Annotated in this window: 44 protein-coding genes (1 of these 44 cut by a window edge); 21 read left to right on the top strand and 23 right to left on the bottom strand. The window is 68.9% G+C overall.

Annotated elements, in window-relative coordinates:
* The 10 genes from infB to AC07NB_RS09195 form a co-directional block, all read left to right on the top strand.
* On the top strand, positions 1-2,112 hold a 2,112-nt coding region (infB, locus tag AC07NB_RS09240; protein ID WP_494572573.1), incomplete at its 5' end, for a translation initiation factor IF-2.
* Positions 2,113-2,185: 73 nt separating this feature from the next.
* Positions 2,186-2,701, top strand: coding sequence for a hypothetical protein (locus tag AC07NB_RS09235; RefSeq protein ID WP_492311747.1), 516 nt, complete (start codon positions 2,186-2,188; stop codon positions 2,699-2,701).
* A 151-nt stretch (positions 2,702-2,852) separates the two neighbouring features.
* The gene (locus tag AC07NB_RS09230; protein WP_494570353.1) at positions 2,853-3,533 is read left to right on the top strand and encodes a hypothetical protein; all 681 of its coding nucleotides are present in this window, start codon (positions 2,853-2,855) and stop codon (positions 3,531-3,533) included.
* Positions 3,530-4,234 (top strand): DUF2459 domain-containing protein, encoded by a 705-nt coding sequence (locus AC07NB_RS09225; RefSeq protein WP_494570354.1) that lies wholly within the window; start codon positions 3,530-3,532, stop codon positions 4,232-4,234. Before AC07NB_RS09230 ends, AC07NB_RS09225 begins: the two co-directional genes overlap by 4 nt.
* A gap of 93 nt (positions 4,235-4,327) precedes the next feature.
* Positions 4,328-4,780, top strand: coding sequence for a 30S ribosome-binding factor RbfA (gene rbfA, locus AC07NB_RS09220; RefSeq protein ID WP_291839838.1), 453 nt, complete (start codon positions 4,328-4,330; stop codon positions 4,778-4,780).
* 40 nt (positions 4,781-4,820) lie between these two features.
* Positions 4,821-5,753 carry a tRNA pseudouridine(55) synthase TruB gene (gene truB / locus AC07NB_RS09215; RefSeq protein ID WP_291839835.1) on the top strand — a complete coding sequence of 311 codons (933 nt, stop codon included), beginning with the start codon at positions 4,821-4,823 and terminating at the stop codon, positions 5,751-5,753.
* A gap of 11 nt (positions 5,754-5,764) precedes the next feature.
* Positions 5,765-6,034, top strand: coding sequence for a 30S ribosomal protein S15 (gene rpsO, locus AC07NB_RS09210; protein WP_492311750.1), 270 nt, complete (start codon positions 5,765-5,767; stop codon positions 6,032-6,034).
* 245 nt (positions 6,035-6,279) lie between these two features.
* The gene (pnp, locus tag AC07NB_RS09205) at positions 6,280-8,517 is read left to right on the top strand and encodes a polyribonucleotide nucleotidyltransferase (protein ID WP_494570355.1); all 2,238 of its coding nucleotides are present in this window, start codon (positions 6,280-6,282) and stop codon (positions 8,515-8,517) included.
* Positions 8,518-8,694: 177 nt separating this feature from the next.
* Positions 8,695-9,291 (top strand): hypothetical protein, encoded by a 597-nt coding sequence (locus tag AC07NB_RS09200; protein ID WP_291838829.1) that lies wholly within the window; start codon positions 8,695-8,697, stop codon positions 9,289-9,291.
* Positions 9,292-9,333: 42 nt separating this feature from the next.
* A complete protein-coding gene (locus AC07NB_RS09195) occupies positions 9,334-10,791 on the top strand; it encodes a hypothetical protein (RefSeq protein ID WP_494570356.1) in 1,458 nt (485 codons plus the stop codon).
* Between the two features lie 220 nt (positions 10,792-11,011).
* Here AC07NB_RS09195 and AC07NB_RS09190 read toward each other — a convergent pair whose 3' ends face one another.
* Positions 11,012-11,251: a hypothetical protein gene (locus tag AC07NB_RS09190; protein ID WP_494570357.1), complete on the bottom strand. Its 240-nt coding sequence runs from the start codon at positions 11,249-11,251 to the stop codon at positions 11,012-11,014.
* A 136-nt stretch (positions 11,252-11,387) separates the two neighbouring features.
* Between AC07NB_RS09190 and AC07NB_RS09185 the strand changes: the two genes are divergently transcribed.
* From AC07NB_RS09185 to AC07NB_RS09175, 3 genes are all read left to right on the top strand, one after another.
* Positions 11,388-11,924 (top strand): GrpB family protein, encoded by a 537-nt coding sequence (locus tag AC07NB_RS09185; protein WP_494570358.1) that lies wholly within the window; start codon positions 11,388-11,390, stop codon positions 11,922-11,924.
* 129 nt (positions 11,925-12,053) lie between these two features.
* Complete coding sequence (locus AC07NB_RS09180; RefSeq protein WP_494570359.1) at positions 12,054-12,551, top strand: ASCH domain-containing protein; 498 nt, start codon at positions 12,054-12,056, stop codon at positions 12,549-12,551.
* A complete protein-coding gene (locus tag AC07NB_RS09175) occupies positions 12,463-13,983 on the top strand; it encodes a GNAT family N-acetyltransferase (RefSeq protein ID WP_494570360.1) in 1,521 nt (506 codons plus the stop codon). Before AC07NB_RS09180 ends, AC07NB_RS09175 begins: the two co-directional genes overlap by 89 nt.
* Here AC07NB_RS09175 and clpB read toward each other — a convergent pair whose 3' ends face one another.
* Together clpB and AC07NB_RS09165 are read right to left on the bottom strand one after the other, a co-directional pair.
* Positions 13,984-16,572, bottom strand: a complete 2,589-nt coding sequence (gene clpB / locus AC07NB_RS09170) for an ATP-dependent chaperone ClpB (protein WP_494570361.1) — start codon at positions 16,570-16,572, stop codon at positions 13,984-13,986.
* A 134-nt stretch (positions 16,573-16,706) separates the two neighbouring features.
* Complete coding sequence (locus AC07NB_RS09165) at positions 16,707-19,007, bottom strand: TonB-dependent receptor domain-containing protein (protein WP_494570362.1); 2,301 nt, start codon at positions 19,005-19,007, stop codon at positions 16,707-16,709.
* Between the two features lie 249 nt (positions 19,008-19,256).
* Here AC07NB_RS09165 and AC07NB_RS09160 point away from each other — a divergent pair, with 249 nt between their 5' ends.
* Together AC07NB_RS09160 and AC07NB_RS09155 are read left to right on the top strand one after the other, a co-directional pair.
* Positions 19,257-20,885: a serine hydrolase gene (locus tag AC07NB_RS09160; RefSeq protein WP_494570363.1), complete on the top strand. Its 1,629-nt coding sequence runs from the start codon at positions 19,257-19,259 to the stop codon at positions 20,883-20,885.
* Between the two features lie 4 nt (positions 20,886-20,889).
* Positions 20,890-21,741, top strand: coding sequence for a tetratricopeptide repeat protein (locus AC07NB_RS09155; protein WP_494570364.1), 852 nt, complete (start codon positions 20,890-20,892; stop codon positions 21,739-21,741).
* A gap of 7 nt (positions 21,742-21,748) precedes the next feature.
* On the opposite strand, the gene AC07NB_RS09150 is transcribed toward AC07NB_RS09155, so the two are convergent.
* The 5 genes from AC07NB_RS09150 to AC07NB_RS09130 form a co-directional block, all read right to left on the bottom strand.
* Positions 21,749-22,447, bottom strand: a complete 699-nt coding sequence (locus AC07NB_RS09150) for a DUF4893 domain-containing protein (protein WP_494570365.1) — start codon at positions 22,445-22,447, stop codon at positions 21,749-21,751.
* A gap of 58 nt (positions 22,448-22,505) precedes the next feature.
* Positions 22,506-23,162 carry a DUF4893 domain-containing protein gene (locus tag AC07NB_RS09145; RefSeq protein WP_494570366.1) on the bottom strand — a complete coding sequence of 219 codons (657 nt, stop codon included), beginning with the start codon at positions 23,160-23,162 and terminating at the stop codon, positions 22,506-22,508.
* A 139-nt stretch (positions 23,163-23,301) separates the two neighbouring features.
* A complete protein-coding gene (locus tag AC07NB_RS09140; RefSeq protein ID WP_494570367.1) occupies positions 23,302-24,222 on the bottom strand; it encodes a DUF4167 domain-containing protein in 921 nt (306 codons plus the stop codon).
* Between the two features lie 314 nt (positions 24,223-24,536).
* Complete coding sequence (gene prmC / locus AC07NB_RS09135; RefSeq protein WP_494570368.1) at positions 24,537-25,430, bottom strand: peptide chain release factor N(5)-glutamine methyltransferase; 894 nt, start codon at positions 25,428-25,430, stop codon at positions 24,537-24,539.
* A gap of 38 nt (positions 25,431-25,468) precedes the next feature.
* Positions 25,469-26,410, bottom strand: coding sequence for a hypothetical protein (locus AC07NB_RS09130; RefSeq protein ID WP_492311766.1), 942 nt, complete (start codon positions 26,408-26,410; stop codon positions 25,469-25,471).
* A gap of 120 nt (positions 26,411-26,530) precedes the next feature.
* Between AC07NB_RS09130 and AC07NB_RS09125 the strand changes: the two genes are divergently transcribed.
* On the top strand, positions 26,531-27,742 hold the full coding sequence (locus AC07NB_RS09125) for a YihY/virulence factor BrkB family protein (protein ID WP_291839187.1): 1,212 nt from the start codon (positions 26,531-26,533) through the stop codon (positions 27,740-27,742).
* Between the two features lie 3 nt (positions 27,743-27,745).
* On the opposite strand, the gene prfA is transcribed toward AC07NB_RS09125, so the two are convergent.
* The 3 genes from prfA to AC07NB_RS09110 all read right to left on the bottom strand — a co-directional run bounded on the left by prfA (position 27,746) and on the right by AC07NB_RS09110 (position 31,009).
* Entirely contained in the window at positions 27,746-28,813 is a 1,068-nt protein-coding gene (gene prfA / locus AC07NB_RS09120) for a peptide chain release factor 1 (RefSeq protein WP_291839191.1), read from the bottom strand.
* 61 nt (positions 28,814-28,874) lie between these two features.
* Positions 28,875-29,645: a DUF3108 domain-containing protein gene (locus AC07NB_RS09115; RefSeq protein ID WP_494570369.1), complete on the bottom strand. Its 771-nt coding sequence runs from the start codon at positions 29,643-29,645 to the stop codon at positions 28,875-28,877.
* Positions 29,642-31,009: an alpha/beta hydrolase family protein gene (locus tag AC07NB_RS09110; protein ID WP_494570370.1), complete on the bottom strand. Its 1,368-nt coding sequence runs from the start codon at positions 31,007-31,009 to the stop codon at positions 29,642-29,644. The genes AC07NB_RS09115 and AC07NB_RS09110 overlap by 4 nt, the downstream gene beginning before the upstream one ends.
* Before the next feature lie 172 nt (positions 31,010-31,181).
* On the opposite strand from AC07NB_RS09110, the gene AC07NB_RS09105 reads away from it, so the two are divergent.
* A complete protein-coding gene (locus AC07NB_RS09105) occupies positions 31,182-31,964 on the top strand; it encodes a sulfite exporter TauE/SafE family protein (protein ID WP_494570371.1) in 783 nt (260 codons plus the stop codon).
* 68 nt (positions 31,965-32,032) lie between these two features.
* Here the strand turns inward: AC07NB_RS09105 and AC07NB_RS09100 are convergent, their stop codons facing one another.
* A complete protein-coding gene (locus AC07NB_RS09100; protein WP_492311770.1) occupies positions 32,033-32,506 on the bottom strand; it encodes a translation initiation factor 2 in 474 nt (157 codons plus the stop codon).
* A 182-nt stretch (positions 32,507-32,688) separates the two neighbouring features.
* Between AC07NB_RS09100 and AC07NB_RS09095 the strand changes: the two genes are divergently transcribed.
* Positions 32,689-33,171 carry a hypothetical protein gene (locus AC07NB_RS09095; protein ID WP_494570372.1) on the top strand — a complete coding sequence of 161 codons (483 nt, stop codon included), beginning with the start codon at positions 32,689-32,691 and terminating at the stop codon, positions 33,169-33,171.
* A gap of 8 nt (positions 33,172-33,179) precedes the next feature.
* Here AC07NB_RS09095 and AC07NB_RS09090 read toward each other — a convergent pair whose 3' ends face one another.
* From AC07NB_RS09090 to AC07NB_RS09065, 6 genes are all read right to left on the bottom strand, one after another.
* Complete coding sequence (locus tag AC07NB_RS09090; RefSeq protein WP_494570373.1) at positions 33,180-33,770, bottom strand: glutathione S-transferase N-terminal domain-containing protein; 591 nt, start codon at positions 33,768-33,770, stop codon at positions 33,180-33,182.
* A 4-nt stretch (positions 33,771-33,774) separates the two neighbouring features.
* The gene (locus AC07NB_RS09085) at positions 33,775-34,638 is read right to left on the bottom strand and encodes an alpha/beta hydrolase family protein (RefSeq protein ID WP_494570374.1); all 864 of its coding nucleotides are present in this window, start codon (positions 34,636-34,638) and stop codon (positions 33,775-33,777) included.
* 62 nt (positions 34,639-34,700) lie between these two features.
* Entirely contained in the window at positions 34,701-35,852 is a 1,152-nt protein-coding gene (gene ispG / locus AC07NB_RS09080) for a flavodoxin-dependent (E)-4-hydroxy-3-methylbut-2-enyl-diphosphate synthase (protein ID WP_492311774.1), read from the bottom strand.
* A 59-nt stretch (positions 35,853-35,911) separates the two neighbouring features.
* Positions 35,912-37,018, bottom strand: a complete 1,107-nt coding sequence (locus tag AC07NB_RS09075) for a helix-turn-helix domain-containing protein (RefSeq protein ID WP_492311775.1) — start codon at positions 37,016-37,018, stop codon at positions 35,912-35,914.
* Positions 37,019-37,192: 174 nt separating this feature from the next.
* Positions 37,193-39,397, bottom strand: a complete 2,205-nt coding sequence (ptsP, locus tag AC07NB_RS09070) for a phosphoenolpyruvate--protein phosphotransferase (RefSeq protein ID WP_494570375.1) — start codon at positions 39,395-39,397, stop codon at positions 37,193-37,195.
* Positions 39,398-39,639: 242 nt separating this feature from the next.
* Positions 39,640-40,914 (bottom strand): aspartate kinase, encoded by a 1,275-nt coding sequence (locus tag AC07NB_RS09065; protein WP_492311777.1) that lies wholly within the window; start codon positions 40,912-40,914, stop codon positions 39,640-39,642.
* A gap of 55 nt (positions 40,915-40,969) precedes the next feature.
* On the opposite strand from AC07NB_RS09065, the gene ubiG reads away from it, so the two are divergent.
* The 3 genes from ubiG (at position 40,970) to AC07NB_RS09050 (ending at position 42,484) form a co-directional block, all read left to right on the top strand.
* The gene (ubiG, locus tag AC07NB_RS09060; RefSeq protein ID WP_494570376.1) at positions 40,970-41,773 is read left to right on the top strand and encodes a bifunctional 2-polyprenyl-6-hydroxyphenol methylase/3-demethylubiquinol 3-O-methyltransferase UbiG; all 804 of its coding nucleotides are present in this window, start codon (positions 40,970-40,972) and stop codon (positions 41,771-41,773) included.
* A 28-nt stretch (positions 41,774-41,801) separates the two neighbouring features.
* Positions 41,802-42,158, top strand: coding sequence for a hypothetical protein (locus AC07NB_RS09055; protein WP_494570377.1), 357 nt, complete (start codon positions 41,802-41,804; stop codon positions 42,156-42,158).
* Between the two features lie 101 nt (positions 42,159-42,259).
* Positions 42,260-42,484, top strand: coding sequence for a hypothetical protein (locus AC07NB_RS09050; protein WP_492311779.1), 225 nt, complete (start codon positions 42,260-42,262; stop codon positions 42,482-42,484).
* Between the two features lie 7 nt (positions 42,485-42,491).
* Here AC07NB_RS09050 and AC07NB_RS09045 read toward each other — a convergent pair whose 3' ends face one another.
* The 5 genes in view from AC07NB_RS09045 to AC07NB_RS09025 are tightly spaced (at most 32 nt apart) and all read right to left on the bottom strand, a layout consistent with a single transcriptional unit that may run on beyond the window.
* Complete coding sequence (locus tag AC07NB_RS09045) at positions 42,492-43,025, bottom strand: GNAT family N-acetyltransferase (protein ID WP_494570378.1); 534 nt, start codon at positions 43,023-43,025, stop codon at positions 42,492-42,494.
* The gene (locus AC07NB_RS09040; protein ID WP_494570379.1) at positions 42,980-43,453 is read right to left on the bottom strand and encodes a DUF6265 family protein; all 474 of its coding nucleotides are present in this window, start codon (positions 43,451-43,453) and stop codon (positions 42,980-42,982) included. The genes AC07NB_RS09045 and AC07NB_RS09040 overlap by 46 nt, the downstream gene beginning before the upstream one ends.
* A 32-nt stretch (positions 43,454-43,485) precedes the next feature.
* Positions 43,486-44,313 carry a DUF6597 domain-containing transcriptional factor gene (locus AC07NB_RS09035; protein WP_494570380.1) on the bottom strand — a complete coding sequence of 276 codons (828 nt, stop codon included), beginning with the start codon at positions 44,311-44,313 and terminating at the stop codon, positions 43,486-43,488.
* 2 nt (positions 44,314-44,315) lie between these two features.
* Positions 44,316-44,750 (bottom strand): DUF1178 family protein, encoded by a 435-nt coding sequence (locus tag AC07NB_RS09030; protein WP_494570381.1) that lies wholly within the window; start codon positions 44,748-44,750, stop codon positions 44,316-44,318.
* On the bottom strand, positions 44,747-45,389 hold the 3' portion of the coding sequence (locus AC07NB_RS09025; protein WP_494570382.1) for a carbon-nitrogen hydrolase family protein. The gene runs 206 nt beyond the window's last position; only the last 643 of its 849 coding nucleotides appear in the window; its start codon lies off the right edge, out of view; its stop codon occupies positions 44,747-44,749. The genes AC07NB_RS09030 and AC07NB_RS09025 overlap by 4 nt, the downstream gene beginning before the upstream one ends.

Raw genomic sequence — 45,389 nt, 5'->3', positions numbered from 1 at the left:
CCCGGCGCCCGCCCCGGCGGCCCGCGCACCGGCCCCGGCGGCCGTCCGGCCCCGAACGCTCCGCCCGCGACGCCTGAAGTCGCCCGTCCCGCCCGCGCCGGCTTCGGCCGTCCCGCCGGCAGCCGCGCCGAGGAAGATCGCGACAAGCGTTTCTCGGACGCCGGTCCGGGCAAGGCCGTCAGCCGCACCCGCGGCGAGCCCAAGCGCCGCGAAGGCCGTCTGACCATCCAGGCCGTGGCCGGTGGCGACGAGGACGCCGCCGAGCGCATGCGCTCGCTGGCCTCGGTTCGCCGGGCCCGCGAACGCGAGAAGGAAAAGCGCAAGGGCGGCTCGACCGACGCTCCGAACCGGCCGCGTGAAGTCGTCATTCCCGACGTCATCACCGTGCAGGAGCTGTCCAACCGGATGGCCGTGCGCGGCGTCGACATCATCAAATTCCTGATGAAGCAGGGCCTGATGATGAAGATCAACGACGTCATCGACACCGACACCGCTGAGCTGGTCGCCGACGAATTCGGCATGGCCGTGCGCCGCGTGTCCGAGTCCGACGTCGAAACCGGCTTCCTGTCCGACGACGTGGACGACGATGCGACCACGCCCCGCGCGCCGGTCGTGGCCATCATGGGCCACGTCGACCACGGCAAGACCTCGCTGCTCGACGCCCTGCGCACCACCGACGTGGCCGCGGGCGAAGCCGGCGGGATCACCCAGCACATCGGCGCCTATCAGGTCCGTCTGCCGGACGGCCAGCGCGTGACCTTCCTGGACACCCCGGGCCACGCCGCCTTCTCGGCGATGCGCGCCCGCGGCGCCAACGTCACCGACATCGTGGTCCTGGTGGTCGCGGCCGACGACGGCGTCATGCCGCAGACGATCGAGGCCATCCAGCACGCCAGGGCGGCCAACGCCCCCCTGATCGTGGCGGTCAACAAGATCGACAAGCCGGACGCCAACCCGCTGAAGGTGGTCAACGAGCTGCTGCAGTACGAAGTCATCGCCGAGAGCCTGGGCGGCGACACCCAGATCATCGAGGTGTCGGCCAAGAACCGCACCAACCTCGAGGGTCTGATCGACGCCATCCTTGTGCAGGCCGAGGTCATGGACCTGAAGGCCGATCCGGAACGCTCCGCCGAAGGCGTGGTCATCGAGGCCAAGCTGGACAAGGGCCGCGGTCCGGTCGCGACCGTCCTGGTCAAGCGCGGCACGCTGAAGCGCGGCGACATCATCGTGGCCGGTTCGGCCTGGGGCAAGGTTCGCGCCCTGCTGAACGAGCGCAACGAGCAGCTGACCGAAGCCGGTCCGTCCGTCCCCGTCGAGATCCTCGGCCTGGACGAGGCGCCGAGCCCCGGTGAACCGCTGGCTGTGGTGGAATCCGAAGCCCGCGCCCGCGAGCTGACCGAATACCGCGCCCGCGTGAAGCGCGAGAAGGCGACCGGCGGCATCAACCAGGTCTCGCTGGCCGACATGATGGCCAAGCTGGGCACCAAGAAGATCTCGGAGATGCCGGTCATCATCAAGGCCGACGTCCAGGGTTCCGCCGAAGCCATCGTCGGCTCGCTGGAGAAGATGGGCAACGACGAGGTGCGCGCGCGCACCGTCATGTCGGGCGCCGGCGGGATCACCGAGAGCGACGTGCAACTGGCCAAGTCGGCCGGCGCGCCGATCCTCGGCTTCAACGTCCGTGCGTCGAAGCAGGCCCGCGACCTCGCCGACCGCGAGGGCGTCGAGATCCGGTACTACTCGATCATCTACGACCTGCTGGACGACATGAAGGGCGTGCTCTCGGGCATGCTGGCCCCGCTGCAACGCGAAACCTTCCTGGGCAACGCGGCCGTGCTTCAGGTCTTCGACATCTCCAAGACCGGCAAGATCGCCGGTTGCCGGGTATCCGAAGGCGTGGTCCGCAAGGGCGCCAAGGTCCGGATCATCCGCGACGACGTGGTGGTCCTGGAACTGGGCACCCTCACGACGCTCAAGCGCTTCAAGGACGAGGTCAACGAAGTCACGGCGGGCCAGGAATGCGGCATGCACTTCCAGGGCTTCCAGGACATCAAGGCCGGCGACTACATCGAGTGCTTCACGGTCGAAGAGATCAAGCGCACGCTGGACTAGTCGTTCAGGGGATAAGGGAAAGGCGACGCCGCGGCGTCGCCTTTTCGCCATCCGGATTGGGGATCACTTTTCCATGCGCCGTTTCCTCATCGCCCTGCTGACCCTTTCCGCCGTCGCCGGTCCGGCCGCGGCCGAGACCCGCTACCTGGCCTATGACGCCTCGGACCGGGTCACCCAGGCCCTGACGCGGGGCATCACCCTGGAAGGCGACCGGGGCCTGTTCGGCGCCATCACCGTACGGCGCATCATCTCCACCTCGAACCGCGGTTCGGCCGAGATCCGCATCGGCGGTCCGGATGCCGCCCGGCGCGCCCTGCCCGCCGGATCGACCGAGAACATCCTCTACACCGTCTCGCCGGACGGCGGCGGTCGCGGCCTGGCGCGCGCGCTGTGCCCTGGCGCCGACCAGGCCTTCCTGATCCTCGGACGGGTCCGCCTGGCCCGCCCCCTGACCGCCCAGGCCATCGGCCGCTGGCCCGACGGCGCCTACCGGCACTGCGTGACCCTGTCCTACAACTGGCGCGGCGAATGGGCGACGCCGCCCGCCGGCGGGCCCGGCGAGGATTCCTCTGCCCCTATCGGGCGATAGGTTTTGCACCGGCCGCGCACCCCGCTAGACCATTTTTGCTTCAGGTCGCTTCGACCTGAATCCAAAAAATGGTCCAGCATCAAACTGGAGCAAAATCTGAGCCGAGCTGGACGGCGTCCAACTCGACCGATTTTGCTCTAGGGTTGCGCGAATGAGCGCCACCGCCATCCCACGACCGCAGGCCGGACGCCGCCGGGGCCTGAAGGGCCTCGCCGGAGCGTTGGCCTTCGTCTGCCTGGTGCTGTTCCTGCTGGCCATCGAACAGAAGCAGGCGGTCCAGGCCTGGGCCGCCGTGCGCGACGGCGCCGCCCCCGCCGCGAGCCGCATCTTCCACTGGGCCGCCGACGGCGCCTCGGACGGGCTGAACGGCTTGAAGACCGCCGCCGTCGGGACCGATGGCCCCCTGACCGCTGCGCCGGACGCCATGGTGCTGGCCGGGGAGTTCGGCCCCGCCGACGACATCACGCGCGACACGACCGGAGGCGTCACCTTCACCGGCGCGGTGATCCGGCTGGAGCGCGGCGAGACCTTCCGCACCCGTCCCCTGCGTATCGCCGCCGGGAGCGAGGCCTTCAACAGCCTGCGCGAGACCTTCGCCACGCGGCTGGACGCCGCCGGCGACGCCCAGATCGAACTGCGCGCCGTGGTCCCGCAGAGCCGAGACCAGGCGGTCGCCGCCTCGCCCCTGTGCGGCGGCGCGGCGCCCGGCGTGGCGGCCCTGCTGCATCGCCGGGACCATGTCGAACTGATCCTGTTCCGTGAGCGGACGATTGTGGGGCCGGACGCCCCGGTGGACGGTCTGTGCGGCGTATGGAGGTTCCGGGCCCGATGAAGCGTGAACGGAAGGGCGTGGGGGCCTTCATCGCCGCCGGCGCAGTCGGGGCGCTCGCCGCCCTGTGGACCTGGGCCGCCCCGGGCGATCCGGCGCTGTGGCCGGCGCGCGCCGACGCGCCCGGTGTCGAGATCAGCCTGCTGAACAACGGCTTCCACACCGACCTGGCCGTACCGCGCGCGGCGCTGGAGGCGCGGGGCGGGCCGCTGGCCGCGGCCGTGCGCGGCCTTCCCGCCGGCGACTGGATCCTGATCGGCTGGGGCGACGCCAAATTCTATGTCGACCAGAGCCCGATCGGCGACCGCCTGCCCGACGGCGCGCGCGCCTTCTTCCGGCCCGGCAACCCGTCCGTGGTCATGCTCGATCCGGCCCAGCGCGACCCGCGCGAGACGTTCGACGCCGACAGCCGACGCGACTTCCGCCTGTCGCAGGCCGGGTTCGAGGCCATGGCGGCCCGGATCGAGGGCTCGCTGGATCTGTCGACCGGCTCGGCGCGTATCGCCGCCGCCCGCGCCGGGGACGACGCCCGCTTCTTCGCCAGCCGCGAGCATTTCTCCATCGGCCACCTGTGCAACCACTGGACGGCGGGCGTGCTGAACGCCGCGGGCATGCCGATCCGGCCCGTGCAATCGATCCAGTCGTCCGAGGTCGTGGCCACTATCGACCGGGCGCAACTGGACACTCCGGCCGCGGGGGACTAGACCGCGCGCTCTTCAATTCCGGGGCGGCGTTCGCCCCCTCGCCTTCCAGCCGGGTCCGAGCCCCGGCGGGCGATCCAGAAGGAGGCCGCCGTCATGGGCCGCAAGCAACACACCCGCAACGCCTCCGGACCGCAGGGACCGTCCCAGCGCCAGTTGCGCGCCGGCGAGCTGATCCGCCACGCCCTCGTCGAGGTGCTGCGCGAGGAAGAGATCCACGACCCCGCCATGGAGGGCGTCTCGGTGACGGTGACGGAAGTCCGCCTTTCGCCCGACCTGAAGCACGCCACCTGCTTCGTCGAGCCGCTGGGGGCCGGCGTCGCCGACGCCCCGACCGCCGGTCACGTGACCGAGATCGTCAAGGCGCTGAACGCCCACGCCAAATTCCTGCGCGGCGTGCTGGGCAAGCATATCGACATGCGTTTCACCCCCGACCTGCGCTTCCGCCATGACGAAAGCTTCGAGGCCGCCGAGCGCCTGAACCGCCTGCTGGACGACCCGCGCGTCCGCGCCGACGTCGAACACTCCGACGAGGACGATCAGGCGTGATCCGGCCTCAAGCAGCGCGAAGCGCGGTAGGCCAAGCGTAATGGGCCGCAGGAAACGCGGCGAGATCGTCAACGGCTGGGTCTGCCTGGACAAGCCGTACGAGATGGGCTCGACCGAGGCGGTCAGCCGCATCCGCCGCCTGTTCGACGCCCAGAAGGCCGGACACGCGGGCACCCTGGACCCGCTGGCTTCCGGCATCCTGCCCATCGCGCTGGGAGAGGCGACCAAGACCGTCCCCTTCATGATGGAGGCGCAGAAGGTCTATCGCTTCACCATCCAGTGGGGCGTCTCCACCGACAGCCTGGACCGCGAGGGCGAGATCGTCGCCCGGTCGGACGTGCGTCCGTCGCTGGAACAGGTGAAGGCCGCCCTGCCCGCCTTCGTCGGCGAAATCGATCAGGTGCCGCCCGCCTTCTCGGCCATCAAGGTGGACGGCCAGCGCGCCTATGACCTGGCCCGCGAGGGTATCGAGGTGGAGCTGAAGGCCCGCCGGGTGATGATCCACGAGGCCGCCGTCACCGGCGCGCCCGACGCCGACCACCTGGAGATCACGATGCGGACCGGCAAGGGCGTCTACGTCCGTTCGCTGGCCCGCGACCTGGCCGTCATGCTCGGCGCGGAGGGCCACGTCTCGGCCCTGCGGCGCGAGCGGGTGGGGCCGTTCAGCGTCGAAAACGCCGTGACGCTGGATTCTCTGGAGGAAATGGTGCATAGCGGCGCCGCCTCGGAAGGCTTGCTTCCCGTCGCGACCGCCCTGGACGACATCCCGGAGTTGGCCGTTACGGATCAAGACGCCTTCTCGCTTCGGCAGGGACGGCCGATCGTTCTGCTCCCCAGACAGGTCGAAACGCTCAAGGGTCAGCTGAAAGGCGACGCCCGGACCGTTTCGGTTTTCCTGGGCCAGACCCTCGTCGCTCTCGGTCAGTTGCGGGCCGGCCGGCTAGAACCCGACCGCGTTTTCAACCTCCCATAAGGAGTTACACGATGTCGATCACCGCCGCCCGCAAGGGCGAAGTCATCGCCGATAACGCTCGTTCCGACGGCGACACCGGCTCTGCTGAAGTCCAGGTCGCGATCCTCTCGGAACGCATCGCCAACCTGACCGAGCACTTCAAGACGCACAAGAAGGACAACCACTCGCGCCGCGGCCTGCTCAAGATGGTCTCGCAGCGTCGTCGCCTTCTTGACCACCTGGCGAAGGTCGATCGCGAGCGCTACGCCGCTCTGATCGGCAAGCTGAACCTGCGCCGCTAAGCGCAGATCGCGGAACAGATTCGAGGCGCGGGCCATGTCCGCGCCTCTTTCCGCATCCAGAGACCAGCCGCGCGCCGCGGTTCTGTAACGGCGCATGACGCGAGGGCTGAATACCGGTCCTCAGACACTCCCGGGTCTGTCGCGATGGCGCGGCGGCCCATGGACCGAAGGACTGAACGCCCGACGCTCCACCCATTGATGGGACTCCGCCGGGAATACGCCCGCCGGAATACGAAAGACGAAACATGTTCGATATCAAACGCAAGACGATCGACTGGGCCGGCCGCCCGCTGACGCTGGAAACCGGCCGCATCGCCCGTCAGGCCGACGGCGCCGTGCTGGCGACCTACGGCGAGACCGTGGTTCTGGCCACCGTCGTCTACGGTCGCGCCCCCAAGCCGGGCCTGGATTTCTTCCCGCTGACCGTCAACTACCAGGAAAAGACCTTCGCCGCCGGCAAGATCCCGGGCGGCTACTTCAAGCGTGAAGGCCGTCCGACCGAGAAGGAGACCCTGGTCTCCCGCCTGATCGACCGTCCGATCCGCCCGCTGTTCGTCAAGGGCTTCAAGAACGAGACCCAGGTCGTCATCACCGTGCTGCAGCACGACCTCGAGAACGACCCGGACGTGGTCGGCATGGTCGCCGCCTCGGCCGCCCTGACCATCTCGGGCGTTCCCTTCATGGGCCCGATCGGCGCCGCCCGTGTCGGCTACATCGACGGTGAGCTGGTCCTGAACCCGACCATCGACCAACTGCCGGACTCGGCGCTGGACCTGGTCGTCGCCGGCACCACCGACGCCCTGATGATGGTGGAATCGGAAGCCAAGGAACTGTCGGAACAGGTCTTCCTCGACGCCCTGATGTTCGCCCACCGCGGCATGCAGCCGGTCATCGAAGCGATCATCGAACTGGCCGAGCACGCCGCCAAGGAGCCCTTCGACTTCCAGGCCGAAGACCACTCGGACGTCGTCGCCTCGATCCAGAAGCTGGTCGGCGAAGACATCAAGGCCGCCTACACCCACGTCGGCAAGCATGACCGCCACGCCGCCGTCGGCGCCGCCAAGAAGAAGGCCGCCGAGGCCCTGGTGAAGACCGAAGAGAACCCGGAGGGCGTCGAGTCGGCCAAGTTCGCCACCGCCTTCAAGGAATGCGAAGCCCACGTCCTGCGTCGCGACATCATCGACAACGGCCACCGCGTCGACGGCCGCGCCCTCGACAAGGTCCGCTCGATCGTGTCGGAAGTCGGCGTCTTCCCGCGCACCCACGGCTCGGCCCTGTTCACCCGCGGTGAAACGCAGGCCATCGTCGTCGCCACCCTCGGCACCGGCGAGGACGAGCAGTACATCGACGCCCTGACCGGGACGTACAAAGAGAAGTTCCTGCTCCACTACAACTTCCCTCCCTACTCGGTCGGTGAGACCGGTCGTATGGGCGGCGCGGGCCGTCGGGAAATCGGTCACGGCAAGCTGGCCTGGCGGGCGATCCGTCCGATGCTGCCGTCGGCGGAAGAGTTCCCCTACACGATCCGCCTGGTCTCCGAGATCACCGAGTCGAACGGCTCGTCCTCGATGGCCACGGTCTGTGGTTCGTCGCTGGCCCTGATGGACGCCGGCGTGCCCCTGAAGAAGCCCGTCTCGGGCATCGCCATGGGCCTGATCCTGGAGCCGTCGGGCGAGTTCGCCATCTTGTCGGACATCCTGGGTGACGAAGATCACCTAGGCGACATGGACTTCAAGGTCGCCGGCACCCGTGACGGCATCACCTCGCTGCAGATGGACATCAAGGTCGCCGGCATCACCGAAGAGATCATGAAGAAGGCCATCGCCCAGGCTTCGGCCGGCCGCCTTCACATCCTCGACGAGATGGACAAGGCCATCGACGGCGCCCGCACCGAGCTGGGTGAGTTCGCGCCGAAGATCGAGTCCATCAAGGTCCCGGTCGACAAGATCCGCGAAGTCATCGGCACCGGCGGCAAGGTGATCCGCGAGATCGTCGAAAAGACCGGCGCCAAGATCAACATCGAAGACGACGGCACCGTGAAGATCGCCGCCTCGGACCAGGAAAAGATCGACGCCGCCAAGGCCTGGATCTCGTCCATCGTCTCGGAGCCGGAAGTCGGCACGATCTACACCGGCAAGGTCGTGAAGGTCGTCGACTTCGGCGCCTTCGTGAACTTCTTCGGCGCCAAGGACGGTCTGGTCCACGTGTCGCAACTGGCCCTGGAACGCGTCGCCAACCCGGCCGACGTCATTTCGGAAGGCCAGGAGGTCAAGGTCAAATTCCTGGGCCTGGACGACCGCGGCAAGACCAAGCTGTCGATGAAGGTCGTTGATCAGGCCACGGGTGAAGACCTGACGGACAAGATCAACGCCGAGCGCGCCGAGCGTGGCGAAGCCCCGCTGTCGGATGACACCGGCGGCCGTCCCAAGCGTGACGGCGACCGCGGCGGCGACCGCGGCCGCAGCCGCAGCCGCCGGGACTAAACTCCCCGCGCGTCCGCGCTGACTGAACAGGGGCCCCGGTGGACACGCCGGGGCCCTTCGTCTTTGGGCCGCCGCGACACTCGCCAAGCGAGAGGATTCGACAATCTTCGTTCAGTGATTGTCGGTTTCCGAAAACACGATAAGGTTCCTCCCGACAGATCAAACGGGAGACGAGCCATGGCCACGGATATCCTGCTGGGCGAGGCGGAGGTGGCGATCAAAAGCCCCGAAGTGACGATCCATCGCGAGAATGAGCCGGAGAACTCCTCGGCGCTGAATTTCCGGAACGCCACGGGCTACTGGCATATCTCCGGCCCCCGGACCTATGACCCGGGCAATCCGCTGTCGGTCTTCTGGAACAACAACAGCGGCTGGATCGGTCCGATGCTGACCATCCAGACCGGCGGCAACATCGGCGTCGGCACCAAGGAGCCGGCCAGCACCCTGCACGTGCACGGCGGCGAGGTGCATTCGACCGGTCCGGTGGCCGGCTTCTCCTTCACCACCCGCGACCTGCCGGACGGCAAGACGACCGGGAACGACTGGGGCGAGCGCTGGGTCTGGTACGCGACCCAGAAAAGCGCCCGGCTATGGTCGGACTCCGATCTGGTGACGGTCACCGCCCTCATCGGCAACCAGGCGAGAATGGCGGTGAAGGGCACCGTCGAGTGCACCTTCCTGAAGCTCAACGGCAAGCAGGTGGGATCGGAGCTTTCGAACCTGCGCAAGGAAATCGAAGCCCTCAAGGCCGAGATCGCCAAGCTGAAGGGCTAGGAGCCGCCGCGTCCCCGGACGCCGGACCACGGAGGACCAGACGTGGCGAACAAGAAGACCGCCTACCAGAAGATCGGCGACGCCCTGCACATCAACCCGGCCGCGCAGAGCAAGCTGAAAGAGCTGTTCGAGGACGGCAAGGCCGCGGCGGACGCCATCGGACAGGCCGTGGCGATCGTCGGCGCCGTGATGGCGGTGGCCAAGATCGTCGGCATCCTGGAGGACAAAAGCCCCACCGACATCCTGTATGAAAAGCTGCAGGCGAACTTCAAGGCCATCGCCGCCAAGATCGACGCGGTCAGCAAGCAGATCCAGCGCCAGACCCTCGCCGAGCTGTGCGCGAACATCAAAACCGTGGACCAGGAGACGAAGACCTGGGCCCTGTACGTGAAGGCGCACAAGGTCGATCCGCCGGCCGGCAGCATCGAACGCGAGAAGATGATCGAGGCGTCGCCCATGTCCGGCTTCACCTCCAACCTGATCGAACAGCCGCAGGTCTGGGTCCGCACCTTCGACGAGACGGACCTGTGCACCCAGCCCTGGGGCAAGGGCCGCTATACGCCGCCCAAGGAGGAGTCCAACGGCTTTGTCTGGGAGTACCGTCACTTCCTGCCCCTGATGCTGCTGATCACCCGCTCGCGCCTGGCCTATCTGATCGCGACCGAGGGACCCGGGTTCGCGGACAAGAACCGGGACGCCTTCGCCGCCACCATCGCCTTCATGATCCAGGTGCACGACCGGATCATCAGCGGCTTCGTGCTGACGCCGGCGCCGGGGCTGAAGGGACCGGACGGGCCGCTGATGGCCTTCCCCTTCGACGCGCCGCCGCCGGGCCATTATGTGCCGCTGAAGCCGCAGACCTTCTCGCCGTCGTATTGGGACCAGATAAAGACGCCCTGCGGCGCCGTCGACACCTACGCCGGGGTCGGGGCCTTCGAGGTCTTCCCGATGAGCCAGCCGATCCGGCACACCTATTTCGAGCGGTTCGACGAATACCTGTCGGCGGCCAACCTGCCGCTCAGCTCGCAGCCGACGCCGCAGATGCTGGAGAAGCCGCAGCAGGATTTCGAGGCACAGCGGGCGGTGGGGCGCGCCGTTCTGGCGAAGGAGCAGGCCTATGCGGCGCGCTTCTACGCCATCTTCCTGATCCGGGCCCGGCGGGCGTGGCGCGAGCTCTACCAGTCCCTGGGGCTGGACAATGTGGTCGGGGCCGCCGACGGCTATGCGGTCGCGGTCGGCATTCCGGACCGCCCCCATTTCGCGCGCCACTACGCGGGCTTCCACTCGCTGGCGGCGGTGATGCAGCCCTCGGCGCGGACCACGGCGGAGCTGTCGAGCCCGCCCGCGGCGCCCCTGGCCCTGCACCGGTTCGACAGCGTGCGCGCCTTCGCCGATCTGCTGGGCGCCGACTTCGCGCACGCGCCGCCGATCAAGATCGGACCCTTCAAGATCGGCAAGAACATCGTCTCGCTGAAGCGGATCCTGGACGGGGACGACTGACGGATCACGGTCGCTCCGGACGGAGGAGAACACCGTCCGATGCGTTCGATGCGTCCGATGCGTCCGATGCGTCCGATGCGTCCGATGCGTCCGATGCGTCCGATGCGTCCGGGTCGCTGACGCGGGGCGGATGCGATGTCAAAGACCAAAGCCCGCAGGCGCACGCATCAAAGCATGCGCCTGCGTCAGGATTGGTCGTGTGGTCCCGCCGGGGCGGGGATCAGGGGTAGAGGGCGGCGCAGTCCGCGCGGACGGCGGCGGCGCAGGCCTCGAAGGCGACGCCCTCGGGCGTCTCGGGGCTGGGCTTGTAGATGGCGCCGTTCCCGTCGCGCGGGTAGCAGGGCATCATCCGCTGGCCGACACACTGGCGGTGCTGCGGATTGTTCTGGGGCGCCGAGACGCCGACCGACGGGGCGACGGCGAGCAGCAGGACGGCGGGCACGGCGAGCAGGATCTTCATCGGGGAACCTCCGTTGGTGGACGAGTGAGAGGTTCGCGCGGAGGTTGGAGAGATGCAAGCGGAACGGTTGTCGCCGTCGCCTGCGCCGAGCGGCGATCCGTCTTGACCCTGCCCGGGTCCCTTCGGATCATGGCGCATGCCCAGGCCCGTCACGCTCGCCCCCTACACCTCGCAGTGGAAGGCCCGAGCCGAGGCCTTGATCGCGGACCTCCAGGCGGCCGCGCCCCGGACCTTTGAGGCGGTGCACCATGTCGGCTCGACCGCCGTGCCGGGCCTGCGGGCCAAGCCGGTCATCGATCTGCTCGGCGAGACCGGGAGTCTGGCGATGATCGAGGCGGCGCGGCCGGCGCTGGAAGGGCTCGGCTATCGCTGGCGCGGCGAGAACGGCCTGACCGGTCGGCGCTATCTCACCTGGGACGATCCGGATACCGGCGCCCGCGGCGTCCATCTGCACGTCTATGCGGCGCGCGATCCGGCGCTCGCCTGGCATCTGGCCTTCCGTGACCGGCTGAGGGCCGATCCGGCCGTCGCCACCGCCTATGAGACGGAGAAGGCGCGCTGCGCGGCGCTGCATCCGGACGACAGCGGGGCGTATGCGGCGTGTAAGAAGGCGTGGACGGACGGAGTGGCGGCGGAGGTGGTGCGGGGGGCTGAGCGTATGACCATGCGCTGATGCCCCGGCATAAGACAGACTTAGGCCACGTCCGAAAATGACGGGGCGCACAACTACAAATCTCGACGTGATTAATGACCCCTTAGGACTGTCGAATCACCCTGCTCCAATCAACGGATTAAGCGCGGCATGGCCTATCTTTTCAGTATCAAGCCGGAGTACTGCGCCCGGATTTTCAGGGGCACGAAAACGGTCGAACTGCGCCGACGCGTCTCTCCGAAGATTCACGTTGGCTCGCTTATGATGATCTATGAAACGATGCCGACGAAAGCTGTGACCGGCGCGGCCGTTATCACATCTGTCGAAGCTATGCCGCTTCGGTCTTTGTGGGGGCTAGCCGAGCGGGAAGGCGGCATCTTGCGTGAGGCATTTTTCGCCTACTTTGACGGGCTCAACGACGGCTACGCCATAAGCATCGGATCGGCCGTTCGCTTTCCCACACCCGTGCCTCTATCCACCATGGCGAACGAATATGGGTTGCAAGCTCCGCAATCTTACCGAGAGATACCCGACCACTTAACGGCAGCGCTTCTCCGGCATGGCCAAATTTCTGTTGGACACCAACATTCTGATACCGGTGGAGGATGCGAGAGCCACGCCGGATTCATACGCCTCGCTGCTGCGTGACTTACAAGCCAAAGGTCACACTTCTCACGTCCATGATGCCACGCTAGCTGACATCAAACGGGATCCAGACGCTGCTCGCAGATCGATCTCGATATCGAAGGCAGCAAAGTATCCCCGGATCAAAAATAGCTGGCGGGACCAAGCTGCGCTGACTGCGGAATTCGGTGAGATACGCAACGACAACGATCTGTCGGATGCGCACATTCTCAGCGCGCTTTCCGATGGCATCGTCGATGTTTTGATCACTGAGGACCAAGGCCTCCACACAAGGGCCTCTCGTCTAAACCTCGGACAAAAGGTCCTTACGGTTCGACAGGCGCTGGACTTCATCAACGGCACGTACGCGCGTATCGATTACGTGCTCAAATCGGTTTCGCGGAAGTTCTGCTACGAACTAAAGCCCACCGACCCGATATTCGGATCGCTGATAGAAGACTACCCGCCTTTCGCCGCTTGGATGGACAAGTGCCGGAAGAACGACCGCGAATGCTGGGTGGTTGAGGACGACAGCTCGATAGCTGCATTGGCCATATTCAAGGACGAGATCGGCGACGAAGTCCCGGCGGGAGTGCTCGGGGATCGGATATTCAAACTCTGCACGTTCAAAGTGTCAGAGCGATATCGTGGCGGGCGGCTGGGTGAGCAGCTCCTACGCCAAGCGATGTGGTTCGCCTACGATGGGGGATACGACGCTGCCTATCTGACGGTGTTTCCAAAGCAAATCGCGCTCCGAGATTTGATCGAATCGTTCGGCTTCCGAAATGTCTCGGAGCAGGAGAACGGAGAGATCGTCTATGCCAAGCATTGGGATAGAGCCCTTAAACTAGATGCTTCCGACGCGACGCTAGTACGTCAGAACTATCCCGCTTGGCCTTCAATTTTTCACAGAGGTCTGATCGTCCCCGTGCGACCCGGGTACCATGATCGCCTGTTCCCGGAAGCGGCTTCGCGGCTGGCCGACATGCCGGGCGATCTATTCGCTTCCGCTTGGTCCCAAGGGACTCCGGAGCGTTCCAGCCCGTCCAACAGCATCAGAAAAGTCTATCTGGGCTACACACCCACCCGCATGGTCGAACCCGGAACGCTTGTCGCCTTTTACCGATCTAGCGACAACGAAATGGGCGTGAAAAGCGCGGTCGCCGCTATTGGAATCGCTGAGCAATACGACCGTATCGGCGACTACGAGCACGCGGTCGCCGTCGTCGCCAAACGCTCGGTTTATACAAACGAAGAACTAGAGGACCTTGTGCGGAAGCCCGGTCTTAAGGCTCTCACGTTCTTGTTCTATGGCTATCTGAAAGAGCCGCTCTTGCGGAAAGACCTTGAATGTCAAGGATTGCTCGACGCTCCCCCGCAGTCTTTTGTGAGCATCTCTGGCGACCGGCTCCGATTACTTGAGCAGGCTGTCTCAGGTAACTTGGAAGCCGCGTAATCAATGCACCCGCGCCTTCCCGATCTCCAGCCCCTCCCCGCCCGCTGACACGGCGATCACGGACCCGTCCTCGATCTCGCCCGCCAGCAGCTTGCGCGCGATGGGATCCACCAGTTCCTTCTGGATCACCCGCTTGAGCGGACGCGCGCCGTAGACCGGGTCGTAGCCCTTGTCGGCCAGCCAGGCGGCGGCGGTGTCGTCGAGCGCGAGGGTCAGGCGGCGGTCGGCCAGGAGCTTCTCGAAGCGGGCTAGCTGGATGCGGACGATGCCGCCCATCTGTTCGCGGCCCAGGCGGCGGAACAGGATGATCTCGTCGATGCGGTTCAGGAACTCGGGGCGGAAGTGGGCGCGGACGGCGTCCATGACGTAGGGGCGGACCGCCTCGACGTCGTCGCCTTCGCCCTGGTTGGCCAGGGCCTCGGAGCCGAGGTTGCTGGTCATGATGATCAGGGTGTTGCGGAAGTCGATGGTGCGGCCCTGGCCGTCGGTCAGGCGGCCGTCGTCGAGCACCTGCAGCAGGACGTTGAAGACGTCGGGATGGGCCTTTTCGACCTCGTCGAACAGGACGACCTGATAGGGCCGCCGACGGACCGCTTCCGTCAGGGCGCCGCCCTCGTCATAGCCGACGTAGCCCGGAGGGGCGCCGATCAGGCGGCTGACGGAGTGCTTCTCCATGTATTCCGACATGTCGAGGCGGGTGATGGCGGCCTCGTCGTCGAACAGGAAGTCGGCCAGGGCCTTGGTCAGCTCGGTCTTGCCGACGCCCGTCGGGCCCAGGAAGAGGAAGCTGCCCAGCGGGCGGTTGGGGTCGTTGAGGCCGGCGCGGGCCCGGCGCACGGCGTCGGAGACGGCCTCCAGCGCCGCATCCTGGCCGACCACGCGGTGGCGCAGGGCGTCCTCCATCTGGAGCAGCTTTTCGCGCTCGCCCTCCAGCATCTTGTCGACCGGAACGCCGGTCCAGCGGGAGACGACGGCGGCGATCTGTTCGGCGTCGACGACTTCGGGCGTCAACGGTCCGCACCCGGAGCTTTCGGCGGCTTCGGCGTCGGCGAGCTGTTTCTCGATCTGCGGGATCTGGCCGTAGGCGATCTCGGACGCACGGCCCAGGTCGCCTGCGCGCTGGGCGGCGGCCAGTTCGGCGCGCAGGCGGTCGAGCGTCTCGCGCAGCTGGGCGCCGGCGCCGACCTTTTCCTTCTCGGCCTTCCAGCGGGCGGTCAGGTCGTCGGACTGGCCCTCCAGATCGAGGATCTCGTCCTCGAGCTTCTCGAGGCGGTGCTGGGAGGCGCTGTCGGTCTCCTTCTTCAGGGCCTCGCGCTCGATCTTCAGCTGGACCAGGCGGCGATCAATCTCGTCCAGGGCCTCGGGCTTGGAGTCGACGGCCATGCGCACGCGGCTGGCGGCCTCGTCGACCAGGTCGATGGCCTTGTCCGGCAGGAAGCGGTCAGTGATGTAGCGGTTCGACAGGGTGGCGGCGGCGACGATGGCGGCGTCGGAGATGCGCACCCCGTGGTGGACTTCGTACTTCTCCTTCAGTCCACGGAGGATCGAGACGGTGTCCTCGACCGTGGGCTCGGCGACGAAGACCGGCTGGAAGCGCCGGGCCAGGGCCGCGTCCTTCTCCACGTGCTTGCGGTACTCGTCCAGCGTGGTGGCGCCGACGCAGTGCAGCTCGCCGCGGGCGAGCGCGGGCTTGAGCAGGTTGGAGGCGTCCATGGCGCCGTCGCCCTTCCCGGCGCCGACCAGGGTGTGCATCTCGTCGATGAACAGGACGATGCCGCCCTCGGCCGCCGCGACCTCGTTGAGCACGGCCTTGAGCCGTTCCTCGAACTCGCCGCGGTATTTGGCGCCGGCGATCAGGGAGCCCATGTCGAGCGACAGGACCTTCTTGTCGCGCAGGCTTTCAGGCACGTCGCCGTTGACGATGCGCAGGGCCAGGCCCTCGACGATGGCGGTCTTGCCGACGCCCGGTTCGCCGATCAGGACGGGGTTGTTCTTGGTGCGGCGGGCCAGGACCTGGATGGTGCGGCGGATCTCCTCGTCGCGGCCGATGACCGGGTCGATCTTGCCGTCGGCGGCGGCCAGGGTCAGGTCGCGGGCATAGCGCTTCAGGGCGTCATAGCCGTCTTCGGCGGCGGCGCTGTCGGCGGTCTTGCCCTTGCGGACCTCGACGATGGCGGCGTCCAGCGCGTCGGGCTTGGCCCCGGCGGCGCCGAGGACGGTGGCGGCCACACCGCCTTCGCGGGCGAGGGCCGAGAGCAGGCGTTCGGTGGTGACGAAGGCGTCGCCGGCCTTCTTGGACGCGGCCTCGGCGGCGGCGAAGACCCGGGCGGTGTCGCCGTCCAGATAGAGCTGGCCCGAGCCGCCGGAGACCTGGGCGCGCTTGCTCAGCGCGGTCTCGACGTCGGCTTCCGCGCGCTTGGGGTCGCCCCCGGCGGCGGTGATCAGGTTGCGGGCGAGGCCGTCACGCTCTTCCAGAAGCACCTTGAGCAGGTGTTCGGGCGCGAACTGCTGGTGTCGGCGGGCCAGCGCCAGCGACTGGGCGGATTGGACGGCCTGTTTGGCGCGGTCGGAGTAGAGGTCGAGATTCAAGGCGGGCATCCCCTTCTGAGGCGGATTCCGGAAGACGCGCCCTTTCAAGCAAGCGACGCGCCGTCCGGCTGCAGCTCAGGTGGGTGTGGCCCATTCGCCACGCAAGAGCGAGCCCTTGCGTGGCGACAGAGGGATCAGCTTCCGGTCGACGGCGCCGAGAAGTCGAACTGTTCCGGGCGCCGCTGGCCCGAGCCGAAGGTCCAGGTCAGGCCGATATAGGCCGCGCGGCCGCCGAAGGTCATGCGGGTGCGGTCGGTGAAGGCCGGGGTCTGGATGGTGGTGGTCGCCCCGAACTCGTCGAGGACGTCGCGCACGGTCGCCTGGAAGGACCAGTCCTTGTTGAGCTTGCGGCGGTAGCCGAAGTTCACCAGCGTGGCCTGCACGCGCTCGCCCTGGGCCAGCAGCTGGTCGCCGGTCCAGATGCCGGAGAGCTGCACGAAGTCGTCCTGGGTCGGCTGCCAGTTGAGCGTCAGGCGGCCGCCGACGCTCTCGATCGAGCGGTTGACCGCGCCCGGAATGCCCGCGGCGTCGATTTCCTGACGGAAGCCGTTGATGCTGGCGTTGTAGCGCAGGGTCGGGTGCAGCGCCCCGTTGGCCACCAGCTCGATGCCCGTGGCGGTGCTGGAGCCGAGGTTCTCGGGCCGGGTCAGGAAGACGCCGCCGCCGATGTCGCTGGTCACCTGGGTGAAGGCGTCGGTGGTGTCGCGGTAGTAGAGGGTCGCCTGATAGAAGGTCTGCTGAACCCGCTTCTGCCACATGACCTCGAAGGAATCCGTCTCCTGCGGCAGCAGGTTCGGGTTGCCCGAGCGGTAGTTGAGGTTGTCCTGATAGCTCAGGAAGGGGTTCAGGTCCTGCGGGTTGGGCCGCTGGATGCGCCGGCTGTAGCTGCCGCGGACGGTCTCGCCCTCGCTGAGCGTGTAGGACAGGTGCAGCGTCGGATAGGCGCGGAAATAGTCGTTGGACGACTGGATGTTGGTCGTGACCTGGTCGAGGTCGATGTTCGCCTGTTCCAGCCGCAGGCCGAACTGGGCCGACAGCTTCTCGCCGAACGGCTTTTCCCAGGTCGCATAGAGGGCGTGCACCGTCTGATCGACGTGGAACGCGTTGGAGACGATCGGATCGGGGATCATGCCGCCGGGCGTCGGGCCGCGCGCGACGAAGTTGTCGAGCTTCAGATTGGACGCCTGCAGCTCGTAGCCGAGACGCAGACGGCCGCCGTCCGCCAGGGGGCGGACATAGGCGCTGGTGATCCCCAGCTGGTCCTGGCGGTTCTGGTTCTCGACCGTCTCATAGGACAGGGCCGGCGCCGGAATGCGCAGGTTCACCGTGGTGTCGAAGTCGAGGCTGAAGCGGTTGCGGTCGAAACGGACCTCGTTGGACCATTCGTGGCCCTGGCCGTCGAAGCGGCGCAGGACGCGCGCCGACCCGCCCGAGAACTGGCCCGAGAAACCGCCGGTCGAGTTGCGGGCGTAGGCCGAGGCCAGGCCGCCGCTGGCGGCATCGGCCTCATAGAGGTCGAGGGCGTTGATCACGTTCTCAACGTCGACGTGGCGGACTTCGCCGGTGATCTGCGTCTTGTCGTCGAGGTTATGTTCGGCCGCGAGGCGCACGAAGACGTTGTCGGAATGGCCGTCGGCGTTCAGATTCGAGCGCGCCTGGAGGAAGCGACCGGCGCCGGCGTCGAACCGTTCACGCAGGCGGTCGATCTCCTGGACGAAGGTGTCGTGACGCACGCCGATATCGGCCGACAGGGTCGTCTTGCCGATCACATGGGCGATGCTGCCGCCGAAATTGTAGCGCTCGTTGTCGCCGATATTGGCGCGGATCGAGCCGGTGGTGGTCGCGCCGGGACGCACGGCGTTGGGCTTGGAGATCAGGTTGATCACCCCGCCCGAGCCTTCGGGGCTGTAGGCGGCGGAAGGGTTGGTCATCACCTCGATGCGCGCGTACTGGCTGGCCGGAATCTGCAGCACCATCTGGGCGCGGCTCGGGCCGTTGAACTGGGTCGAGGGCCGGCCATCGACCAGGATGGTGACATTGGCGTCGCCGCGCAGGCTGACGTTGCCGTCCGGATCGACCTCGACCGACGGCACGTTGCGCAGGGCGTCGGCCAGGGAGCCCGTGGCCGCCTGCAGGTCGTTCGCCAGGCTGTAGCTGGTCGAGTCGATCGACGTGCGGACGTCGTTGGGACGGGCCGCGACGACCACGTCGCCGATCGCCGTCGGCTCGGCCGGAGCCTCCTGAGGCTTCTCGCCCTCGGGAGCCGGGGCCGGAGCGGGCGTCTGGACCGGCGCCGGGGCGGGCGTCGGGGCCTGAACCTGGGTCGGGGCGGCGCGCGGCGCGGGCTGCGGAGCCGGAGCGGTCTGGGCGGCCGCGGCGCCGACGGGCAGCGTCAGGGCGACGCTGGTGAGCAGGATGAGCTTAAGGTTCGACATGGCCCCCAGCCATAGAGATGCGAAGGCCGGGACCGCCTTCGCGCAGCCTGCTGACTAACAGCGATTTGCGGATCCCCCGAGTTACATCTTTTTCATTTCATTACGGTTTTTACACAACACGTCACTTTTCCGCCCTCTCGTCTGCACATCTCGAACAGCATAACCGGGTGGACGGCTCCGCCGCTTCCCGCTTGGCGACGGACGGGTGGGCGGGCTAGCGTCCCGGCGCAATTTGTCGGGAGCGTCTCCATGTCCATCCGTCTCACGCGCCGCGCGGCGCTGATCTCGTCCGCCGGCGCCGCCGCCCTGCCCGCGACCGGATGGACCCAGACGGCGGACCAGACGGCGCTGGCGGATCAGGTCGACGCCTTCGTGAAGCGGGCCATGGCCGCCTTCCCCGATCAGCCGGCGGTGTCGGTCGCCGTGGTCAAGGACGGCCGGCCGGTGCTGACCCGCGGCTACGGCGTGCGCGCCATCGGCGGGGCGGCGGTGGACGAGCACACCCTGTTCGCCATCGCGTCCAACACCAAGGCGGTGACGTGCGCCGCCCTGTCGATCCTGATCGACGAGGGCAAGGTGAAGTGGGACGAACCCGTGCGGACCTATCTGCCCGGGTTCAGCCTGTCCAAGCCCGAGCTGAACGACATGGTCACGGTGCGCGACCTGGTCAGCCACCGCATCGGCTTCGGCCTGGGCGCGGGCGACCTGCTGTTCTGGCCGAACGGGAACCGCAGTCGGGCCGAGATCATGGCGGCCATCCCGCACGTGCCGATCGAGGACAGCTTCCGCACCGCGTACCACTACTGCAACCTGATGTTCGTGGCGGCGGGCGAGGTCGTCGCGGCGGCCAGCGGCATGCCGTGGGAGCAGTTCATCCAGACGCGCATCCTGACGCCGCTGGGCATGACCGAGACCCTGCCGCTGATGACCCACGCCGACCCCGCCAAGTCGGCGCTGCCGCACGGCCGGATCGGACCGCCGCTGCGCTACCAGGGGCCGATGCAGACCATCGGCCAGTCGATCAAGGAGGTCTGGGACTGGTCGGCGGCGGGCGCCGCCGGCGGCTTCGTCACCAATCCGGTCGACTGGGCCAAGTGGATCGCCGTGCAGCTGAACAGGGGCGCCCTGCCCGACGGGACGCGCCTGTGGTCCGAGGCGCGGTCGAACGAGATGTGGCGGCCGAACATCATCATCTCCAGTTCGGGCGGACCGACGGCGGAGCTGCCGGGCCGGGCCATCGCCTCGACGTACGCCACCGGCTGGCAGGTGCAGGACTATCGCGGCGAGCGGTTCATCACCCACGGCGGCGGCGCCCCCGGCTATCTGTCGGGCACGGTGCTGCTGCCGGGCCGCAACGCCGGCTTCAGCTATTTCACCAACGCGGAAGAAAGCCAGCTGACGCGCACCCTGCGCAGCGGCATCGCCGACATCATCATGGGCAAGACCGGCTTCGATTGGATCGCCGACGGGGTGCGGCTGACGCAGGAAGGCAATGCGAAATCCATCGCCGCCGCCGCCGAGATCGACGCCAAGCAAGCGGCGGGCGCCGCGCCGTCCCTGCCCATCGCGGCCTATGCCGGAGCGTGGCGCGATCCTTGGTACGGCGAGATCCGGATCGAGGAGCGCACCACCGGGCGCGGCCGCAACCGCCGCACGGGCCTGCACCTGGACTTCACCCGCACCAACGCCCTGAAGGGGCCGCTGGAGCCCTATGACGGCGACACTTTCCGCACCCGCTTCCCCGACAAGCGCGAGGAGGACGTGTTCGTGACCTTCAAGGTCGAGAACGGCGTGGCGGTTGCGGCGATGCTGAAGGCGGTCAGTCCGGACGCGGACTTCAGCTACGACTATCAAGACCTGCGGCTGGCGAAGGGCTGACCTGATGATCTCGTTGCTTCTCACCCTCCTGACCGCCGCGCCGCAGGTGCAGGAGGGGTCCATGCCGCCCGCTTGCGTCGGCCCCACCTTCGCCGGCTGGCAGGCCTGCGCGGACGCGGCGCGGGAAGGCACGCCCGCCTATAGCCTGGCCATGATCAACCTGGGGACCGAGGCCTACATGCGGGGCGACCTGACCGAGGCGCTGCGATTCTATGACAAGGCCGAGATCCCCGGTCACGCCATGACCTCGGATATCGTGTTCCACACCTTCAGAGCCGACGCCCGCCGCTATGGCGGTCGCGTGGAAGACGCCCGCGCCGACGCCGCCATCGCATGGGGCTTCCTGGACGGTCGTCCGCCGGCGGACACGCCCGCCTACGCCCTGATGCCGGTCAACGACGAGCTGCGCGCCCTGATCCTCAGCATCCTTCTGCCGATCCTGAAGGACAGCGATCCCACGGCCTTCCAGAAGGCGCGGGTGATGTATCTGGCGGTTCCCGCCATCGGCTGGGAGGCCCTGAGCCGCCGCGCCGGGACACTGACGGAACTGGGCGACTACGAGGCCGCCGTGGCCGCCAGCAAGGGCGCCTTGGATCTGCAGCCCGCGGACCCGCTGACCCAGAACAACCACTGCTACACCCTGGTCGAGGCCGGCCGGGCCGCCGAGGGCGTGACCTATTGCGAGCGTGCCGTCGCGGGTCGGCCGGAACTGGCGCCGGTGCGCCATTCCTATGCGGCGGCGCTGGCGGCGCTGGGCCGATGCGAGGACGCCGAGGCCCAGCTGGCCGAAGCGCGCCGCCTCGACCCGGGCGGAGCCCTGTACCGCGAACCGCTGGCCTGCACGCCGAAGGGCTGAGCCCCCGTCAGCGCGCCAGTTCGAGGATCTCGAGCTTGGATTCCACGCGCGGCCACGGCACGACCATGCGCCAGCGCTCGGGGCCGATGCGTTCGAACACGCCGACCTGGTCGCGTTCGGACTGGGCGCCGTAGGCCGGGAAGCCGGTTTCGTCCGCGCCCCAGGCCTGGCCGCCGATGAAGACGAGACGACGGTCCGTGTCCGGATAAAGCAGCCCGCGCGTGCGCTGCGATCCCGTCGTCTTGGTCAGGACGAGGTCGCCGCCGGGCGTCAGCTCGACCATGCAGCGGAAGAAGGGATAGGCGACATAGGCCAGCCCGCCCTCGGCCTTGGCCCCCAGCTTGACCGTGCGGCAGCGATAGGTCCCCGGCGAGGGCTGGAGCCGCCCGGCCTGGCCGGCGTTCGAATCGACCAGCGGCCCCAGGGCCTCGACCTGCGAGGCGAAGCCCTTGTCCTCCGCCTCGGCGCGCGCCAGGCGCCAGGCCTCGTCCAGGCGGCCCAGATTGGCGGCGTCGGCGGCGGACGCGATCCCGCGCCAGCCGGAAGCCTCGGCCTGTTCGGCCTTCTCAGGGATTGGAGCCGGAGCGGCGGCCGGATTTTCGGCGGGCGCGGGCGCGGCGGAACTGTCGCCGGTCGACGGGGGCGGATTGTCGCCGCACGCCGCAACCAGGGCGGCGACGGAAGCGACGGCGATCAGGGTCCGCATCGGGCAGGCTCCATATGGCTGAGCTTGCACAACGGGCGACGAACGATCGGGTTTCCGATCAGGCGGGAACGAGCTCGATCAGGTCAAGGTTGGACTCGTTCTGCGGCCAGGGGATCACCAGCCGCCAGCGGCGCTCGCCGATCCGCTCCAGCGTCGCGATCAGGTCCCGGTCGGGACGCTGGCCGTAGGAGTTGGCCGGGGGCTCGGAGGCCAGGGCCATGGAGCCGAGCAGGACCATGTGGCGGTCGTCCTCGGGGAACAGCAGGCCCGCGGGCCGCTGCGAACCGGTCAGCTTGACGAATTTCAATCCGCTGCGGGTCTGTTCGATGCTGCAGGCGAACCAGCCGTAGACGACGTAGCCCAGACCGTCCTCGCCCCCCTGGGACCCCAGCTTGACCGTGCGGCAGCGATAGGCGCCGACGGGGGGAATGACGGACGGACGGCGCGCATCCGGATCGATCAGGTCGCCCAGGCTGTTGAGGTCGCCCGAGCCGCGCTGGCGGCGCGCCTGCTGCAGGGCCAGCGACCAGGCCGCGTCGCGGCGCGCGTAGCGGTCGCGGTCGGCGGCGGTCACGATGCTGCGCCAGTCGCGCAGGGTCGCGCCAGGCGCTCCCGACGGCGGCGGGGGCGGAGGCGGTGCCGGCGGCGTGGCGCAGGCGGACAAGGCCAGAACGGCGCCGACGATCAGGGTCGGCAGCCGGAACAGACGAGGCATGGGCGCTCCCGAACTCAGGCTGAGGGCGTGGCTCGGCTCTTTTGGACCGGTCCGGACGGCCGGCGTCAAGCGCCCTCGCGTCGCGGGAGCGTTGAACACCGGATCGGCGATGGCGCTTCTCCCCTCGCGGGAGGACGCGTCAGCTGTCTTCGGCGGGGGCGTCGGCCTTGCGGCGCGGCGCGCGGCGCTTGGGCGCCGGAGCCTCTTCAGCGGCCGTCTCGGGCGCCGGAGCGGACGCGGCCGAACGGGTCAGGAAGCCCGGCAGGGCGGTGGGCGCCTCGTCGGCGGGCTGTTCCTCGCGGCGCGAACGGCGCGGGGCGCGCTCGGCGCGTTCCGGGGCCTGGACCGGAGCGGCTTCCGCGACGGGCGCGGGCTCGGCCTCGAAGGAAGCCTCGTCGCCGGCGGCGTCGGCGGGAGCGTCGCCCTCGCCGTCGAAGCGACGGTTGCGTTCGTCCCGGCGGCGCTCCCAGCGTTCGCGGCGGCTCTCACGGCGACCGCCCTCGCGGGCCTCGCCATCAGCGGCGGGGGCGGGCACGGCGCCTTCGGCGCGCGGCTCACGCGGTTCGCGGGGTTCACGCGGCTCACGATCGTCGCGGTCGCGCCATTCGCGGCGGGGCTGTTCGTTCGAGCGCTCGCTCTGGCGCTCTTCCTGCTCGCGCTGGCGGGCTTCCTGCTGGGCGACGCGGTCAGCCTCGGCCTGCTGGGCGGCCATGATGGCCGCCGCCTGGGCGCCGGATTCGTCCTCGAAGTCGATGTCGAAGCCCTGACCGGCCAGTTCGCGCTGGGCGATCTCGGAGACCGAACGCTGGGGCTGCAGGGCGCGTAGGACGCGGAAATAGTGTTCGGCGTGCTGGGTGTAGTTCTCGGCCAGAACGCGGTCGCCGCCGGCCGACGCGTCGCGCGCCAGCTGCATGTAGCGCTCATAGACGGTCTGGGCGTTGCCGCGGACCTTGATGTTCTCGGGTCCTTGCGAGTCCCAGGAACGATTGGGGTTGGTGGCGTTGGCGTTGTTATTGCCGCCGCTGCCGGGCTTCCTGTTGCGTCCGCGTTGACGCTTCATGCCCTTGAAATCTCTCATCGGACGCTACCGTGCCTTGATGGGGAGGGCGGACCGGACCTCGAAGGCTCGGTATCCGTCCGGGGGTGTTCCGTCTCGGGCGGGGCCTATTCCCCGCTGGCGATGTGTTCGGAAAGCCGTGCCGCCCCGTGGTCCGCCGGGCGACTGGCCCGACCGTCACTGCCCTGAACGCGCGCGAGTCAGGAACCAGAGCGGTTCGAGGCGTGCGTTTCGGGTGGGAGACAAGGGAGACTTAGCGCGGGATCGTGGCGTTTCCAAGGGGATTTGTATGGCGACGCCATACAGCCCCCCTCGCCTCACATCTTCGGAATCGGATTGGTCCGCGGATTGGGGCCGTTGGTGACGACGCGGTCGCGGTCGGACAGGTCCTTGACCACGATGACGTTCTCGAATCCCGCACCCTCGAACAGGGCCTTGACCTGCGGCCCCTGATCCCAGCCGATCTCGACCGCGAAGGTCCCGCCGGGCTTGAGGATGCGCATGATCTCGGGCGCCAGTTCGCGATAGGCGACCAGGCCGTCCTCGCCGCCGTCCAGCGCCAGGTGGGGATCGTGCTCGCGCACCTCGGGATCGAGGCCGGCGATGTCGCCCGAGGGGATGTAGGGCGGGTTGGAGACCACCAGGTCGAAGCTGTGTTCCGCGAAGCCGGTGGCCCATTCGGTGCGGATGAAGTCGCAACGGCCGGCGAGGTCCAGGTTGGCGGCGTTCTCGCGCGCCACGGCCAGGGCCTCGGTCGAGATGTCGGTGCCGACCCCCTTGGCCGCCGGACGCTCGGCCAGGGTGGCCAGCAGGATGGCGCCCGAGCCGGTGCCCAGGTCGATCATCGTGAAGGCCTCATGCGGGGCGTAGGCCAGCATGATCACGTCCAGCAGGGCCTCGGTGTCGGCGCGCGGGCTGAGGACGTCGGGCGTGACGTTCAGCATGATCTTCCAGAAGCCCTTCTGGCCAAGGATCTTCGACACCGGCTCGCGCTTCAGACGGCGGGCGATATAGCCGTCCAGCACGGCCCGCTGCGCGTCGGTCACGACGCGGTAGGGGTCGGTCAGGATGTCGGTGCGCGAGCAGTCGGCGGCGACCTCCAGCAACAGGCGGGCGTCGATCGAGGGGCTGTCGATTCGGGCGGCCTTGAGATCGGCCGTGGCGGCCTTCCAGGCGGTCAGCAGGGTGCGGGCGGAGGCGGCGTCGGTCATGTGGACGGATTGGCGCGGCTGGCCGACGATTTCAAGCTCTACCGACCACAGCGGGGCGGCTTGCCGGGCGTCGGAGCCCGGGCTCCGAGCAGCGCCATCGCCGACGCCTCCAGATCGATCAGGGGCGCGGCGCGATCCGCATAGCCGGCCTCCGACAGGGCTTCGCCCAGCACGTAGCCGGCATAGCCCATGTCGAGACCCAGCCGGTCCGACAGCGCATTCATCTTGTCCAGCACCGCGCAGGCCTCATCAGGCCGCCGCGCGCCGGCCAGGAAGACCGTCCACTGGTTGAACAGCATGGTCAGGTCCTGGCGATCCGTCCCCTCCACCGGATCCGCCCCTAGCAGCGGTTCATAGAGGGCGGCGACCGCCTGCACGCGCGCCGGATCTTCGTTGAGACCGTCGGCGACGCTGCGAATGTCGGCCAATCCGGTCAGGGTCGAGAGCGTCTCGATATGACCGGGGCCCAACCGCGCCACGCGGATGCGATGGGCCTCTTCCAACCACCGCTCCGCATCCGCCGATGTCTGGGATCCGCGAGCCATGAACTCGGTTCTGGCCGCGTCCGAAAGCAGCATCGCCAGCATGCGGCTGTCCGCGGCGAAACCCTGGCGTCCCTCGGCGACAGCGCGCTTCATATAGGGCAGGGCCAGAGCCGCGGCGGCGATAGGGTCGTCGCTGTCTTCGCTCATCAGGGTCACGCCATAGGCGGTCAACAGCCGCGCCCTTTCGGCCGCGTCAGGCGTAGCCGAGAGCCGGGTTTCGAGGGCCCCGTCGCCGGCGGCCGCGCCGTTCAGGCGACGAAGCTTGAAGAGCGGCGCGGCCGCCTCCTCCAGCGCTTCCGAACTCCAGGGGCCGGAGAGGGGATCGTCCGGGTCCGGGGCGGTTCGGGACGCCTGCGGGGCTGACGGCGACGGCGCGGCGACCGCCACGGACGTCATGGCCAGTCCGACGAGAAAGACGAGACTTCTGATCCGCATGATGGTTCCCCGAACCACCCCAAGCTATGACGGGGTTCGCGGGGTCCGCAAGAAGCGGGGAACGGCAGGGGCAGCTTGGCCGTTGTCGCGCCCATGCAGCGACAGTCGGGAAAGACAGGCTTGGACAGGAAGACGGGACCGAGTCTGTGGGGCGTGGCGGGGGCCATCCTGGGCGGCCTGGCCGCCGGCGCGGGAGCCGCGCACCTGCTGTACACGCGCGGGCACAAGTTCGGGGTGGAGCTGCGTCCGCAGCGGCCCGAGCCCCTGCCCCCGCGACCGCCCACGCCCGAGGATTTCGACGCCAAGGAGCCCGGGCGCGGCCGGACCGCGCGACGGCCCGAACATATTCCGCACAAGGGCTGGGTCGACATCTTCTGGCGCTGGGGCGCCTCCTACTTCGGCGACCGGGTCGGGTTCGTGGCCGGCGGGGTGACCTTCTTCGTGGTCCTGTCGCTGTTCCCGACCCTGGCCGCCTTCGTGACCATATACGGCCTGTTCGCCGATCCGAACGACGCCTGGGGCCGGCTGGAGTTCCTGTATTCCGTGCTTCCCCAGGGGGTCACCGAGTTCCTCGGCGGAGAGATGCAGCGGCTGGCCCAGAACTCGACCGGCCAGCTGACCTTCACCCTGGTCTGGACCCTGGCGCTGTCGCTGTGGACGGCCAACGGGGCGATCAAGGTGCTCTTCTACGGGTTGAACGTCGCCTATCACGAGGTCGAGCGGCGCAGCCTGATCCGGTATAACCTGCTGTGCATGGCCTTCACCGTGTCCGGCCTGCTGGCGGTGCTGCTGGCGGCGGGGATGGTGGTCGGCGTGCCCGTGGCCCTGAGCGTGCTGGGGCTGTCCGACGAGTGGGCCTATCTGGCGCCGTTCCGCTGGCCGGTGCTGCTGCTGATCTACGGCGCGGCGCTGACGCTGATCTACCGCATGGGTCCGTGCCGGCAGAAGGCGCGATGGCGCTGGCTGACGCCGGGCGCGATCTTCGCCGCCCTGCTGAGCGTGGGGCTGTCGCTGGGCTTCAGCTGGTATCTGCAGACCTTCGTGCGCACGGCCTCCTACGGCCCGCTGGCGGCGATGATGGGTTTCCTGCTGTGGACCTGGCTGAGCGTGCAGATCATCCTGATGGGCGCCGAACTGAACGCCGAGATCGAGCACCAGACCGCCATCGACACGACCACCGGCGAACCGGTGGCGCTGGGCGAACGGGGGGCAGTCATGGCCGACAGCGTCGGACCCAAGCGCGGCAATCCGGCGGCCCTGGCCTTCACGCTGAAGCACGCCGAGGCGCTGTCGGACCGATTGCTGCGGCGGCGGATTCGTCCGCGAAACTGATGGTCAGCCGAACTCGGCTTCCAGGTCGGCCAGGCGGGCGGCCTGGTCCTCGGCGATCAGGGCGTTGAGCATCGGATCGATGTCGCCCTCGAGGATCTGCGGCAGGCTGTGCAGGGTCAGGCCGATGCGGTGATCGGTGACCCGGCCCTGCGGGAAGTTGTATGTGCGGATGCGCTCGGACCGGTCGCCCGAGCCGACCTGTGACTTGCGGGCGTCCGAGCGGGCGTTGTCCTTCATCTGGCGCTGCATGTCGTAGAGGCGGACGCGCAGATTCTTCATCGCCTTGTCGCGGTTCACGTGCTGCGACTTCTCGGACGACGTCACCACGATGCCCGAAGGGAAGTGGGTGATGCGCACGGCGGAATCGGTCTTGTTGACGTGCTGGCCGCCCGAGCCGGAGGCGCGGAAGGTGTCGATGCGGATATCCTTGTCGTGGATCTCGATCTCCACGTCCTCGACCTCGGGCAGGACCGCGACGGTGGCGGCCGAGGTGTGGATGCGGCCGCCCGCCTCGGTGGCCGGGACGCGCTGGACTCGGTGGACGCCGCTCTCGAACTTCAGGCGGCCGAACACGCCGTCGCCGGTGACGGTGGCGATGATTTCCTTGTAGCCGCCGGCCTCGCCCTCGGTGGCGCTGTCGACCTCGACCTTCCAGCCCCGGGTGGAGGCGTAGCGCGAATACATGCGGAACAGGTCGCCGGCGAACAGGGCCGCTTCGTCGCCGCCGGTGCCGGCGCGGACTTCCAGCACGGCTGAGGCGTTCTCGTCGGCGTCGCGGGGCGCCAGCAGGAGGGCGACCTCGCGCTCCATCTCCGGCAGGCGATCCTTGAGCGACTGAAGCTCCTCGGCGGCCATGTCGGCCATCTCCGGATCCTCGGCCATCACTTCCAGGTCGGCCATCTCGGCGCGGGTCCGGGCCAGGCCCTGGACGGCGTCCGCGACCGGCTTGAGTTCGGCGTGCTCCTTGGACAGGCGCACGATCTCGGCGCCGTCCGAGGCCGCGCCCATGCGCGCCTCCACCTCGTGGAAGCGGTCGAGCACCTGATCGAGCCGGGCCTGGGGAAGTCGCAAGGGTTTCTCCGGAAAGGGGCCGATCTCCTATCCGGCCCGCCGGGACCTGTCCAATGCGGCGTCAGTACAGCAGGGTTTTCCGGTGCAGGCTTCCGGCCGTCCCGGGGCTTTCCATCTTGATCAGCTGCTGGGTCGACTTGGCCAGCCAGAACCGCGCGATCGAGGCCCCGCCGGAGTTGTAGTCCGTCTCGACCACCCAGCAGTCGATCGCCGACCCGTCCGGACCGGTCAGGACGGCCTGGTCGCCGGTCCGCCAGACATAGCGCGCCGGCGGTCCTCCGCCGGGATGATAGAAGGGGATGGAGACGGCGTACCCCGGCGCCCACGGCAGGGTCTGCAGCATCTCCATGTCGGTTTCGAAATTGTACGCCGCCTCGGACGCCGGCACCGAGAAGTCGGCGCGGCTGTTGTCAGGCAGATCCGACAGACCGGTGATGGCCTCGGGCGAGAATCGGAACCCTTCGACCACGCGGTTCCCGTCGCGGGTGGTGGTCCGGATGTGGGTCAGCGGGCGGAACGTCCCGATCTCGAAGACGGAGTCGCGCTCGGCCAGGGAGGGCGTCTGCCCGGTCCCGTCCCAGCGCTGCACGATGTGAAGACGCCGGACGCCCTCGATTTCCTCGAAGCGGACCTCGCGCCGCCAGATGTCGACGGCGATATGGGCGCCGTCCTTCTCGACCGAGCGCAGATAGGTCCGGGCGGCGGGCTTCAGCAGATCGAACCGGGGCAGCGGACGGCCCACGCTCAGCAGATCGATGTCGGCGGCCCGAGCGGCGCCGGCCAGGGGCGCGGCGGCTGCGGCGGCCAGGACGAAACGGCGGGTCGGTTTCATCGGCGGCCTCCCGCCGGACGGGCCAGCACTTCGCCGCGGCCCAGGTCATGGCGCAGCGCGCCGTAGGCGGCCCAGTCGAGCACGGCCTGGATGTAGCCGTCCGCATAGCGGGTCTCGATCCGCGTCCCGTCGGGGCCGGGCTCGAACTGGACGATGCCGTGGTCGGCGTCCGGATACTGGACGACGGTGACGGGACGGCCCTCGGCGGCGAGGGCGGTCAGGCGCGTGCGCGTGCCCTCCATCGGCGCTTCGGTGTCGTTCGCGGCCAGGATCCACAACATGGGGACATCGAGGCCGCGCAGCGTCGGCAGGGGGTCATAGTCCCACATGATTCCCCACTGGATCTGGGCGAGAAGGGCGGTGATCTCTTCGTTCGACGACTTGAGGAGCATGGGGGTGAAGTCGCCGCCGATGTCCTTGAACCACGGTTCCGAACCATAGCGGGCGCGCACGGCGTCGAGATCGGCGAAGCCGACCGCGCCGTTCGACGACACGAAGGCGGTCGTGACGGTGAAGATCTTCTCGGCCTCGGCGAGCACCTCCGGTCCCCATCCCTTGTCCGTTAGGCTGTCACGGATCTCGCCGCGTTCCTCGGCCAGGACGCCCTCGGCCATGCCGAAGCCGATGGTGACGAAGTCGACCGGGACCTTGGTCGCGGCCAGCGGAGCGACCCAGCCGCCCTGGCTGCCGCCGTGCAGGCCGACCCTTCCGGCGCGGGCGCCCGCCGCCCGGCGCGCCGCGGTGACGGCGGCGGCGGCGTCGGTGGCCAGCAGGTCGAAATTCTGGCCGTAAGTCCCGCCGGAGCCGCCCGTGCCGCGCTTGTCATAGACGAAGACGCCGACGCCCGACGCCGGAGCCAGCCGCTGGAACCAGTTGTAGTCGAGGGCCGCCGAGGCTTCCGATCCGTGCACCTCGATCATGATCGGAACCGGGCCGTCACCGGGCGGCAGGATCAGGCGGCCGGCCAGCCGCGTCCCGTCCGCGCTGGTGAAGGGCGCGTCGATCATGGGCAGGTCGACACGACGCGCCTCGCGACCGTCGAAGGTCATGCGGTCCGCGGTGGTGCAGTCGCCGAAGGAGGCGTGAAGGGCCGCGGGCCGATCCGTCCAACCCTCCGTTCCGGTCCAGGCGCCCGAGGCGTCCTGGCGCAGCCGGGCGGTGCGGCCGTCGAGCAGCCGCCAGCGGCCGCCGGGACCGTCGATGGGGGCGACGTCGATCAGGGTCCCGTCGGCGAGGCGATAAAGCCCGACATGGCAGGCGAAGGCGGGGTCGGGCCTGGACGGCTCATTGCCGATCTGCGCCGACGCCTGGCCGGCGAATACGAGGGTCGCGAAGGTCGCGGCCAGAAGCGTTCGGATCATCATCACATCATCCCTTCACGGCATCGGAACCGGGACGAAGCCTTCCGGACGACGCACGGTCCAGTGAATAAGGGGTAATGCAGCCTGACGGAAACGTGACAGCGTCGCCGTTACAACCGGCGGCTTCGCGCATTAGCTCGACAGGACATCTTCGTCCGCGCCACGCAGAGCCTTCATGGAAACCTTCCTACTGTTCCTCGTCGTCGGCTTCCTCGCGCAGGCCGTCGACGGATCCCTGGGCATGGCCTACGGCGTGATCTCCTCCTCGGTGCTGCTCGCCTTCGGCGTGCCGCCGGCGACGGCCTCGGCCAGCGTGCACGGAGCGGAGGTCTTCACCACCGCGGCCTCGGCGGGCAGCCACGCCTGGCACCGCAACGTCGACTGGAAGATGCTGCTCCCCCTGGCCGCCGCCGGCGTCGTCGGCGGCTGTATCGGAGCCTATGTGCTGGCGGGACTGGACAGCAACGTCGTCAAGCCTTTCGTCATCGCCTACCTGGCCCTGATGGGCGCCTGGATCCTATGGCGCGCCGGCCATGACGTGAAGCCGCGCCTGATCCGCCCGACCTGGATCGTCGCGCCCCTGGGCGCCGTCGGCGGCTTCCTGGACGCCATCGGCGGCGGGGGTTGGGGGCCGACGGTGTCGTCCACCCTGGTCGGCGCCGGGCAGGAGCCGCGCCGCGCCATCGGCACGGTCAACACCGCCGAATTCTTCGTCACGGTCGCCGTCAGCGCCACCTTCGTCTGGTCCCTGCTGAGCGGCCACTGGGAAGAAGCGGACGCCCTGCAGAACCACGCCGCCGCAGTGGGCGGACTGGTGGTCGGCGGCCTGCTGGCCGCGCCCTTCGCCGGCCTGATCGCCAAGCGCGTGCCGCGCCGGCCGATGACCTATGCGGTGGGCGGCCTGCTGATCCTGCTGGCCGGCTTCCAGGGCCTGCAGCTGTCGGGCCTGTTGGGCTGAACAGAAAGGGCGGGACAGACCGAAGTCCGTCCCGCCCCCTTGAAAACGCACTAAGGGTGCGCCGGGCCTTACGGCCGGGCGGCGGCGGGTGCGGCGGGAGCGGCCGCAGCCTGACGGCGGCGCTCGGCGTCCTGGGCCGGGGTCAGCATTTCGACGACCAGCGGGTTCGGCGTCAGGTCGTTCATGGCGCCCGAGGTGCCGTCGACCACAAGGCCGATCGGACCGCCGATCAGGATGTTGCCCGCCGCGCCCGCGGCGCCGCTGCCGGCCATGCGGCTGTCGACCCGGATTTCCTGGGTGACGTAGCCGTCCATCGAGACCGTGGCGGTGAAGCCCGGCTTGCGCGGCATGCGGAACGAGCACGGCGTGGCCGCGCACTCGAAGCCGGTCGAGGTGGTGACGCGCGCGCCCGGGGGCGTGCTCTCGACGGAGAAGTTCTGGCTGGTGCCGCGAGTCACCGTGGCGCAGGCCGGCAGGGTCAGGGCGGCCGCGGCAAGCGCGATCGCCTGCACGCCGAAGCGCGCGGTGCGGATGGAAATCATGAAGCCCCCAAGACTTGGATAAAGGTCCGCCCCCCGGCGGACCTGACGGCTAACTCGCACCCCACCCCCGGGAACGTCAATCACCGAACCGTGAGGTCGCAGGAGACAGGCGGTGAAAGCGGGGCTATATCCTGAGCTTGCATCGACCACGGGGGGCTGATGCGACCAAATCGGGGGATTTCATGAAGCCTGTTCACCTCGCCCTTTCGGGCGCGATCCTGCTCGCCGGCTGCGTCACGTCGAACGGCACCAGCGCCGTGCATCCCATGTCCAAGGACGCGGCCGCACGGGGCCGGGTGACGCTGGTGCAGCTGCACAACACACCCTCCAACGTCAGCGGCGACTTCACCGCCCAGTTCCAGAACACCGTCCAAAGCAAGCTGAACGAGTGCGCGGACGGCGACTATCCGCTGGTGCTGACGGTCACGCTGAACGGTTACCACTCGGCCAATGCGGCCATCGCCCTGTTCGCGCCGAGCCAGAGCGAGATCAGCGGCGTCGCGCGCCTGACCGACGCCTCGGGCGCGGTGGTGGGCGAGTACAACATCCGCCGCACCATCATGGTCGGCGGCGTGATCGGCGCCGTCGTGGCCGCCAACGCCGAGCAGAACATGAGCAGCGCCTTCGGCGAGGAACTGTGCAAGCAGGCCTTCAAGAAGAACTGATCGCCTGATCAGACCGGCCGGGTTTCCATGAAGCTCGGCCGCGCCTCCAGCGCCGTCTGCAGGGCCACGAGGCCCGGACGCCCGGTCGCCCAGTCGAAGTCCGGATGGCGGAAGTCGATCCAGGTCAGGGCCACGCCGGTGTTCAGGACGCCGATGTGGAAATCGTCCGCCGACAGGCCGGCGGCCTCCAGCGCGTCGAGGCAGCGGTGCATGTTCTCGGTCCAGCGCGTCATCCACGAGGGCGAGCGCTCGCTTTCCGGACGGCGCTTCTCCAGCACCAGCTTGACGCCCATCTCCAGCAGGCCGTCGGCCAGCACCTCGATGCGCCGCACGCGCAGCCGCTCGGGCCCTTCCGCGGGCAGCAGACGCGGACCCGAGCCGAGGGCGTCAAGATATTCGCAGATCACCGGACTGTCGTTCACGGGCAGGCCGTCCGGCGCGATCAGGGTCGGGACCTGCACCACGGGATTGGCGGCCAGCAGCTCGGGCGCATTGGCGTAGGGATCGACGAAGATCTCTTCGACCGCCAACCCCTTCTCGCGCGCGACGATGCGGCATTTGCGGGCGAAGGGCGACGGGGCGGTGATGTAGAGTTTCATGAGATCAGCGGCGCTCGATGGTCACGCCCTCGGGCGCTGTGAGGGCGTCCAGGCGGGCCTTGGCCGCCGTGTCGCCGAGCGCGTGGGCGCGCATGAAGTCCACGGTGGTGGCCGCGATCAGGTCGAAGTCGGCGGCGTCCGCGTTGCCGACCAGGCTGTGGTCGCCGCCGGCGAAGGTCAGCAGCATCTTGCCGCCCGCCGCGCTGGTGTCGAAGGCGAAGCGGTGGTCGGCGGGCTCGGTGACGAAGCCCTGCACCAGATCGGCGTCGCCGGTGACGATCAGCACCGGCGTGGTCACGGTCGCGAAGGTGGAGGGATTGATCACGCCGGGGATCTTGCCCGGCGTGGACAGGGCGATGACCGCCTTGACCGCCGGATCGCCCAGCGGCCCCGCGACGGTCTCGGCGCCGGCCTCCATCAGGGAATTCAGCGACCCGAAGGAATGGCCCGCCGCGATCATCGGCTTGCCCGGATGCGAGGCCTGCACATAGCCGCGCACGACCGCCAGATCGACGATACGGGTGATGAAGACGCTGCGTTCGTCGGCTTCGGCGTGGCGCGGGTGCAGCAGCGAATCCAGATGCATCGGGGCCACGACCGTGAAGCCATGGGCCGTCCAGTCGTCGATGATGCGGTGGTAGCGAGCCGGGTCGCTGTTCCAGCCGTGGCTGAAGACGATGACGCCCTGCTCGTTCGCCGCCTGCCAGACGCTGACATCGATGGCGCGGCCGTCGGGGGCGGTCAGCGGGACGTGGGTCGCAGCGGAGGCCTGGGCGGTCGCGGGGACGGTCTGGGCCAGGGCGGGCGCGGTCGAGAGCGCTCCCAACGACAGGACAAGCGCGAGCGCGGTGACGGCGCAACGGATCATGAGAAACTCCCCGGACTTCCCCGCCTTGCTAGCGCAGGATGTCCGGAAGGGACAGGCGCAGATTACTCCGCAGCCTCGAAGGCCGGTTCCTCGGCCGCCTTGCGGGCGGCGTCCAGCTCGGCGGCCTTGGCTTCGACCTGGGCGACGATCTCGTCGATCATGCCGTCGTTGGCCTGTTTGTGGGCGATCTTGCCGTTCAGATAGACCATGCCCGCGCCCTTGCCGCCGCCGGTGAAGCCGACGTCGGTGTACAGCGCCTCGCCCGGGCCGTTGACCACGCAGCCGATGATCGACAGCGACATGGGCGTGGTCACGTGGGCCAGCTTCTCTTCCAGGATGCCGACGGTCTCGATGACGTTGAAGCCCTGACGCGCGCACGACGGACAGGCGATGATATTCACCCCGCGGTGGCGCAGGCCCAGGGACTTGAGGATGTCGAAGCCGACCTTGATCTCTTCCACCGGGTCCGCGGCCAGCGACACGCGGATGGTGTCGCCGATGCCGGCCCACAGCATGGAGCCCATGCCGATGGCGGACTTGATGGTGCCGGTGCGCAGCGGCCCCGCCTCGGTGACGCCCAGGTGCAGGGGACAGTCGATGGCGTCGGCCAGCTGCTGGTAGGCGGCGACGGTCAGGAAGGGGTCGGATGCCTTCACCGAGATCTTGAACTCGTGGAAGTCGTTGTCCTGCAGGATGCGGGCGTGGTTCAGCGCGCTTTCGACCATGGCCTCGGGGCAGGGCTCGCCGTACTTCTCCAGCAGCTCGCGCTCGAGCGAGCCGGCGTTGACGCCGATGCGCATGGAGCACCCGTTATCGCGGGCGGCCTTGATCACTTCCCGCACCCGGTCAGCGTTGCCGATATTGCCCGGATTGATGCGCAGGCAGGCGGCGCCCGCTTCGGCGGCCTCGATGCCGCGCTTGTAGTGGAAATGGATGTCGGCGACGAGCGGGACCCTGGCCTCGCGGGCGATGGTGCGGAAGGCGGCGGTCGACTCCTCGTCCGGGCAGGAGACGCGGACGATGTCTGCGCCGGCCTCCTCCAGCTGACGAATCTGGCCGATCGTCGCATTGGCGTCCGAGGTCGGCGTATTGGTCATCGACTGGACGCTGATGGGCGCATCGCCGCCCACGGCGACATTGCCCACCATGATCTGGCGGCTCTTGCGGCGTTCGATGTGACGCCAGGGACGGACGTGGGTGTGGTCAGCGCTCATTGCGGAGACAACATAGGCTCACGAATGCGGCATGGCCACGACACGCAACGCCGCGCCGGTCAGCCGCCCTGTTGCGCCGGGGCCGGCGCGGCGGTCGCCTGCAGCGCCACCGCCTGAATCTGGGCCTGGGCCGCCTGGGCGGCGGCCTCGGTGCGGGCGGCGACCTCGGACGCCGCTTGGCGGGCGAGGGCCTGGGCGCGGGTGTTGAGTTGCGACAGGGGCGTCTGCGCAGCCTGCAGGGCCCCGCCGTGCTCGCCGTTCAGATAGACATCGAAGGCGGCGAAGTCCGAAGCGTCGATCACTGCGGCCACGCCCGCGGGCGCACGCCAGGCCTCGCCGGCGGCCAGCTGGCGGGCGAACAGCACCCGACCGTCCGCCATGCGTACGACGAGGGCCGCGGCCTTGCGGGCCTGGATGATGACGTCCGAGGCGCTGGCGGAGGCGCCGTAGATGGCGCCGCGCGGATTGAAGGCCTTGGCCACCGGGGTCGCGGCGGCGGCGGCCATCCCCTCGGGCGAGGTCGGATCGATGCCGGTCAGCTGGGTCTCGAGGCCCGGCGTGACGTAGAGGGCGGGAATGGTCTGGTCGGGCGGCGCCGGACGCGGCGCGGTCAGGCGGATGACCGCCTCCTGACCGGGAACGGTGCCCAGACGCCAGGTCTCCGGCACGTCGGCGATGTCCGAGGGCTGGGGCGCGCGCATCAGGCTGACGCGCTGAAACACGTTCCAGCCGACTACGGCGATCAGCAGCACGGCGCAGCCCGCGATCAGGCGGGGCGAATAGCGCTTCACCTCCTCGAAGGCGACGCCGACCGGCGGCTGCAGCGGCACAGACGGATCGGGGCTCTCGCGCTTGAAGCGTTCGACCGCCAGCTGCTCGTCGAGACCCAGGGCGGCGGCGTAGGCGCGCACATAGCCGATCGAGAAGACGCGGTTGGGCAGGACCGAGAAATCGTTCTGCTCGAGAGCGGTCAGGTAGCGGCTGGGCACCCGCGTGACGCTGGACAGTTCGGCCAGCGAGCGGCCCGAATGGTCCCGCGCGATCCGCAGGCCTTCGCCCAGAGTCGGAGCATCCGTGACGGAAGGGACCAGGTCCTTCCAGTCAGCCTGCGCACCATACTCTTCCGGGCCCTTGCCCGCATCCAGCGCCATAACGCCCGACCCCACACTCGGCGACGCGTCATCCACGCCCGCCGTACTCGAACCCGGCCCCTGTATCATATCGGGATGACAGTCTGAGCCTGCCCCCGCAGACCCTCCGAATTCGCCTTGTGGATAACTCATAAGAGTCGACCGATCAATGATTTGTTAAGCACCTTGGCCGTTCCGGCCCGGTACAGATCAAACCGCGACGTTCAACTTTCGGGCCAGAGTTTCGAGCTCGCCGCGCACAGAGCCGGACGAGGAGCCCAACAGGCTGGTCATGCCGCGGCGGGCGGCGGCCAGATCGGTGGACAGGATCATGCGCTTGACCGGTCCGACGCCCCCGGCCGGAGCCGACAGGCGGGTGAAACCGAGGGTCAGCAGGGCGAAGGCTTCCAGCGGCCGTCCCGCCAGCTCGCCGCAGATCGAGACCGGCGTGCCGGTGTCGGCGCATTTGCGCTGGATCTCGGCCAGGGCCCTCAGGGCCGGCGGCGACAGGGGGTCGTAACGGTCCGCGACGAGCGGGTTCGTGCGGTCGGCGGCGAACATGTACTGGAACAGGTCGTTGGTGCCGACGGAGACGAAGTCCGTGAGCGGCAGCAGGGCGTCCAGGTGCCACAGCAGGCTGGGGCATTCGATCATGGCCCCGACCCGCAGCAGGGCCGGCAGTTCGCGGCCCCGGCGGCGCGCCCAGTTGCATTCGATGTCGACCAGTTCGCGCGCGGCCCGGAACTCGTCCACCGTGGCGATCATCGGGAACATGACGCGCAGCTCGCGGCCCGCGGCGGCGGTCAGCAGGGCGCGAAGCTGCAGGCGCAGCAGGCCGGGACGGTCCAGCCCCAGACGAATGGCGCGGCGGCCCAAGGCCGGGTTCTCCTCCCGCTCCGTCTCCAGATAGGGCAGCACCTTGTCGCCGCCGATGTCGAGCGTACGGAAGGTGACCGGCCGGCTGCCGGCGGTGTCCAGCACCAGCTTGTAGAGGGCCGTCTGGCTGTCGAGCCGGGGCAGTTCCTCCGAAACCATGAACTGGAACTCGGTGCGGAACAGGCCGATGCCCTCGGCGCCGGTGGCGTCCAGGTTTTCCAGATCGACGGCGAGGCCGGCGTTGGTCAGCAGGCTGATGCGCTGGCCGTCGGCGGTGACGGCGGGCGTGTCGCGAAGCTTGGCGAACTCGGCCTGCCGTTGGTGGCGGACCTCCATGCGCGACTGGACCGCCGCCAGCATGTCCGGCCTGGGCCGCAGATAGGCCTCGCCGGTCTCGCCGTCGACGATGACCAGATCGCCCTCGGACAGGCGGTCGCGCAGGCCCTGCAGACGTCCGACGCAGGGGATGCCCAGCGCCCGCGCGACGATGGCCGCGTGGCTGGCCGCCGAGCCCTCTTCCAGCAGCAGGCCCCGCAGCTTGCGGCGGTCGTATTCCAGCAGGTCGGCGGGACCCAGGTTGCGGGCCACCAGGATGGCGTCGTCGGGCAGGTCGCGCTCGCCCGGACGGTCGCCGGCCAGCACGCGCAGCAGGCGGTTGGCCAGGTCCTCGAAGTCGTGCAGCCGCTCCTTGATGTAGGGGTCGCGTGCTTTGGCGAAGCGGGCGCGGTGTTCGTTGCGGACGCGGTCGACGGCGGCTTCAGCGGTCAGGCCGGTGCGCACCGCCTCCTCCAGCGACCGGTTCCAGCCCCGGTCGTCGGCGAACATGCGGTAGGTTTCCAGCACCTCGAACGACTGGCCGCCCAGCTTGCCGGCGCCGCCTTCCAGCATGCCGTCGATATTGGCCTTCAGCCCGATCAGGGCCTCGCGAAGACGGATCTCCTCGACCTGCTGGTTCTCGGCCAGCAGGTTCTCGGGCGCGACCGGCGCCTCGTGCAGGACGACGTGGCCGTACGCCAGACCTTCCGCGAAGCGCTGGCCCTTGAGCCTTTCCGGACGGTGCGGCGCGACCTCGATGTCGCGCAGCTCATCCTGGCCCAGCAGTTCGCCCGAGGCCACGGTCTCGGCCAGCACCATGGCGATGGTCTGGATGTCCTCGACCTCGTCCTCGTCATAGCGCCGCTCGGAGCGGTTCTGGACGACCAGCACGCCGATGGCCCGGCCGCCGCGCAGCAGGGGGGCGCCGAGGAAGGCGTGATAGGGATCTTCGCCCGTTTCCGGACGGTAGGAGAAGCTGGGGTGCGACGGCGCGTCCGACAGGCTGATCGGCACGGCGCTGCGGGCCACCTCGCCGACCAGACCCTCGCCGGGACGCAGGCGGGTGTTGTGGACGGCCTCGGGCTTAAGGCCCTGGGTGGCGAAAAGCTCCAGCTCGCCGGACGCGCGGCGCAGATAGATGGAGCAGACCTCGGCGACCATCGACTGGGCGATGATCCTGACAACGGTGTCGAGCCTGTCCTGAGCCGGCGCGGCCCCCGCCATAGCCTCGCGGATCTGGCGAAGGAGGTTACGCGGCCCCCTCGTCGTCAATCCGCCAACCGGCAATGGCCCCTCCCAGAAGACTGAACGCCCCAGATGGGCGCCGCCAAGCTTGATTCCTAGAGCCTGATCGGCTGAGGAGGAATCGCTTCGCGATTCCGCTGAGGCCGTGAATCAGGCTCCCGCATTAATCTGGACCGAAATCTGAGTTCAGTCGGGTTGCGCCCAACTGAACCGATTTCGGTCTAGACCGCTTCCAATCCGTAGGCCGAATGAAGCGCACGAACGGCCAGTTCCGCATAGGCCGCATCGATCAGCACGCTGATCTTGATCTCTGAAGTGGAGATGGCCTGGAACTTCACGCCCTTGTCCGCCAGGGCCTTGAACATGGTCTGGGCGACACCCGCGTGACTGCGCATGCCGACGCCGACGACCGAGACCTTGGCCACGTCCTCATCGACGCGCAGCTCCTCGAAGCCGATCTGGTCCTGCGCGGCCTGCATCAGCTCGGCGGCGCGCTGGGCGTCTCTACGACCCGTGGTGAAGGTCAGGTTGACCGTCCCGGCGGTGCGGGCCTGCGACTGGACGATCATGTCCACGTTCACATTGGCGTCCGCGAGGCGGGTGAAGACATCCGCGGGGGCGTCGACCCGGTCGGACAGGCCCAGCAGGGTGATGCGGGCCTCGTCGCGGCTCATGGTCACGCCGGACACGATGCGTTTTTCCACGATCTCCTCCTCGTCGCAGATCAGGGTTCCACCCTTGTCGGGCATGACGCCGTTCGCGTCGGGTTCGATGAAGCTGGACAGGACCCGGACGGGGACCTGTTTCGCCATGGCCAGTTCGACCGACCGGGTCTGCAGCACCTTGGCGCCCAGGGACGCCATCTCCAGCATCTCCTCATAGGAGACCTTTTCGAGGCGCCGCGCCTTGGCTTCGATGCGCGGGTCGGTCGTGTAGACGCCGTCGACGTCAGTGTAGATGTCGCAGGGGCACTCCAGCGCCGCCGCCACCGCCACCGCCGAGGTGTCGGAGCCGCCGCGGCCCAGGGTGGTGATGCGCCCGTCGCGGGTGACGCCCTGGAAGCCGGGGACCACAGCGATCTCGCCCTTGTCCATGGCGGCGCCCAGCACCTCGCCCGGCACGTCCTCGATCCGGGCGCGGCCGTGGGCGTCGTCGGTCAGGATCGGGATCTGCCAGCCCATCCAGCTGCGGGCGTTCAGGCCCATGTTGCGCAGGGTCAGGGCCAGCAGGCCCGAAGTCACCTGCTCGCCCGAAGCGACGACGACGTCGTATTCGTCGTCGGACAGTTCGATGCCCGCGCCGGGACGGCCCGCGCCGTCGGTCCAGGCGACCAGCTCATTGGTCTTGCCGGCCATGGCCGAGACGACGACCGCGATTTTCTTGCCCGAAGCGGCCTCAGCGGCGACGATGCGCGCGGCGCGACGGATGCGTTCGAGGTCGCCCATGGACGTGCCTCCGAACTTCATCACCAACCGATCTGACTCAGGCCGCGTCATCTTGCGCAGGTCGCTCCGTCTTGCGTGAAACGGCGCGCGGGTTCATCGCTGCGCCATGGTCGCTTCTAACGGCACGGTATCGGCGCGGGAACCCCAAGGCGCCAAGGAATTCAACGATCAGGCGGCGGGGCCGTCGATCGATCCCGCGGACGTGGCCCGCTTCTCGGCGCAGGCCGCCGAATGGTGGGACGCACGAGGGCCGTTCGCGCCCCTGCATCGCTTCAATCCGGCCCGGCTGGCCTTCGTACGCGACCGCGTCGCCGAACGGTTCGGACGCGACGTGAAGACCCGAGAAGCCTTCGCCGGCCTGACCCTGCTGGATGTCGGCTGCGGCGGCGGCCTGATCGCCGAACCCATGCGCCGGCTGGGTTTCGCGGTCACCGCCGTGGACGCCTCGAGCGAGAACATCGGCACCGCTCGGGCGCACGCGGACCAGCAGGGGCTGGAGATCGCCTATCGCGCCGCCACGGTCGAGCAGCTGGAAGCCGAAGGCGCAGGACCGTTCGATGTGGTCCTGACCATGGAAGTCATCGAGCACGTAGCCGACCCGGAGGCCTTCGTGCGCGCCTGCTCGCGGCTGGTGAAGCCGGGCGGCCTGATGATCGTGGCGACCCTGAACCGCACCCTGAAGGCGCTGGCCCTGGGCAAGGTCGCGGCGGAATACGTGCTGCGCTGGGTGCCCGCCGGGACCCACGACTGGCGCCAGTTCATCCGTCCCGACGAACTGCGGCGGATGCTGTCGCACGAGCCGGTCACGGTGACCGGGCCGTATGGGCTGGCCTACGACCTGTTGGCCGACCGCTGGCGTGAAGGGCAGGACGCCGATATCAACTACATGATGATCGCCACCCGGGACTGATCCCCAGAGGGGCGACGAGGAGACATCCATGATTGCACTGATGCTCGCCGGCCTTCTGGCCGCCGCTTCCCCGTCTTCCGCTTCGGCCCAGGAGCCGACCGCCACCGCGACCCGCGGTGCGCCGGGCATCTGCATCCGCTGGGCCCGCAACCGCTCCGCGCGGGTGGCCGAGGCGAGGGTCGTGCGCAGCTCGGGCAACGTCGCGCTGGACCGCCGCCTGGCCGAAGCCGTTCCCCAGATGGACTGGCCGGTGGGCGTGGACGACTATCGCGGCCAGTGGGTGGGCATCTGGATGGCGGTCGGCGGCGCCTCGACGCCGGAAGGCCCCCTGCCGGACTGCTCCAGCCTGCCCGACCGCAGCTGGACGCCCGCTCCGGCGGGCTGAGGCCGCCTTACCGCGATTTCACCTACCTATCGGGCTTGTAACGGGATCGGCGCAACGACGCGTGCGACGTCTTCGGCATCACCTTCACCGGAGCCGATCCCATGAAACGCCTGCTGATCCTCACCGCCGTCGCCGCCGCCGCCCTGACCAACGCCGCCTGCGTGACCGTCATCGACGCCACCAGCGACTACGGCTGGTCGGGCGAAAACGCCCGGCCGTTCAAGGGCGCCCGTGACAGCTGCCGCGCCAGCGCGGGCCGTGACGAAGGCACCACGGCCTTCCTTCAGTGCATGGCCGAAAAGGGCTGGACCCGCACCCGCGACTGACGGGCGGTCACAACGGCCGCATCATGTAGCGGGCGTCGTCGCCGTAGCTGGCCAGCTTTTCGGCCATGCCCGGCGGGTCGCGGACCTCAAAGCCATGCCGGGCCCAGAAGGGCGCGGCGGCGTTGACCGCGACCAGGCTGACGGCGGGCCAGCCCGCCGCCCGGGCGGCGTCCGCCAGTTGCTCGACCACGGCCCCGGTATGCCCGCCGCCCCGCGCGTCGGGGTGGATGGCGAGGTCGTGCAGGTACATGACCGCCGCGTCGTCGGGAATCGCTTCGATCAGGGTGTTCAGCGCCGGAACGGCGTCGGCGCGCCACGGATAGGCGACGAGATAGCCCCGGGGCGGCCCGTCGCCCTCCGCCAGCACGAAGCAGCCGGACGCGTTCAGAGCCAACCGGTTCTCGAACAGCTCGCGGCCTTCGAAATGATCGGGAAAGCCGAGCACGGCGATGGCCGCGACGGCGTCCAGATCGACCGCCGTCATCGCCCGCCAGGTCAGGTCGGGCAGCGCGCGTTCAGTTCGGCCTTCTGGAACCGCCATCGGATCGCCCTCGCCTGTCCTTCGATCTCGCCCTCGATGCGGGCATTCAGCACATCGCCGTCGCGTTCATAGATGACCCGCTGCGGGAAGTCGTGAGCCGACTGCTGGAAGACGACCCGGTTCGGAGCGGACTCGATCACCGGAAACACGGTCAGGGCCTGCCCTTCGGGGTGGGCGAAATAGGCGAAGGGGGCGTTCGCTTCGGGCCCCGTCGGCGCGATCCGGGACAGCTCCCAGCCGACCTGGCCGTTGCGGACCGTGATCGAGGTTCCGGCCATCAGGTTCAGGCGGGGGACGCTCCAGGTCTCGGCCACTTCGCGCCCGCCCTCGCAGGACAGCCAGTAGCCGGACATCCACCCCAGATCGGGGCGAAGATCGGCCTGCGGTCCGGCGGTCAGGGCGGCGGTCAGGATCAGGGCGGTCAGCATGGTCGGGTCTCTCCCTCGGGTTCGAAGGCAAGCTAGGCCGGATGGTCGGCGCCGGGCTTGTAGGATTGCGACGCGATGGCCCGGGCCAGGGCCTGCTGCTCGCGCGCCCATTCGGTGGCGGTGCAACCGAGGAAGCGGCGGAAGTCACGCGCCATCTGCGGCTGGTCGAAATAGCCGGCCTCCAGCCCCGCCTCCAGCCAGCCCTCGGCCTCGGGGCGGCCTGGATGGGCGGCGTGGTCGAAGACCCGGCGGAAGCGGAAGACCGAGCGCAGCATGCGCGGCGACACCCCGACCCGGTCGGCGAACCGACGCTGCAGGGTGCGTTGGTCGGCGGGCGTGCGAACCGGCGACGCCCGATCGGCGGCGGCGACCTCGATCTCGGCCCGGACCACCGGATCGACGGTCCAGCCGGCGCGGCGGCGCTGATCCGCCAGCCAGCCGGTAAAGGCCGCGACCTGGGCCTCCGGATCGCCGGCGGGGGCCGAGAAGCCCTTAAGCCGCTCGACCATGTCCAGCCGCCGGTCGGTGGCTGCGGCCAGGGGCAGCCCCAGCCAGTCGCGGGCGCCGTCGGGCGCGAAGCGGATCGCCACCAGCTCGGTCGGCCCCACTGGCCGCAGGGCCAGGGGCCGGGTCATCTGACCGGCGAACAGGGCGGAGGGCTGCAGCCGCCACTCGCCGTCCTCATCCTGTTCCTCATAGGGGGCGCCGATGTCGAAGATCAGTTCGGGGCAGCCGTCGGGCGCGATGCGTTGCACGACCGGCGCCGGGTCCGGATCGGCATAGGTCCAGATCACCCGCACGAAGGGCTTCAGCGCCGCGGGCGGCTCGAACTCCTGATAGCGCTCCCCGCCCCCCGGCATGCTCAGTTCACCCGGGACTTGTCGGGCGGCAGGGCCGGAAGCGGAGCGCAGTGCACGCCGTCGTCGCGCAGCTTCTTCACCTCGGCCACGGTGGCTTCGCCGTAGATCTCGCGCTTCTCCGAGCGGCCTTCATGGATGTCGCGCGCCTCGCGGGCGAAGGCGTCGCCGACGTAGTCGAAATTCTGCTCGACGTGGGCGCGCACCTCGCGGACGGCCTCCATCATCATGGTCTGCATCTTCGCGGCGGCATCAGGCGCGGGCGCTGATCGCTTCGTGCCCGCGACGGCCGGGGCCATGACCTGCTTGGTCACCCCGGTCGAGCCGCATATCGGGCACTCGACCAGTCCCCGCTCGGCCTGGTCGTCATAGTCGGACGACGACCCGAACCACGCCTCGAAGCCGTGGCCGTGATCACAGCCCAGGGCGTAGCGGATCATGCCGACAACGGAGCGGGCGGCGCGAAGTCGCGGTCGTGGGTCAGCTGCGGCACCGCGTTGCGGGCCTTGTCGATCGCATCGAAATCCAGCGTGGCGAACAGGACGCCCGGCTCGTCGGTGTCGAGCTTGGCGATCACCTCGCCCCAGGGCGCGACCACGGTCGAGCGACCCCAGGTCCGACGACCGTCCTCATGCGTTCCGGCCTGGGCGGGCGCCAGGATGTAGGTTCCGGTCTCGATGGCGCGGGCGCGCAGCAGCACCTCCCAGTGAGCCTCGCCGGTCGGGACGGTGAAGGCGGCGGGGACGGCGATCATCTTCGCCCCGGCCTTGGCCAGGGCGCGGTGCAGCTGCGGGAAGCGGACGTCGTAGCAGATGGTCAGACCCAGCCCGCCCCACGGCGTCGGGGCCACCACGGCGGTCTCGCCGGGCCGCACCGAGGCGCTTTCGCGCCAACGCTCGCCGGTCGGCAGATCGACGTCATAGACGTGCATCTTGTCATAGGTCGCGGTCACCGCGCCCGTGTCGTCGATCAGGATCGAACGATTGGCGGCGCGGTCGTCGCCCTCATGCTCCGACCGCACGATGGCCGAGCCGATCAGCAGCCAGACGCCGAGCTCCTTGGCCAGCGCCTTGAGCTTG

The organism is Brevundimonas sp. GW821-FHT09G01 (assembly GCF_059416065.1).
This window is presented reverse-complemented; position numbering and strand designations above follow the sequence as displayed.

Excerpts from the sequence above, each read along its gene's own strand:
- AC07NB_RS09235 (WP_492311747.1), top strand. The coding sequence starts at position 2,186 with ATGCGCCGTTTCCTCATCGCCCTGCTGACCCTTTCCGCCGTCGCCGGT.
- AC07NB_RS09230 (WP_494570353.1), top strand. The coding sequence starts at position 2,853 with ATGAGCGCCACCGCCATCCCACGACCGCAGGCCGGACGCCGCCGGGGC.
- AC07NB_RS09225 (WP_494570354.1), top strand. The coding sequence starts at position 3,530 with ATGAAGCGTGAACGGAAGGGCGTGGGGGCCTTCATCGCCGCCGGCGCA.
- rbfA (WP_291839838.1), top strand. The coding sequence starts at position 4,328 with ATGGGCCGCAAGCAACACACCCGCAACGCCTCCGGACCGCAGGGACCG.
- truB (WP_291839835.1), top strand. The coding sequence starts at position 4,821 with ATGGGCCGCAGGAAACGCGGCGAGATCGTCAACGGCTGGGTCTGCCTG.
- rpsO (WP_492311750.1), top strand. The coding sequence starts at position 5,765 with ATGTCGATCACCGCCGCCCGCAAGGGCGAAGTCATCGCCGATAACGCT.
- pnp (WP_494570355.1), top strand. The coding sequence starts at position 6,280 with ATGTTCGATATCAAACGCAAGACGATCGACTGGGCCGGCCGCCCGCTG.
- AC07NB_RS09200 (WP_291838829.1), top strand. The coding sequence starts at position 8,695 with ATGGCCACGGATATCCTGCTGGGCGAGGCGGAGGTGGCGATCAAAAGC.
- AC07NB_RS09190 (WP_494570357.1), bottom strand. The coding sequence starts at position 11,251 with ATGAAGATCCTGCTCGCCGTGCCCGCCGTCCTGCTGCTCGCCGTCGCC.
- AC07NB_RS09185 (WP_494570358.1), top strand. The coding sequence starts at position 11,388 with ATGCCCAGGCCCGTCACGCTCGCCCCCTACACCTCGCAGTGGAAGGCC.
- AC07NB_RS09180 (WP_494570359.1), top strand. The coding sequence starts at position 12,054 with ATGGCCTATCTTTTCAGTATCAAGCCGGAGTACTGCGCCCGGATTTTC.
- AC07NB_RS09175 (WP_494570360.1), top strand. The coding sequence starts at position 12,463 with ATGGCCAAATTTCTGTTGGACACCAACATTCTGATACCGGTGGAGGAT.
- AC07NB_RS09165 (WP_494570362.1), bottom strand. The coding sequence starts at position 19,007 with ATGTCGAACCTTAAGCTCATCCTGCTCACCAGCGTCGCCCTGACGCTG.
- AC07NB_RS09160 (WP_494570363.1), top strand. The coding sequence starts at position 19,257 with ATGTCCATCCGTCTCACGCGCCGCGCGGCGCTGATCTCGTCCGCCGGC.
- AC07NB_RS09155 (WP_494570364.1), top strand. The coding sequence starts at position 20,890 with ATGATCTCGTTGCTTCTCACCCTCCTGACCGCCGCGCCGCAGGTGCAG.
- AC07NB_RS09150 (WP_494570365.1), bottom strand. The coding sequence starts at position 22,447 with ATGCGGACCCTGATCGCCGTCGCTTCCGTCGCCGCCCTGGTTGCGGCG.
- AC07NB_RS09145 (WP_494570366.1), bottom strand. The coding sequence starts at position 23,162 with ATGCCTCGTCTGTTCCGGCTGCCGACCCTGATCGTCGGCGCCGTTCTG.
- AC07NB_RS09140 (WP_494570367.1), bottom strand. The coding sequence starts at position 24,222 with ATGAAGCGTCAACGCGGACGCAACAGGAAGCCCGGCAGCGGCGGCAAT.
- prmC (WP_494570368.1), bottom strand. The coding sequence starts at position 25,430 with ATGACCGACGCCGCCTCCGCCCGCACCCTGCTGACCGCCTGGAAGGCC.
- AC07NB_RS09130 (WP_492311766.1), bottom strand. The coding sequence starts at position 26,410 with ATGCGGATCAGAAGTCTCGTCTTTCTCGTCGGACTGGCCATGACGTCC.
- AC07NB_RS09115 (WP_494570369.1), bottom strand. The coding sequence starts at position 29,645 with ATGAAACCGACCCGCCGTTTCGTCCTGGCCGCCGCAGCCGCCGCGCCC.
- AC07NB_RS09110 (WP_494570370.1), bottom strand. The coding sequence starts at position 31,009 with ATGATGATCCGAACGCTTCTGGCCGCGACCTTCGCGACCCTCGTATTC.
- AC07NB_RS09105 (WP_494570371.1), top strand. The coding sequence starts at position 31,182 with ATGGAAACCTTCCTACTGTTCCTCGTCGTCGGCTTCCTCGCGCAGGCC.
- AC07NB_RS09100 (WP_492311770.1), bottom strand. The coding sequence starts at position 32,506 with ATGATTTCCATCCGCACCGCGCGCTTCGGCGTGCAGGCGATCGCGCTT.
- AC07NB_RS09095 (WP_494570372.1), top strand. The coding sequence starts at position 32,689 with ATGAAGCCTGTTCACCTCGCCCTTTCGGGCGCGATCCTGCTCGCCGGC.
- AC07NB_RS09090 (WP_494570373.1), bottom strand. The coding sequence starts at position 33,770 with ATGAAACTCTACATCACCGCCCCGTCGCCCTTCGCCCGCAAATGCCGC.
- AC07NB_RS09085 (WP_494570374.1), bottom strand. The coding sequence starts at position 34,638 with ATGATCCGTTGCGCCGTCACCGCGCTCGCGCTTGTCCTGTCGTTGGGA.
- ispG (WP_492311774.1), bottom strand. The coding sequence starts at position 35,852 with ATGAGCGCTGACCACACCCACGTCCGTCCCTGGCGTCACATCGAACGC.
- ptsP (WP_494570375.1), bottom strand. The coding sequence starts at position 39,397 with ATGGCGGGGGCCGCGCCGGCTCAGGACAGGCTCGACACCGTTGTCAGG.
- AC07NB_RS09065 (WP_492311777.1), bottom strand. The coding sequence starts at position 40,914 with ATGACGCGGCCTGAGTCAGATCGGTTGGTGATGAAGTTCGGAGGCACG.
- ubiG (WP_494570376.1), top strand. The coding sequence starts at position 40,970 with ATGGTCGCTTCTAACGGCACGGTATCGGCGCGGGAACCCCAAGGCGCC.
- AC07NB_RS09055 (WP_494570377.1), top strand. The coding sequence starts at position 41,802 with ATGATTGCACTGATGCTCGCCGGCCTTCTGGCCGCCGCTTCCCCGTCT.
- AC07NB_RS09050 (WP_492311779.1), top strand. The coding sequence starts at position 42,260 with ATGAAACGCCTGCTGATCCTCACCGCCGTCGCCGCCGCCGCCCTGACC.
- AC07NB_RS09045 (WP_494570378.1), bottom strand. The coding sequence starts at position 43,025 with ATGGCGGTTCCAGAAGGCCGAACTGAACGCGCGCTGCCCGACCTGACC.
- AC07NB_RS09040 (WP_494570379.1), bottom strand. The coding sequence starts at position 43,453 with ATGCTGACCGCCCTGATCCTGACCGCCGCCCTGACCGCCGGACCGCAG.
- AC07NB_RS09035 (WP_494570380.1), bottom strand. The coding sequence starts at position 44,313 with ATGCCGGGGGGCGGGGAGCGCTATCAGGAGTTCGAGCCGCCCGCGGCG.
- AC07NB_RS09030 (WP_494570381.1), bottom strand. The coding sequence starts at position 44,750 with ATGATCCGCTACGCCCTGGGCTGTGATCACGGCCACGGCTTCGAGGCG.